This window comes from Acinetobacter calcoaceticus ANC 3811 (assembly GCF_000399665.1).
GTDB classification, from domain to species: domain Bacteria; phylum Pseudomonadota; class Gammaproteobacteria; order Pseudomonadales; family Moraxellaceae; genus Acinetobacter; species Acinetobacter calcoaceticus_B.
In genome coordinates this window covers 123,222-180,892 of record NZ_KB976985.1, presented here as the reverse complement: position 1 = coordinate 180,892, position 57,671 = coordinate 123,222, and the positions used below count along the sequence as shown (strand labels likewise).

Genomic DNA, 57,671 nt, shown 5'->3' with positions numbered 1-57,671 from the left:
AGAAGCACGAAGTGCATTTAGTAAATTATCTTTACCCGCACGAAGATATTCTGCATGACCTGTTTTTGCATGCGTTAACACCATATAAAAATCTGGATTTTTGGCAAAAAGGCTTTGCTGATCAAGAGGATGTTCTTTTTCACCAACTTCCCACATCCATTCTAAATCGAGTAAATCACCGCCTTTAAAGAAGCGTTTGTAATCGATAAATTCAGGACGAAGTGAGTGATCAATATAAAAGGTTAACGTACGACCTTGTTGACCAGCTAAGTAGTTGGCCACATTGGTCGAGCCAGACGATACGCCAACGTATAAATTGAAAGGATTGAACTGTTGTTGTAAAAACGCGTCAAGTACACCACTGGTAAAGGCACCACGCATGCCTCCACCCTCTACAACCAGTGCGTTGCGGGAAAAATCTGTCATGTGAAAAATATCTGATTACTGAGTTGATTGCTTATGTTCTTGCATATCCATTTCAGGCATGTCGTCACTATGTTGAGCGTGTTGCTCTGTAGAGTGTTCAGCTTTTTGCTGCATTTGCTCTTGTTGTGCTTTGCGCTGTGCACCTGGCATATAGTCAGGTTCATTACTCATCGCTAAATAGAAAAAGCCAAGGAAAATCGCACTTAAAACACCAACGATCAGAACAAATTTCCAGCCTAAAACTGCTGACTCGGAAGAATTTTTATCGGACATAAGGATTTCTCGAATGTGCTGTAGAAGCACAAAAATGAAGTCTATTTATAGCATATTTAGGCGTGAGGCTGAAATCTTAAAGGTCATAAAGAAAAACCCATATAAATAAAATATATTTATATGGGTAAGGTTTATGCAGTTTTTAAATATTCAATACGACTAAATTATTGAATATTTTGTTTCTGCTCAGCTTTGGTTTTTAGCAAAGTTGGAGGTGTAAAGCGTTCACCATATTTGGCAGCTAATTCTTCAGCTCGTTTTTGTGCTTTATCAGTGCCGTATTGATTTAGGAATTGAATTGCTCCACCCGTCCAAGGTGCATAACCAATCCCAAAAATAGAACCGACATTGGCATCAATCACAGACTCCAATACGCCTTCTTCATAACAACGTAAGGTATCTAAGGCTTGTACAAACAGAATGCGATCAATCATGTCTTGTTCAGAAATATCATGATCTTTTTCCCAGCGGTTCAAGCCTTCCCAAAGGTGCTTTTTGCCATTTTCTGGATATTCATAGAAACCTGCACCAGCCGCCTTACCTTTACGGTTTAACTCATGAATCATGGTGTGAACCACTTCATCTACAGAAGTTTTAGGTAAATCTTTTCCTTCAGCTTGCAGAGCTTTACGGGCCTCACTGGCAACATGTTCGGTTAAGGTTAAAGACACTTCATCTTGAATCGCAAGTGGCCCAACAGGCATGCCTGCTTTCAGTGCAGCCATTTCAATGCGCGCTGGGTGGACGCCTTCTGCAAGCAAGCGCATACCTTCTTGAATGAACGTACCAAACACACGACTCGTAAAGAAACCACGGCTATCATTAACAACAATCGGTGTTTTTCCAATTTGTTGTACAAAGTCATAAGCTTTGGCAAGTGTCTCTGCGGAGGTATTTTTACCTTTAATAATCTCAACCAACTGCATTTTGTCGACAGGGCTAAAGAAGTGCAGACCGATAAAAGCTTTATCATCCTTACTTGCTTGAGCTAAACCCGTAATTGGCAGGGTTGATGTATTTGATGCCATTACACCATTAGGCGCTAAATATTGTTCAGCTTCTTGAGTGACTTTAGCTTTGAGCTCTTGGTTTTCAAATACCGCTTCAATAATTAAGTCACAGCCTTGAAGATCTTGAACTGAAGCTGAAGCCGTAATTAGTGATAAAACCTGATCACGTTTTTCTGCGGTCATGCGGCCTTGTGAAACACGTTTATCAAGAAGCTTTTGTGAGTAAGCTTTGCCTTTCTCTGCATTTTCAACAGATACATCTTTAAGTACAACAGGAATGCCTTTAATTGCGGTTGAATAGGCAATACCAGCCCCCATCATGCCAGCACCCAACACACCAACTTTAGTCGCTTGCCATTTTGCAACGTCGGCAGGGCGGCTCGCACCAGACTTAATTGCATTTAGACCATGCCAGAAAGTGCCGATCATATTTTTAGAAATTTGGCCTGTTGTAAGCTGAGTAAAGTAGCGAGACTCGATACGCAGTGCAGTATCGACATCGACTTGAGCGCCTTCAACTGCGGCAGCCATAATCGCTTCAGGAGCAGGGTAGCAACCTTTGGTTTTGTCTCTTAACATAGCTGGTGCAATGGCAAGAATTTGTGCAACTGCTGGAGTTTTGGGATCACCGCCCGGGATTTTATAACCCTTCACATCAAAAGGCTGTTGAGATTTTGGATTAGCTTTGATCCAAGCAATTGCTTTATCTAAAAGCTCTTGTTCATTTTGGGCAGTATCGTGAATTAAACCTAAAGATTTTGCTTTATCAACACGGAACTGCTTGCCTTCCATTAGGAAAGGAAATGCATTTTGAAGCCCAAGTAGACGTACCATGCGTACAATACCGCCGCCGCCTGGTAGCAAACCTAAAGTGACTTCTGGTAGACCAAATTTGCTTTTTGGGTCATTAATCGCAATACGGTGATGGCAACTTAATGCGATTTCCCAACCACCCCCAAGCGCAGTGCCATTTAATGCTGCAACAACTGGAATTCCTAGTGTTTCAATTGTACGTAAATGACCTTTTAACTTTTCAACCATATTAAAAAAGTCAGTCGCATGTTCAGGCTGAACTTGAATCAGCTCATCTAGATCACCACCTGCAAAGAAAGTTTTTTTTGCTGAGCGGAAAATAACACCTGAAAGTTCTGTTTCTGCTTTAAGTTTTTGTGTTGCTTCATCGAGCGAGTCACGAAACTCGGCATTCATGGTGTTTGCAGATTGACCTGTTGAATCAAGCGTTAAAATGACAATATTGTCGGCATTTTTTTCGTATTGAATTGCACTCATCTTTTATATCCCTAATTTTTATACGCGTTCAATAATGGTGGCAATACCCATCCCACCACCAACACAGAGCGTCGCTAAACCGCGCTTTTTATCTTGTCGTTCAAGCTCATCAAGTAGTGTGCCTAAAATCATGGCACCTGTTGCTCCTAATGGATGGCCTAAAGCAATCGCACCACCATTTACGTTGACTTTTTCAGCAGGGACGTTGAGCTCGTTAATAAAACGCATTACAACAGCTGCAAAGGCTTCATTGACTTCAAATAGGTCAATATCATCAATCGTTAGGCCGGCTTTTTCTAAAGCTTTACGTGCAGCAGGAGCAGGGCCTGTTAGCATGATGGTTGGATCTGTGCCGACTAGTGCAGTCGCCAAAACTTTAGCGCGTGGTTTTAAATTTTGTTCTTTTACTGCTTTTTCAGAAGCCAATAAAACTACAGCTGCTCCATCGACAATGCCGGATGAGTTACCTGCGTGATGAACATGAATTATTTTTTGTGCTTCCGGATATTTTTGCAAAGCGATTGCATCAAAGCCCATTTGCCCCATCATTTCAAAACTTGGGTTGAGCTTTGTTAGACCTTCGAGTGTGGTGTTACCTTTGATAAACTCATCTTTATCTAAAATCACCACACCTACGTGATCTTTTACTGGCACAACTGAGTGATTGAAATAACCATTTGATTGAGCTGCTGCCGCTTTTTGTTGTGACTTCACAGCGAAATTATCAACATCTTCACGACTATAACCATCTAAGGTTGCAATGAGGTCGGCCCCAATACCTTGTGGAACAAAGGATGACTTAAGGTTTGTTTCAGGGTCTAACGCCCATGGTCCGCCATCGGACCCCATTGGAATGCGTGACATTGATTCAACGCCACCAGCAACCACTAAATCTTCCCAGCCTGAGCGGACTTTCATTGCTGCCATGTTGACTGCTTCTAAACCTGAAGCACAAAAGCGATTGATTTGAACCCCAGCAACATCATCATTCCAACCCGCTGCAATCGCTGCTGTTTTGGCAATATCACCGCCTTGATCACCAATAGGTGTTACACAGCCTAAAACAATGTCGTCCACTTTAGACGTATCGAGTTGATGGCGCTGCTGTAATTCATTTAATAAAGTGGTGAGTAAGGTAATTGGTTTTACTTCATAAAGAGAGCCGTCTTTTTTTCCTTTTCCGCGTGGTGTGCGAATGGCATCAATAATATAAGCCTCGCTCATAACAGTTCCTTTTTTATTGCTTAAAATTTATTTGTGTTTTGAGTGTACTGGTTTTAATAGCGAGTGCAATGACGATAAGCGCACCAGTCAGGTGATGATTTTTGCCAATAGAAATATAAAAAAGCCCAAGTTGAACTTGGGCTAAATGTGAAACTAAAGAGATTGAAGAATTAGTGGTAACCGTGTAACTGGCGATATAGGCCAGGGGTAACACCCGTCCACTTTTTAAATGCGCGGTGGAACGTACTGGTTTCACTAAATCCAACTTGTTGAGCAACGTCTTCAAGTGTTAATTCAGGGTTGAGTAACAAGTGAATTGCCGCATCTCGACGTAAGGCATCTTTTACGCCTTGATAGCTTTTACCTTCGGCAGCCAAGCGGCGACGTAAGGTTTGAGGAGATAAATACAACATTGATGCAACGTCATTAAGCGTTGGCATTTCTTCACCAATCTGGCTTTTGAGCACTTCACGAATACGAGAAGTTAGCGAGTTGGTATTTTTGAATTTTACTAAAAGCTGAGCAGGCGCTGCTTTTAAGAATTCTTCTAGCGTTTTTTCATCTTGACGGATTGGCAAATCAAGATAATCAGCCGCAAAAGTTATTTCAGTACGCGGTGCATCAAACTGCATGACTGGTGCAAAAAACAATGCATCATATTCATCTGCATGTGCAGGACGTGGGTAGCTAAAATGAACACGCTCTAATGGCAAACGGCGTTCAATTAACCATGATGCCAGACCGTGCCAGATCATTAGCATACTTTCGGTAATGAAATGATCTGGATCTAAAGTTTTTGGAATGAGCGGAACTAGACGTGCTTCATGCTTGTCACGTTCTAGGCTGACAGACCATTCATCGCCAAATAATTTGTAAAATTGAGATGACAGTTCAAGGGCTTGGCCCAATGTTTTTGCGTGAATAATCAACTGACACATAATGGCAAAAGTGCCCAGACGACGTGGTTGTACGTCAAATCCAACGTGTTCATCCTGTGTGACCATCCACAACATTTTTATAAAACGAGTGTATTGTTCTGGTGAGATTCGAGCTTTAGGTTGACGTAATAATTCCGCTTCAATGCCCACATGTGAAAGGAGCATTTCAACATCCATGCCAAGGCGCTTTACGCCTGTCAAAGCCGCATTGACGAAGTGGATGCTAATCGTATCGCGACTCATATTGAATCCTTCAGTCTCTTTGATGTTCACTTTAAATTGACCTAAATGACCGTCTAAAAAAATAAATTGGCTATTTACAACATAGTAAAAGCACTTTTTACATGTTAAATTGCCGAAATGATCAAGGTAAATGGCTGAACATGACATTGTTTTAGAATATTTGCTTAACTAATATAAAAGAAAATATGAATAATAGTGGTTAAAAAAACGATGACGACAGCATTAAATGGACTTAAAGTTCTCGATTTCTCGACACTCTTACCCGGACCTTTTGCCACAATGTACTTAGCTGATATGGGGGCAGAAGTCATCCATATCGAATCTCCATCGCGTCCAGATTTAATTCGGATCATGCCGCCCTATGCAAATGGGCAAGCAACCGCACATAGTTATCTAAACCGAAATAAGCAGTCGATTGTTCTCGATTTAAAAGATCCAGCGAGTATTGATCTCATTAAAGCCAAAATCTCTGAGTTTGATATTGTCATAGAGCAGTTTCGACCTGATGTCATGCGCCGTCTAGGATTAGACTACTCAACGCTTGCAGAAATTAACCCACGTTTAATTTACTGTTCAATTACAGGTTATGGGCAAACTGGAACCTATAAAGACCGAGCAGGGCATGACATTAACTATTTAGCCTTAGCTGGTATTGCTGGGTATAGCGGCCGACAAGACAGTGGCCCGCCACCGCTGGGTATTCAAGTTGCAGATATTGCAGGTGGTTCACTTCATGCAGTTATTGCTATTTTAGCGGCGGTGGTTGAACGCGGGCGTAGTGGGCTAGGGCAATATATTGATATTTCCATGACCGATTGTGTTGCTAGCTTAAATAGTATGGCTGCATCAGCCACACTTGCTGCACAGGTCGAGCAGGCCCCAGAACATGGCATGCTTAATGGTGGCATTTTCTATGATTACTATATGACCCAAGATGGTCGTTATCTTTCAATTGGTAGTCTTGAACCACAATTTATGTCAGGTTTATCAATCGCTCTTGATCTGCCTTTATTATTACAAAAAGGTGCTTCATTAGATGCCGAAGATCGACAAGAAGTTAAACAAGCCATTCAAGAAAAAATTAAAAGCAGAACATTTAAAGAGTGGCATGAAATATTTGCAAATCTTGATGTGTGTGTAGAACCAGTCTTAAGTCTCACTGAGTCATTAAACTCGCCCTTAGCACAACAACGTGGATGGATTGTGGATGTTCCTTTGCAGAATAATACAGCCGATACAGAACCACAGTTGGCTTGCCCAATTAAGTTTTCAAGATCAAAAATGAGATATTCCTTTATAGGTCAAAAACTTGGTGAAGGACAATGGTAAAGAGCTGAGGCCATTTCATAGACAATGTGTATTAAGATTATTATTAGATTAATCAATTGATTAACATTTTGAATAATTTCTTTACATAAAATTAGCGTACCCTTTATAAACAAAGACATAAAAGGTATGTAAACATGAAAACACATAAATCCTTGATGGCTTCCTGTTTATCCGTTTTATCAATTACTCTTTTCATACAGCACGCACAAGCTGCTGCTGCATTCGACCCAAATAGTCCATGGATGTTGGGTGATTGGAACGGTCAACGCACCGCGTTACAAGCACAAGGTTATGATTTTTCTTTTGGATATACCGGTGAATATGCCGGTATTTTAGATTCAAAAAATACATCTACGCATGGTAGTGCTTATACGGGGCAACTTGCTCTAGGAACTCATTTTGATTTAAACAAAATTTTAGGGTGGCAAGATACTGAAGCTCAAATCACATTAACTTATCGTGATGGGCAATCACTTTCTGAACATTCACCAGCTTTAGCGGGACATTTAAGTTCTGCACAAGAAGTGTGGGGGCGTGAGCAAACTTGGCGTTTAACCGATTTGTGGATCAAGAAAAAATTTCTTGACCAGAAGTTAGACGTGAAAGTCGGTCGTTTTGGTGAAGGTGAGGACTTTAATAGTTTTGACTGTGATTTCCAGAACTTGGCGCTTTGTGGTTCGCAAGTGGGTAACTGGGTTGGTGAACAGTGGTATAACTGGCCAGTCAGCCAATGGGCTATGCGTGTTAAATATAACTTGCAACCCGACTTATATACCCAAGTTGGTGTATATGAATATAACCCAGAAAATCTGGACCGAGGCAAAGGTTTTAACCTAAGCACTGATGGTTCACATGGGGCAATTATTCCTGCCGAAGTGGTTTGGTCACCTAAATTAGGCGCTCAAAGTATGGCTGGTGAATACCGTTTAGGGTATTACTACAGCACTGCTGATGCCGAAGAAATTACAAATAAGGCTCAAACATCTCATAAGCAAGGTGTATGGGTAACTGCAAAACAAAAATTATTCCAGCCTGCTGATCAAACAGACCGTGGTTTGACTGGATTTGTGAACCTGACGTTCCACGACTCTGATACCAACAAAATTGATAACATGCAAAATGTAGGCTTAGTCTATAAAGGTTTGCTCAATCAACGTCCTCAAGATGAGTTGGCATTAGGTGTTGCGCGTATCCATATCAACGATGATTGGAACGATGTCCAAAATAAAGAATACGACACTGAATACAATACCGAGCTTTACTACGGTATTCATGCGACAAACTGGCTGACTATCCGTCCAAATGTGCAATATGTTCGTCATGTTGGTGCATTAAAAAATGGTGATAACACTTGGGTAGGCGGTATTAAATTCTCAACTGCATTCTAAGCGTAATTACTCTGAAAACGGATTGTCGAGGGCCAAATCATTGATTGAATGATCCTGACCTTCCGTTTTTTCTTTATGCCTGAGTTTTGTTTTAGATGTATCGATAGGCCGATTTTTGATTCAAAGCTTGGCCTATCTTTCCGATAAAAATGATGATTGATAAGAGGTGGTTTATGACTCAACCTACTTCAAGATCAGGTTTAACGACTTTTACCGTAATTATTATTGGGTTATTAGCGTTATTCCTGTTAATTGGAGGTATTTGGCTCGCTACATTAGGCGGTTCAATTTACTATATTATTGCTGGTGTATTACTCCTGATTGTTGCATGGCAACTCTATAAGCGCGCATCTACAGCATTGTGGGCGTACGCTGCTTTAATGCTGGGTACCATTATTTGGGGTGTCTGGGAAGTTGGAACAGACTTCTGGGCGCTTGCACCTCGTTTAGATATTTTAGGTATTCTTGGTTTATGGTTATTGGTTCCAGCCGTAACTCGTGGAATCAGCAACCTTGGATCAAGTAAAGTTGCCTTATCTTCAACTCTAGCAATTGCAATCTTGTTGATGGTCTATTCGATTTTCAATGATCCGCAAGAAATTAATGGTGAGATCAAGACACCTCAACCAGAAACTGCTCAAGCAGTGCCTGGTGTAGCAGAGAGTGACTGGCCAGCTTATGGTCGTACTCAAGCTGGTGTACGTTATTCTCCGTTAAAACAGATTAATGATCAAAACGTAAAAGATTTGAAAGTTGCTTGGACTTTACGTACTGGCGATCTTAAAACGGGTAATGACTCTGGCGAAACGACCAATCAGGTTACACCGATTAAAATCGGTAATAACATGTTTATCTGTACAGCTCATCAACAATTAATTTCAATTGATCCGGCTACAGGTAAAGAAAAATGGCGTTTTGATCCGAAGCTTAAAACGGATAAATCGTTCCAGCATTTAACTTGTCGTGGTGTGATGTACTACGATGCAAACAACACAACTGAGTTTGCAACGAGTCTTCAAGGCAAGAAATCTGACTCTACACAATGTCCGCGTAAAGTCTTTGTTCCAGTGAATGATGGCCGTTTAGTTGCGGTGAATGCTGACACTGGTAAAGCATGTACTGACTTTGGTAAAAATGGTGAAGTGAACTTGCAAGAGTTTATGCCATATGCTTACCCAGGTGGTTACAACCCAACATCTCCTGGTATCGTGACTGGTTCAACTGTTGTTATTGCCGGTTCGGTAACAGATAACTACTCAAATAAAGAGCCATCAGGTGTAATTCGTGGCTACGACGTTAACACTGGTAAACTCCTTTGGGTATTTGATACTGGTGCAGCAGATCCAAACGCAATGCCGGGTGAAGGTACGAATTTCGTTCATAACTCACCAAATGCGTGGGCACCTTTAGCATACGATGCCAAACTTGATATCGTTTATGTTCCAACAGGTGTAGGTACTCCAGATATCTGGGGTGGCGACCGAACCGAGTTGAAAGAGCGTTATGCAAACTCAATGTTAGCGATTAATGCTTCAACTGGTAAATTAGTGTGGAACTTCCAGACAACCCACCATGACTTATGGGATATGGACGTACCATCACAACCATCTTTAGCTGATATCAAAAACAAAGCTGGCCAAACTGTTCCTGCAATCTATGTATTGACGAAAACAGGTAATGCCTTTGTTCTTGATCGTCGTAATGGTCAACCAATTGTTCCTGTAACTGAGAAACCAGTTCCACAAACAGTTAAACGTGGACCACAAACTAAAGGCGAGCATTATTCAAAAACTCAGCCATTCTCTGACTTGAACTTAGCTCCACAAGATAAATTGACTGATAAAGACATGTGGGGTGCCACTATGCTTGATCAGCTCATGTGTCGTGTATCTTTCAAACGTCTAAATTACGATGGTATTTATACTCCACCATCTGAAAACGGTACTTTAGTTTTCCCTGGTAACTTAGGTGTGTTTGAATGGGGCGGTATGTCAGTTAACCCTGACCGTCAGGTTGCTGTAATGAACCCGATTGGTTTGCCATTCGTCAGTCGTTTAATTCCTGCTGATCCAAACCGTGCACAAACTGCAAAAGGTGCGGGAACTGAGCAGGGTGTACAACCGATGTACGGCGTGCCTTATGGTGTTGAAATTAGCGCATTCTTATCTCCGCTTGGTTTACCTTGTAAACAACCAGCTTGGGGATATGTAGCTGGCGTAGATTTGAAAACCCATGAAGTAGTATGGAAAAAACGTATTGGTACAATTCGTGACAGCTTACCGAACTTGTTCCAGTTACCAGCTGTGAAAATTGGTGTGCCTGGTTTAGGTGGTTCAATTTCTACTGCCGGTAATGTCATGTTTGTTGGTGCAACTCAAGATAACTACTTACGTGCGTTTAACGTTACTAATGGTAAGAAACTTTGGGAAGCACGTTTACCAGCAGGTGGACAAGCAACACCAATGACTTATGAAATTAATGGTAAGCAATATGTTGTGATTATGGCCGGTGGTCATGGTTCATTTGGTACCAAAATGGGCGACTATTTAGTAGCCTATGCCTTACCAGATAACAAATAAAAAGCTTCTATAGAAAGGGCCTGGATTTATCCGGGCTTTTTTTATATCTATTTATATTAAAGCTTATCAATAAAACCGTTATTAAATATGCAAAAAAAGCATTTTATTGATGAATGAAAGCTCGCTATGCTATCTGCCTTAATAATGAATCTACTAGCCATACGCCATGTATTTATATACCGATTTCGACCAGCAGCTGGTTAATGAACGAGTTGCTCAGTTCCGTGATCAGACTGAACGCTATTTAGCTGGCAAACTTTCTGAAGATGAATATCGTCCGTTACGTTTGCAAAATGGTTTATATGTGCAACGCTATGCGCCTATGCTGCGTATTGCTGTGCCGTATGGCTTAATGAATTCTAAGCAATTACGTAAAGTTGCTGAAGTTTCAACTGCTTATGACCGTGGTTATGCACACGTATCTACACGTCAAAACATCCAGTTGAACTGGCCTGCACTTGAAGATGTACCAGATATTTTGGCTGAACTTGCAACTGTACAAATGCATGCCATTCAAACCAGTGGTAACTGTATTCGTAACACAACGACTGACCAATATGCAGGTGTGGTTGCTGGTGAAATTGCAGACCCACGTCCAACATGTGAATTGATTCGTCAGTGGAGTACATTCCACCCTGAATTTGCATTTTTACCACGTAAGTTCAAAATCGCCGTTTCTGCACTTGAAGAAAAAGACCGTGCGGCAACTGCATTTCACGATATTGGTGTTTATATTGTGCGTAATGAAGCGGGTGAAATCGGCTATAAAATTATGGCTGGTGGTGGTTTAGGCCGTACCCCAATCATTGGTAGCGTTATTCGCGAGTTTTTACCGCGTGAAGATTTAATTGCTTACTTAGAAGCTGTTTTACGTGTTTATAACTTGCATGGTCGTCGTGATAACAAATATAAAGCGCGTATCAAAATTCTAGTTAAAGCATTAACTCCTGAAGTATTTGCACAGAAAGTTGAAGCTGAATTTGAACATACACGTGAATCATTAAGAATTCAGCCAGAAATCTTGAAAAAACTGGATGAAGAGTTCATTCCATTTGACTATCAAGATTTGGCAGATGAAGACTTCACTGCTTTATTTGCTGAGCATCCAAAATTCAAGCAATGGTTCAATATCAACACACATGCGCATAAAGTGAAGGGCTATCGTATTGTTACGATTTCTCTAAAACGTGCAGGTATCGCACCGGGTGATATGACCACCGAAGAAATGAACTTTATTGCAGACCTTGCTGATAAATATACATTCGGTGAACTTCGTACGACTCACGAACAAAACATTGCTTTGGCAGATGTACCTCAAAAAGATTTGTTCGATGTATGGCAAGCGCTTGAACAGCAAAATATGGCACGTGCACATATTGGTTTTATTACCGATATTATTAGTTGTCCGGGCGGTGATTTCTGTTCACTTGCAAATGCGAAATCAATTCCAATTGCTGAAGCAATTACACGCCGTTTTGATGACTTAGACAAAGTTTATGATCTTGGTCATTTAGATCTAAATATTTCTGGTTGTATGAATGCTTGTGGTCACCACCACGTAGGTAACATCGGTATTTTAGGTGTAGATAAAAAAGGCGCTGAATTTTACCAAATTACATTAGGTGGTAATTCAGACCATGATGCATCAATCGGTGACATCTTAGGGCCATCATTTGCAGCAGATGTTGTGCCTGATGTAATTGAGGAAGTATTAAATACTTATCTTGATTTACGTACGGAAGGTGAGCGTTTTGTTGATACATATCGCCGCGTAGGAATTCAACCATTTAAGGAGCGTGCATATGCTTAATACAGCTCTACCTGTGCTTTATAAAGATGGCACGATTGCAGATAATACTTATCAAATCATTGCTGAAGATGGTGTAGTTCCTCAAGGTGACGTTGTGGTAACAACGGCTCAACTTGACCAATTAGCTAACGTTCAAGGCAAAAAAGCTTTGTATGTGACTGTGAATGATTCACCTGAAAATCATACTTTCCCATTAAATGAGCTTGATGCAATTTTCATTGAGTTTGCGGGTTTCGGTGATGGCCGAGGTTACTCATTTGCTGCACTATTACGCCGCCAAGGTTTCCAAGGTGAGTTACGTGCAGCAGGTGATGTGTTTAAGGATGTCTTGAACTACTTAAAGCGTTCTGGTTTTGATAGTTTTGTCGTGAAAGAAGGCAAAGACGTACAAGAAGCTGCGGCAGGTTTGCAAGACTTTACCAATCCGTATCAAGCTTCAACTGGTGTGCCAGAAGCAAGTTATCAAACAGGTGCTTAATAAATCCTGAAATAAAAAATCCCGCAATTTGCGGGATTTTTTTATATTGAAAATTATGTATCAAGTTGGCAGTTAACCATCCACTTTATACCAAATTGATCGGTAAACGCTCCGTATAATGCTCCCCAGAACGTTTTTTCTAGAGGCATTTCAATTTGACCGTTAACAGACAATGCATCAAAAAGTTGTTTAGCTTTTTCTTGCTCGTCCTTTTCAAGATTAATTGCGATGTAGTGATTATTGCCTTGGGTAAAAACACTGTTAGGCGCACAGAATTGATCATTTGTATCTGATGCCATAAGTACAGTGTATTCATTAATTGGCAGAGATACGTGAAGAACCAGATTTTTATTCGCTTCAGATAATGTCACACCTTCTGTAGGTGGCATATCACCATAGCGACTCAACATGGCAAACTCTCCGCCAAAAACTGATTTATAAAAATTAAAGGCTTGCTCTGCCTGACCTTGAAAGTTGAGATAGTGATTGAGTTGCATTGTTATTGTCCATTGTTGTTTTCGTTTAAAAGAATAAGTTAAAACTTAAAAGTGATTTTGTGGGTCATTTTTTGTAGTTTTTTCATAAAAAAAATCCCGCCGAAGTGGGATTTTAAAAATAATTAATTTTAATTAAATAAGTTCAATCGCAACGGCTGTTGCTTCACCACCGCCAATACAAAGCGCCGCAATACCTTTTTTGCCGCCAGTACGTTTTAGCGCATGAATCAGCGTAAGAATAATACGAGAACCTGTTGAACCTACTGGATGACCTAGTGCACAAGCACCGCCATTGATATTCACTTTTTCAGCATCAAGTTTGAAATCATCAATTGGGCACATGGTAACCATGGCAAAAGCTTCGTTAATTTCCCATAGGTCGACATCTTGAGCATTCCAACCTGCTTTTTTTAGAACTTTCTCTATGGCACCAACAGGGGCAATTGTAAATTCTGAAGGATGCTGAGAGTTTGAAGCTGTCGCAATAATTTTCGCAAGTGGCTGTAAACCACGTTGAGCTGCAACTTCACTTGAAGTTAATACTAATGCAGATGCACCATCTGAAATAGAGCTTGCGTTTGCTGCGGTAATTGTACCGTCTTTTGCAAAAGCTGGTTTAAGCGAAGGAATTTTGTCGATCTTTGCATTTAAGGGTTGTTCATCTTGATCAACAACAACATCACCTTTGCGACTAGGTACGGTAACCGAAACAATTTCATCTTTGAAATAACCTTCGGTAATTGCTGTTTGAGCCCGTTTCAAAGAGCGAATCGCAAAGTCATCCATTTGCTCGCGTGTATAGCCACGAGTATTTGCCATATCTTGGGCAAAAGAGCCCATTAAACGACCAGTTTCTGCGTCTTCAAGTCCATCAAGAAACATATGATCCTTAATTTCACCATGGCCCATACGGTAGCCAGCGCGTGCTTTTGGTAAAACATAAGGCGCGTTTGTCATAGACTCCATACCGCCAGCAACAACAATTTCTGCACTGCCTGCTTTAATCATATCGGTTGCTTGCATTACTGCTTTCATGCCAGAACCACAAAGCTTATTAATAGTTACAGCGCCTGTAGAGTCAGGTAAGCCTGCTTTACGCATTGCTTGACGAGCAGGACCCTGTTTTAAGCCAGCAGGAAGAACACAGCCCATAATGACTTCTTCGACATCAGTAGGTTGTAAACCTGCTCTTGCGATTGCTTCTTTAATGGTTACAGCACCTAATTCAGGCGCTGTAAGTCCTGATAATGCTCCTTGAAAACCACCCATAGCAGTACGAGCACCATTAATAATTACGATGTCAGTCATTGTTGTAATCTCCGGTTATTCTTAATCTCAAAATAAGAAATGTTTAAAACCTAGGCAGTATATTGCAAAAAACACAGAGAAATATCTTCTGCATTAGACTGTAGAGTTCTAACAATTTTTAAGGTCTTCTAAACGAATATGCCCCATTTTGCTGAGAACTAATTTAAAGTTTTTAAGCTGATCATAAGAACAATACGTAAAACTGCCATTAGACTCACGTGGCAATCCAGTGTCGCCCTGAAATACGATACTGTTTATTTTTTTACCGAATTTTTGAAATTTTAAAGAACCATAACGATGATTAAGCTCAAAATTGGTCAATATTTCCTCATCGCTTTCTCTTTGTAGATTATGATTTTTGTCTACAAAGCTTATAAGGCTTGTATCCCAATTACTATTACATAGCGTTAAATCAACACTTGGGCAAAGTACGACACTCTTATGTCGCAGAATTGCGTCGTATTTGGCTTTTTGTATATGAATTGTCAGTAGTCGAGGCGTGTTTTTTAATTCTAACGAAGCCATCAATTGATGATATAAAGGAACGGCTAGGGTGAACATAATCATAAGAATTGCGAGCGTTACAGTGAGTTCCATCAATGTGAAACCGAGAGATTTAAACATTAAAATTCCTTAATATATAAAGAAGTGTTTTGATTTTATGCGTTCTATCAATGATTTATATGGATTTTTATAATGAGGAAACACAAAATTAAATAAAGGTTATCAGGACGCTAGAATACTGGTAAAATCACCCTGAGCGAAACACAGAAGTTGTTCATATTTACTAGTTGAGTAAAAAATTACCGAATTACAACGGAAATTGTAAGTAATTTTGTCAATAATTTACTTGATTAAAATTATCAAGCACTTGGAAAGTCTATCAAGTGTTTGTATGATTCAAATGTGAATAGCTTAAAAATAATACTGGGGTGAAAATATCTCAGGGGCCAATAAATTTAGGCTGAGCTTGAACAACAATTGTTATCTCTGGAGGATATCCATGAAATTGAGTCGTATTGCACTTGCTATGCTTGTCGCTGCACCTTTAGCTGCTGCTAATGCTGGCGTAACTGTTACACCATTATTGCTTGGTTACACTTTCCAAGACACTCAACACAACAATGGCGGTAAAGATGGCGAGTTAACTAACGGACCTGAACTACAAGACGATTTATTCGTTGGTGCTGCTCTTGGTATTGAGTTAACGCCATGGTTAGGTTTCGAAGCTGAATATAACCAAGTTAAAGGTGATGTAAACGGCCTTGCAGCTGGCGCTGAATACAAACAAAAACAAATCAACGGTAACTTCTATGTTACTTCTGATTTAATCACTAAAAACTATGACAGCAAAATCAAGCCATACGTATTGTTAGGTGCTGGTCACTACAAATACGAGATTCCTGATCTTGCGTACCATAACGATGAAGAAGGTACTTTAGGTAATGCTGGTTTTGGTGCTTTCTGGCGCTTAAACGATGCTTTATCTCTTCGTACAGAAGCTCGTGGTACTTATAACTTTGACGAAAAATTCTGGAACTATACAGCTCTTGCTGGTTTAAACGTAGTTCTTGGTGGTCACTTGAAGCCTGCTGCTCCTGTAGTAGAAGTTGCTCCAGTTGAACCAACTCCAGTTGCTCCACAACCACAAGAGTTAACTGAAGACCTTAACATGGAACTTCGTGTGTTCTTTGATACTAACAAATCAAACATCAAAGACCAATACAAGCCAGAAATCGCTAAAGTTGCTGAGAAGTTAACTGAATACCCTAACGCTACTGCACGTATCGAAGGTCACACAGATAACACTGGTCCACGTAAGTTAAACGAACGTTTATCTTTAGCTCGTGCTAACTCTGTTAAATCAGCTCTTGTAAACGAATACAACGTTGATGCATCTCGTTTGTCTACTCAAGGTTTCGCTTGGGATCAACCGATTGCTGACAACAAAACTAAAGAAGGCCGTGCTATGAACCGTCGTGTATTCGCGACAATCACTGGTAGCCGTACTGTAGTTGTTCAACCTGGTCAAGAAGCGGCAGCTCCTGCAGCAGCTCAATAATTTGAGTTCTTGAACAGTAAAAAAGCGACTCGTTAGAGTCGCTTTTTTTATGGCGATTTTTAAAATATTTAATCATTTCTATGTCTCCTTAATAATAATTACTTTCGATCTTGGTCTAAATTATTTACCAATCACCTTTTCTCAATTGCTGTTTAGTATCTTGTCTATCTCTACGATGTTGCGCACGAGGCTTTTCTGTTTCATGCATCCCACCTTTGTGAAGTAAAGGGGAAAGAGCAACCTGATTACGGACTTTGATTTTTGACATTTCTTTAATTTTCATGTTTTAACCTTTAATACATAAAACTTGTTTAAGAGTGTGAACAACTTCAATGAGGTCAGCCTGATTTGCCATGACTTCATCAATATCTTTATAAGCACTTGGGATTTCATCGACAACACCACTGTCTTTACGACATTCAATACCTTGGGTTTGTTCAATAAGATCTTGTTGGTTAAAAAGAGTCTTTGCCTTGCTTCGACTCATCTTGCGACCGGCTCCATGAGAACAAGAACAAAATGACTCAGGATTTGCTTTACCTCTGACGATATAAGAGCGTGCTCCCATTGAACCAGGGATAATCCCTAATTCATCTAAGCCTGCTCGAATAGCACCTTTTCGGGTAATCAATAAATTTTCACCGAAATGTGTTTCACGGCTTACGTAATTATGATGACAATTAATAGCCTCTTTTGTCATTTGAAAAGAGGGAAGAATTGGACGAATCGCCTCTAAAATTAAACGCATCATTTCTTTGCGATTTTCAAAAGCATATTCCTGAGCCCACTCTACAGCTTCTACATAATCATCAAAACTTTTTGAGCCTTCGGCAAAATAACTTAAGTCTTTATCAGGTACATGACCAAAGCGATGCTGAGCTTCTTTTTTGGCTAACTCAATAAAATAAGTACCAATAACGTTACCCAGTCCTCTGCTACCTGAATGTAGCATTACCCATACATCTTGATTTTCATCAATACATAGTTCGATAAAGTGGTTGCCACCACCTAAAGTACCAAGTTGTTTTTGCCATGTGGCATCAAATTGTCGAAGCATTCGAACAAGGCCAGGATGCTTTTTGATAATGGGCTCTAAGCGTTTTTCAAGTGGAATAATGCTAGAAGCTTTTGCTTTAACTTGTTTATGCAAAGCAAATCCGACTGGTACTTTACGTTCGATTGCATCGCGTAAACGACTTAAGTTATCAGGCAATTGTGAAGCTTTTAGACTTAAGCGAATTGCATTCATTCCACAACCAATATCTACACCGACTGCAGCAGGAATAATGGCATGTTTAGTGGGAATCACACTGCCTACGGTAGCGCCTTTTCCCACATGAACATCTGGCATTACTGCAATATGTGAATAGATAAATTGCAGTTGCGCCATTTTTTTGAGTTGTTCGATACTTTCACTATCAATATCTTGAGTGAAAATTTTAACGGGAACACCGTAAAGTGCTTCCTCGTTTAATATTTTTTGTATGCCCATAATTTTTCTCTTATTTTTGTCCGAGCAGGCATAAAAAAACCTAGCGAATGCTAGGTTTTAAATTTGAGCATTCGGACAAGTGAAGTGAATTTGTACACTTGTCCGTGAGCTGACATCGTGCCAAATTATTTAATCTGTTTTACCTTGTAGTGTTGGCATGATGTCCTCCTTATTTAAAAGCGCCGTTGAAAATCTGAACGGCATTTTACGCCTTTTAAATCAAAGATCAAGTTTTTGATCTTTGATTTATTTGAATTACCAATTTTTAGTCTTGCTCTGGCTTCACATTCATTTGGTCGTAAGGGATCAGTTTAGTTTTATATTTCCACTTGTAGCCTAACCAAATAATTAAGAACAATGGCAAACTAATATAGGTTGAAAGTAGGCCTAACCAGTCAATTTTTCCACCTAAAATGGCTTGATAGTTTTGTCCCAAAATAATGATTGAGCAGAGGATAAATGCAAACCAAGGAGCAAATGGGAAAAATTTGGCACGGTAATCTAAATCTTCTAATTTATATCCTTGAGCAATATAACCTTTACGGAAACGATAGTGCGAAATCGCAATTCCTAACCAAACAATAAAACCGCACATACCTGACATATTAAGTAGCCAGTTAAATACTTGTTTTTCACCAATAAAAGTTGTTAAGAAACAAAAAGCAGCGATAAAGGTTGTGGCATATAATGCATTCATTGGAACGCCACGACTATCAAGCTTTCCAAACCACTTTGGCGCACGGTCTTCCTGAGCCATTTTAAATAACATACGAGTTGAAGAGTACATGCCAGAGTTACCTGCTGACAAAATAGCAGTCAGAATCACAGCATTCATTAAGCCAGCAGCGAAAGCAAAGCCAACTCTTTCATAGAGTAATGTGAACGGTGAAAGTGCAATATTTTCAGTGGTAGCCGCTTGTAGTAAATTTGGGTCATCATAGGCAATCAGAGTACCGATAATGAAAATACATAAGATATAAAATAATAAGATTCGCCAGAAAATCTGTTTGATTGCAAGTGGAATCGTTTTCTTTGGATCTTTAGATTCACCAGCAGCAACCCCAACCATTTCTGTCCCTTGGAAAGAGAATCCAGCAATCATTGCTACACCGATCATGGCTTGTAAACCACCCACAAAAGGTGCATCTTTATAAGTCCAGTTTCCAAAAGCTGCGACACCTGGAGTTAGCATAATCTTGATGATCATGGCTAAGCCAATAATAATAAAGGCAATGATGGCGATCACTTTTACCATTGAGAACCAGAATTCGCTTTCGCCGAATCCTTTTACTGTCATGGCATTGATTGCAAAAATTACGACAAGGAACAGAGCACTCCAGTAGAACCCGGGAATATCAGGGAACCAGAACTTCATAATAAACTGAACTGCAACAAGTTCGAAGGCAACCGTAATTGCCCAGTTATACCAATAGTTCCAGCCTAAAGCGAAGCCAAAGCCTTCTTCGACATAACGACTGCCATATGTAAAAAAAGCCCCAGAAGTCGGATTGTGGGTTGCAAGCTCACCTAAACTGGTCATTAAGAAGTAAATCATAATGCCAATGAGAGAGTAGGCGAGTAGTGCTCCACCTGGGCCAGCATTTGCAATGGTTGAGCCAGAAGCAAGGAAGAGGCCTGTACCAATGGAACCACCAATGGCGATCATATTCAGATGACGAGCCCCAAGCTTACGCTGGAGTTTTTCAGGAGCATGTGTTTCGCTCATGGAGATTCCTTACATAGTTTGTTATGCACAGGCATATAACACCTTAAAGCCTTGAAGATCAGTTTTAATCTGGCACTGACCAAAGTGCTTCTCAATTAAGATCGGATAGTTTAAAAAACGGTTTGCTACAATCCATAGCTCGCCTGATGCCTTTAAATGTTTTTTAGCGTTCTGGCAGAGCCCTTCACTTGCATCATAGTCGGTATGAATACCTTGATGAAAAGGGGGATTACTGACAATGGCATCGAGTTCTGTTGGAGCGTCTGCAATACCTATGACAGGTTGCAATCTCAACTGGTCTGAACTTATTCCATTTCGACTAAAAGTCATTTCCGTTGACCGTAAAGCGAAAGCATCAATATCTAGGGCATGAATAATATTACTTGAATTTATTTTTGCCAAATAGCAACTGATAATTCCAGCACCACACCCGAAGTCGGCAATTCTACCTGATTTCACCTGATTAAGATAAGGGAGTAAAACAGCAGTTCCGATATCGAGATGATTTTGGCTAAAAACACCGGGTAGGGCACAAATCGTAAGCTCTTGTTCATTAACTTGAACGGTATAAGTTTTAAGCCATTTTTCTAGAGGTTTAATTTGTTCTGTTTTCTCAATCTTTAAGTGCCATAACTGACAGTGGCGCGCACTATCAAGTTTTAGTACTTTGCCGAAGCTTTGTAATTGTTTAGCGGCTCTTTCAACACCACCCTTTTTTTCACCGACTAAAAAAACAGATTGATTCGTTTTAAGATGACTCATCACTACATGCAATATGTAATTTAAGAGCTCTTTAGATTTTGGAACAAAAATGATTGCTTGGTCGAATTCTTGTGATGGAAACTCAACTGAAAAGTGCGCTTTTGTTCCACTATTGATAAAACCCTGATAGTCAGCATGGTTCCATGTCCAGACTGACGCATCAGTCCCAGCGGGTAATTGACTAACTAAGGCATCATTCGGTGCATTAATTAACAAGATTCTACCTTTCAAATAGTCTTGCTGTCTTAATACCACTTCACTTCTAGGATCCATGTACATCTCTCATGAAGAAGAATGCCCAGTGGGAGCTGGGCAGTAATCAAAATTAAAAGTTAGTTATTTATGCGTTTCAGGAAGCACAACATTTAAAATTAATGCTGCAATACCGCCTGTTGCCACGCCAGAGCTAAAAATGTTTTTAAATAATTCTGGAAGGTGCTCTAAAATTTGAGGAACTTGAGCAACACCTAAACCTAATGCAAGTGAGATGGCAATAATTAATAATGCTCGGCGGTCAAGGTGAACTGAAGAAAGAATGTTAATGCCTGATGCAGCTACTGCGCCGAACATGACCATAACAGCGCCACCTAATACGGCTTGAGGAACTGCTTGTATAACACCAGCTACTGCAGGGAATAGACCTAATAAAATAAGTAATCCAGCAATCCAGATGCCTACATAGCGGCTAGCAACCCCAGTGAGTTGAATTACACCATTGTTTTGAGCGAAAACAGAACTAGGGAAAGTGTTAAAAAGACCAGCTAGCAAAGAGTTAGCACCATTCACTAATACACCACCTTTAATGCGTTTCATCCATTCAGGACCATTAACAGGTTGGTTGGAAAGTTTACTGGTTGCTGTCACATCACCAATTGCTTCTAAAGAAGTCACCAAATAAATGAATGCCATTGGGATGAATAATCCCCAAGAGAAACTCAAACCAAAGTGCATTGGTGTTGGAATTTGTACGAGTGGCGCGTCTTTAATACCAGAGAAATCTAGATGACCCATAAATCCAGCAAGAATGTAACCACTCACTAAGGCGATTAAAATAGCTGAGCTTTTAATCCAAACCACTCGAATACGATTGAGCACAATAATAATAGCAAGTACCGTACATGACATAATAAGGTTGTCTGCACTTGCAAAAGTATGATCTTGCATGGCTTGATAGCCACCACCCATACTAATCAAGCCTTCTTTAATAAGCGTTAAGCCAATTAATAGAACAACAATACCTGTCACCAAAGGAGTAATGAGTCTTTTCACCCATGGAAGAATTTGCGAAACACCCATTTCAATGAAGGAGCCGGCAATGACTACACCAAATATTGCAGCCATAACTTGGTTTACAGGTGTTCCTGCGGCAACCATTGCACTACCAATACCAATAATTGGGCCAATAAAGTTAAAGCTTGTGCCTTGAACAATAAGAAGACCTGCACCAAACGGACCAACTTTTTTACATTGTAGAAATGTAGCAATACCCGAAATCACCAAAGACATCGATAAAATCATGTTAGTTTCGGTGCGTGAAACGCCTAAAGCTAAGCAAATTAAAAGGCCAGGTGTAACAATTGGTACAATAATCGCAAGCAAATGCTGGAAAGCTGCTAAAAAAGCGATCAAAGGTTTTGGTCGATCATTTAAACCATAAACAAGGTCTAAATGGTCCTGAGAGTGTTGATTGGACATGGATGTAGGTCCGCCGCAATTTTGCAAATTGGCGCTATTCTAATCGAGATAACTATCTTTACAAAACGAAATACAGGCTATTAGAAATTTTTTTGTCAATGTCAATAAACTGTCACTACTCAAGAGTAGTGTTTTTCTGTATAATTTGCCCTCAAACTTTAGGCGTATCGAATTTACATGTCAGATATTAAAACACTCCGTAACATTGCCATCATTGCGCACGTCGATCATGGTAAAACGACTTTAGTCGACAAACTTTTACAACAATCAGGTGCATTAGGTGATCGCGCGGGTGAAATCGAGCGTGTGATGGATTCAGGTGCAATTGAAAGTGAACGTGGTATTACCATTCTTGCAAAAAACACTGCAATTAAATGGACTGATGCGCGTACAAATACAGAATACCGCATTAACATCGTGGACACCCCAGGACATGCTGACTTCGGTGGTGAAGTTGAACGTGTAATGTCGATGGTTGACTGCGTACTTCTTCTTGTCGATTCTCAAGAAGGTCCAATGCCACAAACTCGTTTTGTGACATCGAAAGCCTTTGCGAGCGGTTTGAAGCCAATCGTGATTATCAACAAAGTAGATAAGCCAAGTGCGCGTCCTGATTGGGTAATTGACCAAGTATTTGATTTGTTTGATAACTTAGGTGGTACTGACGAACAGTTAGACTTCCCAGTTGTTTATGCTTCAGGTCTTCGTGGTGTTGCTGGTCCTTCTCCAGAAGAACTTGCTGACGACATGACTCCATTGTTCCAAACAATTGTAGATATCGTTGAACCACCAGCAGTTGATGTTGATGGTCCATTCCAAATGCAAATCTCTTCACTTGACTATAACAGCTTCGTAGGTGTTATCGGTGTTGGTCGTATTCAGCGTGGTTCAGTTAAATTAAACACACCTGTAACTGTTATCGACAAAGAAGGTAAAACACGTAACGGTCGTATCTTAAAAATCATGGGTTACCATGGTCTAGATCGCGTTGACGTTGAAGAGGCAAATGCTGGTGATATCGTTTGTGTAACAGGTATCGATGCACTTCATATTTCTGACACGATTTGTGATCCGAAAAATGTTGAAGCTTTACCACCGTTATCTGTAGATGAACCTACTGTTACGATGACTTTCCAAGTAAACAACTCACCGTTTGCGGGTAAAGAAGGTAAATTTGTTACTTCACGTAATATCCGTGAACGTCTTGATCGTGAATTGATTCACAACGTAGCATTACGTGTTGAAGATACTGACAGTCCAGACCGTTTCAAAGTGTCTGGTCGTGGTGAACTTCACCTTTCAGTTCTTATTGAAAACATGCGTCGTGAAGGCTTCGAAATGGGCGTATCACGTCCACAAGTAATTTTGAAAGAAGTTGACGGCGAAAAGCAAGAACCATACGAAAACGTAACATTTGACGTTGAAGAACAGCACCAAGGTTCGGTAATGGAACAAATGGGTTACCGTAAAGGTGAAATGACCAATATGGAAGTTGACGGTAAAGGCCGTATCCGTATTGAAGCAACTGTTCCTTCACGTGGCTTAATTGGTTTCCGTTCTGAATTCTTGACCATGACTTCTGGTACAGGGATCATGACATCAAGCTTCTCGCATTACGGTCCAATGAAACAAGGTACTGTTGCGAAACGTCAAAACGGTGTGTTGATTTCTATGGTTCAAGGCGTTTGTTTGGGCTATGCATTATTCACATTGCAAGACCGTGGTCGTCTATTCGCTAAACCTCAGTTAGAAGTTTACGAAGGTATGATCATTGGTATTAACTCTCGTTCAGATGATATGGTTGTTAACCCAACTAAAGCGAAACAGTTAACTAACGTTCGTGCATCTGGTACTGATGAAGCATTAACTTTAACACCTGCAGTGGAATACACGCTTGAACAAGCGCTTGAATTCATTGAGGATGATGAGTTAGTTGAAGTAACACCAAAATCAATCCGTATCCGTAAGCGTTACTTGACTGAAAACGAACGTAAACGTAACCGTGATAAATAATTTTTCTTAAATGAAAAAGAAAAAACCGCTAAATTAATTTAGCGGTTTTTTTAATCGTTCTATTTAAAATTAAACTAAGCTTAAAATCATATTTTTCTTATCAGAGAATATGTTGTTAAAGTGTGAGATAGTTTTCTTTTTTTTGATAAAAATATTAAATTATCAATATCATGGCGATTACTATCTAAATCGATAAGATGCCAATGAAAAAGAAAAATATGACGTGTTTCGACCCCCGACATCTGGAGATGTTTAGATGAGTATTATTCAAGAATTTAAAGAATTTGCCATTAAAGGCAATATGATGGATTTAGCCATTGGTGTGATTATTGGTGGTGCTTTTGGCAAAATCGTAGACTCTTTGGTAAAAGATATTATCATGCCAATTATCAGTGTGATTACTGGTGGTGGTGTTGATTTTTCGCAGAAATTCATTGTTCTAGGATCAAATCCTGCCAACCTGCAATCTTTAGATGCTTTGCAAAAAGCAGGTATCAATGTTTTAACTTATGGTAATTTCCTCACCATTTTAATTAACTTCCTGATTTTGGCTTGGGTCGTTTTCTTAATGGTGAAATTATTAAATAGACTTCGCCGTGATAAGAATGAGCCAGAAGCTCCAGCTGCAACTCCTGAAGATATTCAGTTATTGCGTGAAATTCGTGATGAGTTGAAAAAGCAAGCTTAACAATATTCTGATGTAATAAAAAACGGTACTCTAGGTGCCGTTTTTTATGACTAAGTATTTTTATGTTGGGCTAAAGATATTGATAAAATTGGAAAGCTATCGGTAAGCTTAGCTACGTATATTGTAAAAGGGGTATAAATAAATGAATCAGCTTTTTGTATATGGAACTTTATGCCCAAATAAAGCAAATGCTCATATTTTAGAGCAGATTGGCGGTCAATGGACAAAAGCCAGTGTGCGAGGCATGATTCACATTTTAGATTGGGGACCAGACAAAGGCCTAAAAGCGCTAGAGCTAGATTTGCAAGCAAACTGGGTAGAGGGTTATCTGTTTAGTACAGAAAAGCTTGCTGAAAACTGGCAGATGCTTGATGATTTTGAAGGTTTTCAATACCAGCGTGTCATCGCAGATGTGAAGCTTGAGTCAGGAGAAATGATTAAGGCTTGGACATATCAACTGAATGTGCAGGCTCAAGCTTCTGAAAACCATCATTAAAATAATGGAATCAACGTAAACTGCCCATTCTGAATTTAACTTCTAAAAGATGATAACCAAACTGGCTTTTAATTGGACCTTGTAATACACGTTCAGCAGCGGTAAATACCACTTTATCGATGACGGGAACCAGTTGCCCTTTTTTGACTTCGCCTAGTTCTCCACCGCGTTTTGCTGAATTACAAGTTGAATATTGCTTGGCAATTTTGGCAAAGTCAGCGCCATTTTGTAGCTTCTTTTTTAACTGTTCTGCCAAGTCTTTTTCTTTGACCAGAATATGTCGAACGATAGCTGTTTGCATTGTAACTTCCTCTGAAAACTAGAGCTTATTGGGCTTTTTGAGGGGTTGGCATTCTGGGCAAAATACACTAGCACGTTGACCAAGTTTTAAATTTTCTAAAGGGGTTTCACAGTTAACGCACATTTCTCCAGCACGACCATAAGCGAGAAGTGTTTGCTGAAAATAACCATTTTCTCCCATGGCATTGCTGTAGTCTCGTAAAGTCGAGCCACCTAAATCAATTGCCGATTTTAAAATTCGTTTAATCTCGATAACCAGTTTCTCGATCTGCTGAAGACTTAAGTCTCCAGCTGGCTGAGCAGGATGAACTCCGACATTAAACAAACTTTCAGTTGCATAGATATTGCCAACACCCACCACAACATGATTATCCATAATTGCAATTTTTGTGCCGACTGATTTATTTTTAAGTTTTGAAGCTAAATATTCTGCATTAAAGTCGGTACTTAAAGGCTCAGGCCCTAAAGTATCAATTAACTTCCCTTGTGTTTCAGAATTTAACCAGAGAATGCAGCCAAAGCGACGAGGGTCATGATAGCGTAACTCATGTTCTTCAAAGCGAATGATGAAGTGGTCATGTTTTCTCAGCTCATCATGTGGTTGACACAAGCGGAAGCTTCCTGACATTCCTAAATGCCAGAGCATTTGATCTTGTTCAAACTCTGCCAAGATATATTTAGAACGACGGTTTAGCCCAATCAGACGTTGCCCAACAAGTTTTTGAACATCATCGGGTATTGCCCAGCGTAAGCTTGGGTTACGTACTTCAACACTTAGAACTTTTTGATTCAATAGAGGAAATAAACTGGTTTTGGTTGTTTCGACTTCGGGTAACTCAGGCATCGCCAACTCGCAGAATTAACAGATATACTGGATTAATCAAGTATAACGTGTGGTATGTAATATTTCAGAGATTACTATGTCAGATATTTTACCATTAAGCTGGTTTCAACGTGAAACCTCAGAAGTGGCTTATGATTTAATTGGATGTGTGTTGTGTAAGCGACAACCTGATGGGCAGGTCATTCGGTGTACGATTACCGAAACTGAAGCTTATTTGGGTGTTCGGGATAAAGCTTGCCATAGCTACAATGATAAACGTACTGCTCGAACAGATGTAATGTATGGCACTGGAGGCACGATTTACGTCTATTTAATTTATGGCATGTATGAAATGCTCAATCTGATTACTCAGACAGAAGGCATTCCTGAAGGAGTAATGATTCGATCTGCATTTTTAAGTGGTGCTTCAACCAAAAAAGAATATAAGCTTTTAGCTGGACCCGGCAAATTAACACGCTATTTGGGTATTGATCGGACTTTAAAAGGTCAAACCTTAGGTGGAAAATCTGGGCTATGGATTGAAGCGGCTTCAACACAGCCGGAAGTAGTCATGACGCCACGTATTGGAATTGAGTATGCCGAAGAAGCAAAAGATTGGCCTGAACGATATTGCTGGAAAGATCATCCATCTTTGAGCCGATAATTCTAATCTGGAAATCAATTTTTAAATATCGATGAAGAGTGTTCCAGATTTACAACAATGCAGATCGAATTCAATATCCAGACAAGACACAGCTTTTTGTTATCATAACTACAATATAAATAAAGGAAATAAGCATGTCCTTATTACGCTTAGACCGACTTCACTACTGTATTTTGATGAGTATGGGCTGCATTTCTAGCCCATTTGTTTGGGCAGATGACTCAGCTCAAGATATTACGGTATTGCCAACTTTACATGTTGAAGCAACTCGTACCGATACAACTTATTTGCAAACACCAGCTTCTGTTTTTCGAATAGATGCACCTCAAGTTGATACTTCTTCACAAGTAAATTTAACCGAGGTTGTGAAGGGGATACCGAGCTTACAGATTCGTAATCGTGAAAATTATGCTCAAGATTTACAGCTTTCCATGCGTGGTTTTGGTGCACGTTCTACTTTTGGTGTTCGAGGCATTCGTCTATATGTAGATGGTATTCCTGCAACAATGCCAGATGGGCAAGGTCAAACATCTAATATCGATTTAAGTAGTCTGGACCATGTTGAAGTTCTAACTGGACCTTTTTCATCGCTATATGGAAACTCATCTGGCGGTACAATTTTAACTTCTACTAAAGAAGGTCAAGGGAAAGACTCAATCGAGCTGAGCTATTCGGGAGGCAGCCACGATAAAAGCCGAGCGGGAATCGTGCTACAAGGTGGGGCAAAAGGTGCAAATGAACCAAGTTATGTTATTAGTTCATCATACTTCGATACTGATGGTTACCGAGAGCATAGCGGTGCAGAAAAAGTATTAAATAATGCAAAGCTTAGTTGGAATCTTGATGATGGTAGCAAAATCAACTGGATAACCAACTATGTAAAAATTCATGCAGACGACCCGCAGGGTTTAACGCATGACCAGTGGAATGCTAATCCAAAGCAACAAGTTCCATTTTTAAAGCAATTTAATGTCCGTAAAGATATTGAACAAACTCAAACGGGTGTGACTTGGTCTAAACCGATTAATGACCAAAATGAACTCTATGCCATGGCATATTTAGGTAATCGCCAAGTCACTCAATATCAATCTATACCTAAATCAACACAAGATGCCAGCCTCAATCATGCGGGTGGTGTGATTGATTTTGAGCGTAATTATTATGGTGCTGATTTCCGTTGGACAGGTAAAGAATTACTTCCAAATACCACTCTAAGTGTTGGTGTTGCACTTGATGCAATGGATGAAGATCGTAAAGGTTTTGAAAACTTTAATTTAGTAAACGGACAGCCTTCTTATGGCGTCAAAGGTAATTTGCGTCGTGATGAAGACAATACCTTGTGGAATATCGACCCATATTTACAAGCGTCATGGCAGTTCTTACCAACGTGGCGTTTAGATACGGGTGTACGCTATAGCAATGTCCATTACAAATCTAAAGATAACTATTTAAGTAATGGCGACGATAGTGGTAAGACTGATTATAGTAAAGTTTTGCCTTCTGCTGCTTTAAGCTGGCAAATTTTACCTGAACTGATGGCCTATGTGAGTTATGCCAAAGGTTTTGAAACGCCAACTTTTACTGAAATGGCGTATCGTCCAGACGGAGAAAGTGGTTTTAATTTTGATTTAACCGCATCCACAAGCGATACCTATGAAACAGGCTTAAAATCACAAAACCAATTAGGTGATTTTGCTTTGGCAGTTTTTCAAACTAAAACCAAAGATGACATCGTTTCTGCTGGTAACTCAAATGGTCGATCAACGTTCCGTAATGCAGATAAAACCTTACGTGAAGGCGTGGAGTTTGCATGGAATAAAAAGTTGTGGCGAGATTTAACTGCGACTGCTAGTTATACATATTTAGATGCAACTTTTGATGCTGATATTCCAGCTTTGGGAAGTATTGCTCAAATTCCATCGGGGAATGCCATTCCAGGAATTGCTAAAAACCAAGCTTATGTCTCTTTGGCTTGGCAGCCATCGCATGGTCTATATGGCGGGGTAGATGTACAGTATATGGATAAAGTATACGTGAATGATACCAACAGTGACGCAGCGCCAAGCTACAGTGTAACCTCAGCTAATGTGGGTTATGCATGGGTAATGGGCGACTGGAAAGTGAATAGCTTTGCCCGTGTTGATAACCTATTTGATAAGAACTATGCAGGTTCAGTGATCGTAAATGATGGTAATGGACGCTACTTTGAACCAGCGGATGGACGTAACTGGAGTGCAGGTTTACGTGTAATTAAGCAATTCTAGGAATTAAAAATGGCAAAATTATTTGAAACGGTTAACTTTGGTTCACTACAACTGGTCAATAGAATTGTAATTGCTCCGATGTGCCAATATTCGGCAACAGATGATGGTGAAATTACCTATTGGCATGAACAGCAATGGGCAAACTATGCATTGTCTGGTGCAGGACTTTGTATTGTAGAAGCAACTGCTGTACAAGCTGAGGGGCGTATTAGTTATGCTGACCTTGGACTATGGAATGATCAGCAACGTGACCAAATCAAAGCGTTGTTAGCTAAGGTTCACACACTTTCACCGATGCCATTTGGAATTCAGTTAGCACATGCAGGACGTAAAGCGTCTACTGAAAAGCCGTGGTTAGGCAAAGGTCAAATTGCAAAAGATCAGCCACATGGATGGCAAACGGTTGCACCAAGTGAAAGTACTTTTTCTGTTCATGATGCAGCGCCACATGCTTTGACCATTGCTGAGATTAAACAAGTTCAACAAGACTTTGCAGCGGCTGCAAAACGTGCTGTAGAAGCTGGGTTTGAGTTGATTGAAGTTCATGCTGCACATGGTTACCTACTACATCAATTCTTATCACCAATTGCCAATCAGCGTACTGATGAATATGGTGGTTCTTTAGAAAACCGTATGCGTATGACCCTTGAGGTTCTTCAGGCAATTAAACTCGTTGTTCCTGAAGGTTATCCAGTTGGCGTTAGACTCTCTGCGACCGATTGGTTGGAGAGTATCGAGCATTGGGATGTTGAATCTACAGTGGGTTTATCAAAAGCTTTAGAGCAGTTGGGCGCAGCCTATGTGCATGTGTCTAGTGGTGGCTTACACGAGCATCAATCTATTACGATTGGAGCAGGTTACCAAGTTCCATTTGCTGAACAAGTCAAAAAGCATGTGTCCATTCCAGTCATTGCTGTAGGGTTAATTACTGAGCCAGAACACGCCGAACAAATTTTGGAAAACCAGCAAGCTGATGCTATTGGTCTTGCTCGTGCAATGTTATATGACCCAAGATGGCCTTGGCATGCAGCCGCGGCTTTAGGTGCAGACGTTAAAATTGCGCCTCAGTATTTACGTTGCCAACCTCATGGATTAAAGCAGCTTTTTAACTCGTTTTAATTGTATTGGGCAAAGTCATCTTTGCCCATTTTTCTTTCGCTAAGTGAGGAAGGTCAGTGGTTTTTCAGGTTATTTTACCTATCTTGATATTGCTATTGATGGGCTATGTTTGTGTCCTCATCAAATTGGTAACGCCTGAACAGATCAGGGCTCTTAGCGCATTCGTAATTAAAATTTCTTTACCAGCTTTTCTAATCCATTCATTGGCAAATAAAAACTTACAAGACATTTGGCACCCCGCTTATTTTCTTGCTTATGGTGGTGGGTCCTTAATTTTATTTTTCTTGGCTTTTATTCTTTATCGAAAATATTTTAAAAATAGTTTAACTCATAGCGCCGTGATTTCGATGGGCGCATCTATGTCCAATACTGGATTTATGGGAACAGCTATTTTAACCATGTTGATAGGTAATCACGCTGCGATTTATATTTCTTTAACACTCATCATTGAAAATTTATTGATTGTGGCGCTGATGCTCATTCTGGCCGAAGCTGGGTTACATCAACAGCAGAAACTATTACCGCTTTTAAAACAGACTTTTTTAAACTTACTCAAGAATCCTGTCATTATCGCGATTTTGGTTGGAATGGGATGCATTCTTTTCGATGTTAATCTTCCTACGACTCTTGATCAGTCTCTAGAGTTACTTGGACGTACAGCTTCGCCCTTGGCTTTGTTTGCAATTGGCGGGAGTTTAGTGGGTATCAGAATCACAACAGTAAATACAGAAAGTATTTTGTTGGCGATATTTAAAGTTATCCTCATGCCATCTGTTATTTTTTCTCTCTTTTTAATAACTCCAGATGTAAGTCGTGAGATGCTTTACGCAGGAACATTAATTGCTGCTTTACCAATGCCGATTGCTTTCGGAATTTTTGGACAGGCTTATTGTTTAAATGAAAAAGCATTAACGCCGCTTATGATTAGTACAGTTGTTGGTTTTATTGGCGTTAGCGGGCTGATTGCTTTGTGGTGGTAAAAGAAAAGCCCCTTACGGGGCTTTTCATTGACTATTTCTTTGGTGCTGGCTGTGCGGGAGCATTTGCAGCCTGTTTACTTTTTTCTGCAATAATCTTATCAACCGAGGCTAAAGACTCTTTAGCGTTAGGAACATTTTGATTGGCAAGTTCAGTAAAGATCTTTTTGGCCTCAGGTAAATTTTGCGGAATAATATTGCCATTCGCCATCATGGTCGCTAAAGCCATAGACGCAGGAGCGTAACCTTTTTGTGCGATTGACTGTAGGGCTTCGATGCCTTGGCGTTTCATTAACGGATTTTTATTTTCTACACCTTGGCTAATATCATAAAGTGCTTTCACCTGAGTAGCAGGATAGTTACCCTTCCTAATTAAAGGCGCTAACTTTTGAAGGGCGATTTGATGTGACTGCGGTTTTTTCTGAGCGAATAAAATCGTCGCAATTTTCACAGTTGCATCGTCAGAACCTTGAGCCGATGCTTTTTGAATATATTGACTGAATTTGTTGCTGTCTTTGGCAACACCTAATTCACCAGTCTCATAAATTTGTGCAAGCGTGTAACTCGCTTGGGCATAACCCTTATTTGAAGCATCTTCATAATATTTGAGCGCTTTAGAAGAGTCTTTTGCCGTACCTTGGCCCATTTGGGTCATATAACCTAAGTTATAGATCGCTTGAGCATTGCCTGTTTGGGCTAAGCGCTGCATTTCCTGAAAGGCAGCAGGGTAATTTTTTGCTGCATAAAGTTGTTCGGCTTGTTTAAACGCATCTGTTTTAGTAGCAGCTGAGGTGTTATCTGCTGCAAAAATTGATGCACTTGAAAGGGTGATTAGGCTTGCGATTAGTAATTTCTTCATTTCTTTTTAACCTTTTACTTCGTAGCTACATCATTCCGTTGATGCATTAAAATAGTTTCAATTTCTCATCATAAATATTGATAGCTGAAAGTAAACAGCCGATTTGTATATAAAGCGCTGCACTTTGGGCAAATTGTGGAGAAAAAACACCCACTCACATTCATAAAACGGAGTGGGTAATATTATTATTTTGCTGACTGAAGTAATGCTTCAATTTGTTTGGCATCACTTGGTACGCCAGAAATTCTTTGACCATCTTGTAAGAACAGAGTCGGTGTTCCATCAATATTTAATTTATTACCTAAGGCGATGTTTTTCTGTATTGGAGTCGAACAATTTTTGCTGGTCGTAGGTAATTTACGATTAAGCATATAGTTTGTCCAAGATTCTGCCGGATTTTTTGAGCACCAGATTTGATTAGATACTTTTTCGGCGTTTGGATGCAAACTGGTCAGCGGGTAAAGGAAAACATATACCGTTACGTTATCAACACCAACCATATTTTGTTCTAGGTGTTGGCAATATGGGCAATCAGGATCAGTAAAGATGTAGATCGTACGTTCGCCTTTTCCTTTTACGTACTTAATTGCTTGATTGAGCGGTAAGCTTTTAACATCAATTTTACCTAATTCGGCAATACGTTCTTCAGTCATATTTTTTTGTTGTTTGATGTCGACTAAGTTACCAACAAAAAAGTATTTCGCATCTTGGTTGGTATAGACAATACGACCACTTGTATACACTTCATAAATGCCTTGAACTGGCGACTGATAAACACCTTTTACAGGCAAATCTGGATAATTCGTCTTAAGATTTTGTTCAAGTGCTTTAACGTCAGCATGAGCAGAACCGAAAATAGCCAAACTCAACATGAGTGTAGCAAGTTTAGTTTTCATCTTTTTTCTCTTTAATTTCAACAGGGTTAATGATGGCATATAAAACTTAAAAATTTGATGTTCTAATCTAATGAAATCATTAGTGTTTTGTATCTATAAAAAAGCCCACTAACTTAGAAGTGGGCAGTTCGAGCTAATAAAATTATTATTGTGGTCTTGCAACATCGCCACTTAAGGCTTCAGGTAACTCAAGAACTTGAAGACCCAACTCTGGTAGAGCAGCAGGTTTTGCAACAACTAAAGCAAGATAACCTTCATTATTTGCAATACTATTAACAACTTCAACATCGTTATTTAATTGAGTTGCTGAAGCTGGTGCCTCGCCTGTACCTTGAACCAGATGTAACCAGTGTTTTGGTTTTGCTTTAAACCAAAGACGCGCCACAATTTCCTGACCTAGATAACAACCTTTATCGTAATTTACGCCTTCACGTTGATGTAAACGTAATTCTTGTGGTTGGAACACATGTTCAGTTGCCTGAGTAATCCACGCTTGACCAGTCATAATGGCTTGTTTTTGCCATTCAGAAATATCAGTTTCTTGTGCAGAAAATTCAGTCTGATGACCAGTGATCTTTGGGAAAGCAGGGCCTTGTTCACTCAAGGTCATTTTTGAAAAAGCACCAAATTTTTTAACATGTTTGGCAAATTCTTCTGCTTGATCTTGAGTAACTACAATTTCAAAACTTTCAGGATTAATCTTCTTTAGCCACAAGCCAAAGTGAATACGACCTTTAAGATCACAAATGGCTGTATAGCGAGTTTCATTTTCAGCTAAACGTTCAGTATCTACAGTAACTTGGCCTTGTAAAAATTTTTGTGCATCTACACCGTTTAAAGCATATGAGGAGAAAGCGAGCAGACTCATGATTAATCTCAAATTCAATATGTTTCTTTATGATTGCTGACTATTTTGCTCCATTTTTACTAAAAAATCAGCCATAGTTTTCGTAATTTGATCCCGTCCGAACAAAGAGGTTTGTTTGAAAAAACACCAAAAATATACGTTCGTATAAATCTGAAGGTTTAAGCTAATAAACATAATTTCGATAATTTAAAAGAAATTAAAATAAGGAGAATATGATGGCAACAGGAACAGTGAAATTTCATCGCGTATTTAAGGCTCCAGTCGAGCGAGTTTATCGTGCATTTTTAGATCCAGACGCTTTAGTAAAGTGGTTGCCGCCACATGGCTTTACTGCCAAGGTTCATAGTTTTGATGCAAATGTTGGTGGCTCATATAAAATGAGTTTTACCAATTTTTCGACAGGTTCAACACACGCTTTTGGTGGAACATATGTTGAATTAATTCCAAATGAGTTAATTCGCTATAACGATCAATTTGATGATCCAAATTTACCGGGCACGATGCAAGTCACCATTACATTGAAAACGGTAATGGTGGGTACGGAAGTACATATTACGCAAGAAGGCATACCTGAAGTTATTCCCGAGGAGGCGTGCTATTTGGGATGGCAAGAATCTTTATCTTTACTGACTTTGTTAATCGAAGCGGATATCCCTGACCAATAAGCTTTCTAAAATTTTAATGAACTATTTAAAAAGTGAGTGGAGCTAAATCTACTCACTTTTCTTTTATAAGATCTATCTAAAATGTAAACCTTACTCAGAGAAAGATTATGGATATACACATTAAAAGAATTTATGAAAATGCAGACCCTAGTGATGGAAAACGTATTTTAGTTGATCGCCTATGGAGCAGGGGAATAAGTAAGGAAAATGCTCATTTGGATTTGTGGCTAAAAGAAGTGGCGCCTTCAACTGAACTGCGCAAGTGGTTCCACGCTGCAACGCCAGATCATTGGGAAGAATTTAAGCAGCGTTATTTAAAAGAGCTTGAAACCAACTCCGCAGTTGAAGAGCTGCAACACATTGCAGCAGAGCATACGGTTACGCTTTTATATTCAGCAAAAGATGTTGAGAATAACCATGCAATTATTTTGAAAGAATATTTATTAAGTAAAAACTCAAAATGAATGTATAAATTTTTTTTTGGTAAAAGTCTTTTATTTAAAACTTTAAAAAATGAGTCATATCTCGCATAATATACTTTTTGAGATTTTTTTCATGTCTTTGCCAAATTGCCCAAAATGCCAATCAGAATATACTTACCAAGATGGCGACTTATTGATTTGTCCTGAATGCTCAAATGAGTGGAAAGAAGGGGATGCATCGCTTACTGAAGAACAAGAAATTATTAAAGATGCTAACGGAAATGTTTTAGCCGATGGCGACAGCGTAACTGTCATTAAAGACTTAAAAATTAAAGGTTCATCTTCAGTCGTAAAAGTAGGCACTAAAGTAAAAACGATTCGCTTAGTTCCAGATGCAAGTGATGGTCACAATATCGATTGCAAAATTGATGGTATTGGTCAGATGAAGTTAAAATCTGAATTTGTAAAAAAAGCTTAAATTGTTAATTTTCATTACATTTCAGTAGAGATATGCACTTATATCTCTACTTTTTAAATTTCTAACATCATTATAATTTTATTACGAAAAAGTATAAAAAATGGGCTATTCAAAGAGTGATAGCCCATTTATATTGTCATAAATAACAAATAACTTTCGTCCAGAATAATAACGAAAGTCATACCCACACCAACAAAAAAATGAGGTTTTTATGGCAGGATGGTACGAAATTTCACTAGCGAGTGATGGACAATACCGCTTTATTTTAAAGGCAGGAAATGGTGAACCTATTCTAAATAGTGAGCTATATAAGGCAAAAGCCTCTGCTGTAAATGGTATTGAATCAATTCAAAAAAATAGTGGTGATGACGCACGATATGAGCGTTTAACTGCAAAGAATGGGAAACCTTATTTCAATTTAAAAGCTGCAAATCATCAGATTATTGGCACGAGTCAGTTCTATGCGAGCGAAGCTTCACGAGATAAAGGAATTGAGTCTGTTAAAACCAATGGTTCCTCAACGAACATCAAGGACTTAACAGTTCAGGCATAAAAATTGAGTTAAAAAAAGCAGCTTCTTAAAGCTGCTTTTTTATTTGTCTATTTATTAACGCGCTAACTTAGCTAAAAGCTCTTCTTTCGTTAAGTTGCTCGCTTCAGCATCGCGACGGCCTTTATATTCAAAAGTACCAGCATCAAGACCTTTTTCACCAATCACAATACGGTGTGGAATACCCATTAACTCAAGGTCAGAGAACTTAACGCCTGGACGTTCGTTACGATCATCAAGCAACACGTCAAAACCTTGAGCTTGAAGTTCTGCATAAAGTGCTTCTGCTGCTTCAAGAGTACGTGGTGATTTGTGCGCATTCATTGGAACAATTGCAATTTCAAAAGGTGCAATGGCTTGTGGCCACATAATGCCTTTGTCATCGTAGTTTTGTTCAATTGCAGCTGCAACAACGCGTGTTACACCAATACCGTAGCATCCCATGGTTACTGTAAATGGTTTGCCATCTTCACCTAGAACTTTACAGCCTAAAGCTTCAGAGTATTTAGTACCAAGCTGGAAAATATGACCTACTTCAATACCGCGTTTAATTTGTAGTGTGCCTTTACCATCTGGAGATGGGTCACCTTCAACGACATTACGCAAATCAAAAACTTCGGTAATTTGTGCATCACGTTCCCAGTTTACGCCTACTGCATGTTTATCAGCTTCATTTGCACCAGCAACGAAGTCTGAAAGCATAGATGCGGCACGGTCAACAATTACAGTTAAGCCTTTTTCGACTAAACCTTGTGGACCTGTAAAGCCAGCAGTTAAACCAAATGCTTGAAGTTGTTCTTCAGTTGCAAAAGTAAGAGGGGCAGCCACTAAAGGATGCTTCTCAGCTTTAATCTCATTCAGTTCGTGGTCGCCACGTACAAATAGAGCAACAACAGGAACATTACCTTTTTCGTCAGCAACACCTTGAACCAATAATGCTTTCACAGATTGCTTAGGATCGACATTTAAGAACTGACATACATCATCAATTGTTTTTTGGTTTGGTGTTTCAACCAATTTAAGTTCTTGTGTCGGTGCCGCACGTTCACCAACTAAAACAGCCTCAGCCATTTCAACGTTCGCTGCATAATCAGATTTAGTTGAAAATGCGATGTCATCTTCACCACTAGCAGCCAATACGTGGAATTCGTGTGAAGCTGAACCACCAATAGAACCTGTGTCGGCTTGTACTGGACGGAAATCTAAACCTAAACGAGTGAAAATACGACTATATGTGTCGTACATTACGTCATAAGTTTCTTGTAATGACTCTTGAGTTGCATGGAAAGAATAAGCATCTTTCATGATGAACTCACGTGAACGCATTACACCAAAACGTGGACGAATTTCATCACGGAATTTGGTTTGAATTTGATAGAAATTTACAGGAAGCTGCTTATAACTTTTGAGTTCGTTACGCGCCATGTCTGTAATAACTTCTTCATGCGTTGGCCCAAGTACGAATGGGTTCATATGACGATCTTTAAAGCGTAATAATTCAGGACCATATTGTTCATATCGACCAGATTCTTCCCAAAGACTTGCAGGTTGAGTCACGGGCATGAATACTTCCATCGCACCTGAGCGGTTCATTTCTTCACGAACAATCGCATCTACTTTTTTAAGCACACGTGTTCCCATCGGCAGCCATGTATATAAACCAGATGCCAATTTACGAATCATCCCCGCACGTAACATGAGCTGGTGTGAAATCACTTCAGCATCATTTGGGGTTTCTCTCAACGTTGCAAATAAAAAGCGGCTTGCGCGCATGGAAAAAGTCCTAAAAGTTAAGCGTTATAAAAACGCAGATTATACGATAATCGCTGCATTATGACATGAATCGTCGAGTTTGACGCAGCATAAAGTTTTTCAAGTCATCTAGATAAGTGAAAATGACGGGTACAACCACAAGAGTCAACAGGGTAGAGGTAATTACTCCCCCAATCACAGCGTGAGCCATTGGTGCGCTTTGCTCACCACCTTCGCCAAGCCCTAAAGCTAGAGGAACCATCCCCATCACCATGGCACTTGTCGTCATTAAAATTGGACGTAAACGAGTTTTGCCTGCTTGTAAAATAGCATCGTAACGGCTTGTCCCCTGATCCATTGCTTTCTTAATAAAGTCGATAAGCAAAATCGCATTTTTAGTGACGAGCCCCATCAACATGATAATGCCAATAATTGAAAATAGGTTTAGGGTACTTTTGAACAAGAATAGGGCAAGAAAAACACCAATGAGGGACAATGGTAAAGAGGTCATAATTGCAGCTGGATGAATAAAGCTATTAAACTGAGAACCTAAAACAATATAGATAAATACAATTGAGAGGGTAATGGCTGTTAATGCATATCCAGCAGATTCAGCCATGTCAGCATTTGCCCCTTGAGTATCAAATGTATAGCCAGCAGGTAGTTTAAATGCCTTTTGCATTTTATCGATGTCTTGACCAATGTCGCCACTAGGTCGTCCTGAGGTATTTGCCTCAATCAGTACTTCACGCTCAAGATCACGTCGATTAATTTGTGAAGCCCCGAGTTTTTCTTCGGTTGTTGCAACTGCGCTAAGTGGAACTAATATATTTTGCCCAGTCGCATTGGTCTTACTTGAATTGAGATATAGGTTTTGCACATCTTGTGGAAGCATACGTTTATTTTCATTTAAACGTACATTCACGTCATAATTTTCACCATCACGATCTTCCCAAGTTGTGACATTATCACCCGCAATTAATGGGCGAATCGCATTGGCAATCTGAGAAACGGATAAACCTAAGTCACTTGCCAGCACACGATTAATATGGACACCCAGAGTCGGTTTAGGTTCTTTCAATGAGCTTTCTAAATCTACGACACCTTTAATTTTTTCCATTTCAGCAATAAAACGATCTGAAATTTTCTGTAGTTCATTTAGGTCAGATCCTTTAATAGAGATCATGATTGGCTTTTGTCCGCCAGAAACAGAATCTTGTGCTGCGGCAACAGAAGTCACTCGAATACCCGCTACACTTTGCAAACGATCCCGAAACTCATTGTTGAGTGTATTCAGATCTGAGCTACGTTCTTGTTTTGGCTTTAAGGTCACGCCTAAACCTGCACGGTTTTTACCAGAGTCAACCCCACTGTTGACCACCCCATAAGTAGAAACCACGTCGGGAAATTGTCTAATAATTTGATCGACTTGATGGAGTTTTGCTTGGGTATATTCCAAAGATGCATCTACAGGAGTTTCGAACTGAATACGAACTTCGCCTTTATCTGGGGTAGGTACAAATTCAGTTCCAATCAGTTTAGACAGTCCTAATGCAGCAAATAGTGAAGCAATTGCAATAATGACTGTGATGAAACGGAAACGTAAAGCTAGCTTTAAGAGCTTTTCATAAACATGAGTCAGTCGATCTAACAAATTAGAAATATGGTTAAAAAAGCGTTGCAGCCAATTATCTTTTTTCTTAACCGGATCTTTCCAGTGAGCAGAAAGCATTGGGTCGAGCGTAAAACTAATAAACATTGAAATTAAAACGGCAGTACTGACTGTTACGCCAAACTGATAAAAGAAACGTCCAATCAACCCTCCCATAAAGGCAACAGGTAAAAATACGGCTACAATGGTGAGCGTAGTTGCGAGTACAGCTAAACCAATTTCTTTTGTGCCTTCTAGGGCAGCAGTCACATGATCTTTGCCAAGTTCAGTATGTCTTACAATATTTTCCCGAACCACAATCGCATCATCAATTAAGAGACCAATACTGAGTGATAGGGCTAATAACGTCATCATATTAATGCTAAAACCAAAAGCCCAAATGAAAGTTAAGGTTCCTAGCAAAGTAATCGGTAAGGTCAGACCTGTAATGACGGTAGAGCGGAAAGAGCCTAAAAATAATAGAACAATTAAAACTGCTAAGACAGCACCTTCAATAATGGTACGGGTCACGTCTTTAATTGAAGCGCGAATTCCTTTCGAGCTGTCGGCCACAACTTTGTAGTTTAGTCCCGCAGGCATTTGTGTTTTTAATTTCTCTAACGTTTGGTAGGTTTTATCGACCACCTGAATTACATTGGCATCGGAACTCTTTAAAATATCGATAGAGACTGCGGTTCTTCCATTATAAAATGCGCTTGATTGTAGTTCGGCTTGTGTATCTTCAATCGTTGCAACTTGCTTCAGAAAAATTGGTGAACCATTTTTATTGGCAATTACCAAATCACCAAAAGCAAGTGGATGAATGACCTTTGATTGAATTTGTACAACCAGTTCAGAATTCTTTTGCTGTAAAGTTCCTGCGGGAACTTCTATATTTTCATTTTTTAGCGTATTGATGACCTGATCAATGCCAATGCCGTAACTTTGCAATTGCTCAGGAAGAATTTTTATTCGTATTTGCCGTTTGGCATCCCCCAATAAATTCACATTACCGACACCAGACACGGTTTTAAGCTGTGGCACGATACGCTTATCTACATATGAACTTAGTTGAGCCAAACTCATGCTATTTGATTCAAATACAACTGACATGATCGGGCTAGAAGAAGGGTCGTAGCGTTGTACAATCGGGGTATCAATTTCATCACGGAATTGAGCTGAGACAGGTGCAATTTTGTCACGAACATCTTGTGCTGCAAGGGCCGATGAAGTATCGAGATTAAACTCAGCTACAATCATCGAAAAGCCTTCACTTGAGCGTGAAGTGATTTGTTTAATCCCTGAAATTGTATTGATCTGATCTTCGAGTTTTTTTGTAATATCTGATTCGACAGCTTCAGGTGAAGCACCAGCATATTGCGTAGTCACTACGACGAATGGGAAATCGACGTTTGGAAACTCTTCGACCGTCATACGTTTCCAAGAAGCTAACCCGAGTACCATTAAGCTGATCATCATCATAATAGTAAAAACGGGATATTTCACACTGATTCGAGTAAACCACATACGCTATTTGCTACCTTATTTATTTTTTTCGGTTGTAACCGTCACTTTTTTATTAATGTCGGAGTCTTCAAATTGAATACGGCTCACTAGATCTGTACGTTGTAGACCATCAACTAAAGCAATATTGTCGTTATAGCGCTGTTCAATTACTCGAATTTTAACTTTTTGAATGGTGTGATTACGTACCACCCATACAAAAGGATCATGTTGCATATTTTGAATGCTATCTAAAGGAATCGTTTGGCCTTGCTGAGTATCATTACGGAGAATATTTCCATTAATGAAAGCTCCTATGCTTAACGAATCAATTTTTTCTTTAGGAACAGCAAAAAATTCGATTTGTCGGCTGTCTTGATCTGCGACAGGGGAAATACGTGTAAGCGTCGCATTTAACTGTTTAGAGTTTCCCTGAATCTGATATTGAATGCTACTACCCACTTTAAGAGCAGACTGCTGCTCAATTGGTAACTTGGCTTGTATTTCAAGTTGGTCTGGATTTACGATTTCAAATAATGTTTGACCAACTGATACAGTTTGACCAGGTTCGACTTGTCGTTTAGTAATGACGCCTGAAATTGGACTGGTAATAATACCGTCTTGATCAGCCTTACGAGCAATATCAACATTCGCTTGTTGGGCCTTTACACTTTCAAGTTGTCCTTTATAGTCAACCTGACTCTGTTCAAACTCGACACGAGCAATAAAGCCTTGATTAAAAAGTCGTTGCTTTCGGTTCATTAAATTGCGTGCAAGTTCAGCTTGTGACTGAGCCGAAGCAAGGTTGGCGCGTGCTTGTGCTAATCGTGCAACATTGTCCTGATTATTCAATCTCACTAAAACTTGGCCTTTTTGTACCTGCTGGCCAACATTTGTAGTTACAGTAGTCGCCGTGGCGCTCACTTGAGCCTGAATAGAACTTTGCTGAACAGCACGAATGGTTCCCGTAAATGCAGTTTGAGAGTCAAGCGCTCCTTCTTTAACTGCAATCAAGTCTTGAGGAATAAGTTCAATTTTCGCTGGAGCTGATGCCGTTGTTTTATTCGTTTCTTGCTGATTACATGCAGCTAAAATCAAACATAAACTAATAATACTCAGTTTAAAAATAGTGGAAGGGGTGAGATGCATCTTGTGCATACAGCATCATCCTATAATTCAAATTTTATTTTGCCCCTATTCTTGATAAACCTTTACAGTTATTCAAGCTTTTTTAAACGTTCGATAATATTTTCATACTCGCTATTGGTACGTTTGTAGGTCTTGGAAAGTGTTTCAATTGTTTGTTTGACCCTGTAAATATTATTTAGATTGTTTTCAATCAAAGCCTTATGTCGCTCAGGAATGACTTCTCTCTTTCTGAAATATTCCATTTCTTGACGCTTAAATAAAATTTTGTCTTGTTGTAACTGGTCGAGTTGTTCCTCTTGATAGTTAATTTGCTTCTTTATAGCAAGTAATGTTTGATCTCTTTTAAGCATGGCTGTCTTACTATTGCTATAGGCATTTTTTAATTTGATATCGAGTTCTCTATGCCGTGCCGACTGTGCTCGTTGACTTGATTGATTTAAATCAGCCTGAGCATTATAAGAGTGATTTCTTTTGATCACTTGCATATTTTGATCTAGAACTTCATAACCGTAACGAATGTGAGCAGGGGTGACTGATGTACTAATGTTAGCCGTGCCCTGTTGATCATAATAACGATACCAGACCACTTTAGGAGTGTCGGCTAGAGCAAGGGGCGTTGAGAAACAGAGCGAACCGAAGGAAATAATGCCTACAGATACAGACAAGCAGTTCCTATAAAAGGCATATTTCATCCGATTATTCATTAAAATCCCCAAAAAACAAAAAGCTAAATCGCTTATTTTTAAATAATTAATCTTTATTATATTAGTTATTATTTAGCTGAATAAAAATATAGTCATTATAAAAAAAATGATAATTTTAATTAAAGTGTGATGAGGTTAAAAGTTATTGTTTATAAATGAGAAAGTAGACAGAAATGCCTCATTGAAAATAGACCATGAGATATGTTAAAAATGCTTATAAATGTGTAAAAACAAATTTAAGTTAAATTGCATTTATATTTTATATTTATGGGGATGGAAGATTAAATGGAAGATGCATTCCAAAATCTGAAAGTAATGGTAATTGATGACTCAAAAACCATTCGCCGTACAGCAGAAACTTTATTACAGCGAGAAGGCTGTGAAGTGATTACTGCGGTAGATGGATTTGAAGCTTTGTCCAAAATTGCTGAGGCAAATCCAGATATTGTTTTTGTCGATATCATGATGCCTCGCTTAGATGGTTATCAAACTTGCGCTTTGATTAAAAACTCTCAAAATTATCAGAACATTCCCGTTATCATGCTCTCTAGTAAAGATGGTTTATTTGATCAGGCAAAAGGGCGTGTGGTAGGTTCAGATGAGTATTTGACGAAACCTTTTAGCAAAGATGAATTGTTAAACGCGATTCGTAATCATGTAAGTTCATAATTAAGTAATTTAAGGGCAAAGAAATGGCACGTATTCTTATTGTTGATGACTCACCAACAGAAACTTATCGTTTTAGAGAAATTCTAACCAAGCATGGCTATGATGTACTTGAAGCATCTAATGGTGCAGATGGTGTAACTTTGGCAAAAGCGGAACAGCCTGACTTAGTGTTAATGGATGTTGTAATGCCAGGTGTTAATGGCTTTCAGGCAACACGCCAGATTACCCGTGATGAAGAAACTAAACATATTCCTGTGGTCATTGTGAGTACTAAAGATCAGGCAACTGACCGAGTATGGGGCAAGCGTCAAGGTGCAATCGACTATCTGATTAAACCTATCGAAGAAAAGCAATTGATTGATGTAATTAAACAATTTCTAAATTAACTCATCCATCCATAAAAACATAAATAACGGGGTTATGTGCCCGTTTTATAGGATCGAGTATGGCAGCGAATGGATTTATCGAGTTACTTCGTTTGTCTAAACGGGGTAATAAGAATTACGCTTCAGTTCAAAATGAAGCACAGCGATGGTCAGGGATTGCTTTTGAAATGAGAGGGCAATACTTCGTCGCACCACTTGGGGAAGTGTCAGAAGTTATCTATCCGCCGAAATATACGCCAGTTCCAAATGCTCAAAGTTGGGTAAAGGGTTTGGCTAACATTCGGGGAAGGTTGCTTTCGGTTTCTGATTTGGCTCATTTTATTTCAGGGCAACGAAGTACATTTTCGTCTGCCCAAAAAGTGTTATGTATTAGCCATCACGACCAGTATGTGGGGTTGGTTGTGGATCAGGTCTTGGGGATTCAGCACTTTAATAAAAAAAGTTTTTTTTCTCAAAGCTTCGACTTAGAGGAAAACCTAAAAGATTATTGCCAAGGTTATTTTCACCAACATAACCAGCATTGGCATGTCTTTTTATTTAGTCGTTTATTGCAAAACCCACATTACATGAATGCATCGACAAAATTTATAAACTAATTTTTACGCTGTGAAAAACAGAGTATTTTCTGGGGAGAAGCTATGGGCTTTAAGCTTAAAAAGAAAGGCGGCAATCGTGTTGCGTCCGAAAAATCGGGTCTCAATTTTATTGCAAAAATCCAATCGGGAATTGAGCAATACGCCAGTTTATTTGGGGAAAGTGAAAAGTCCAAGCCTATCCTTTATGTAGCGTTGTTATGTTTGGTATTTGCTTTAACTTCGCTCGTTTATTTATTTTATAGCGTACCTCGACATAACGAATTAACACGTAGTTTGGGTGAGTTACGTTTATTATCACAAACGATTTCTAGACAGGCTGCAGAAGCAACGGCTTCTGGTTCACCTAAAGCTATGAAAGACTTAGCTGAATCAAATAAACTTTTTGCAGAAAATATCAAAGATGTTGAAAATATTCATGGTACATCTTCAAAAGAATACAAAAAGGTTGCGGTTCTGTGGAAAGCCTTGTCGTATGACATTAACTTGATCTCGTCACATCAGGACGTAATTAATCAGTTATATAACATGAACATCTCGATTAGTGATTCTATTCCTGAGATTCAAGCTGAATATAACTTGATGGTAGATAAGATGGTTCGCGAAAAAGCACCAAGTAGTCAGGTGATTATTGCTAAGAACCAAGTATTTATTGCAGAACGTATTTTACGTTCTATTAACACCGTTTTGGTTGGTACAGAAAACTCTCAGACCTCAGCACATGACTTTAGTGTCGATATTGAGACGTTTGGTGTGTATTTAAATGCACAGCTAAACGGGAATGCTGAATTGGGTGTTGCTAGAGTTGAGTCTCCAGAAGTACGTGAATCTTTGGAAGGTATTAAATCTGAATATGATAAAGTTTTAAAATCTGCAGCGGCATCAGTTCTTCAACATACAGATCAGATTGTAAACGTACGTCAGTCATCAGGTGAGATTCTCTCGGAATCTGATGACATGTTATCTGTATTGGGTGATCTTTCTGAGCAAACACAATATGGTTGGAAAGCCTTTGCTTTAGTTGCACTTCTTACATTATCACTTATTGGTTTAATTAGTTCAGTCTTAAAGCTTTTATCACTTCGTAGTAAAGCTGATAAACAACGTGTAGCTACCTTGCAAGAAGAGTATGACCGTAACCAAAACGCGATTTTACGTTTACTAGATGAAATTGCCGACTTGGCAGATGGTGACTTGCGTTCATATGCAACGGTATCTGAGGACTTCACAGGAGCGATTGCTGACTCGATTAACTTTGCGATTGACCAATTACGTGATCTTGTATCCCGAATTCATGAGACGTCTCAGGAAGTTGCCCGCTATACGCAGGATACACAAAATATTACTAACCAGTTGGCAGAAGCATCTGAGCATCAGGCACAAGAAATTGCCGGCGCATCAACCGCAATGAATGAAATGGCGCAATCAATTGACCAAGTATCTTCAAATGCATCGGAATCAACCGAAGTAGCAGAACGTTCGGTAGAAATTGCTTCTAATGGCGCTCAAGTGGTAAACCGTTCAATTGAAGGTATGGACACGATTCGTGAACAGATCCAGGAAACTTCTAAACGTATTAAACGTTTGGGTGAGTCTTCACAAGAAATTGGTAACATCGTATCGTTAATTAATGACATTGCGGACCAAACAAACATTCTTGCATTAAATGCAGCAATTCAAGCATCTATGGCAGGTGAAGCAGGACGTGGTTTTGCCGTGGTTGCAGATGAAGTACAGCGTCTTGCGGAACGTTCAGCATCGGCAACTAAACAGATCGAAACTCTGGTTAAAACAATTCAGACCGATACTAACGAAGCTGTTATTTCAATGGAACAAACAACAACTGAGGTTGTGCGCGGAGCGAACTTGGCAAAAGATGCGGGTATTGCCTTGGACGAGATTCAAAAAGTATCTGGTGACTTGGCAAACTTAATGGCCAGTATTTCTGATGCAGCAAAACTTCAGTCGGCATCTGCGAGTCACATTGCGACAACCATGACCGTCGTACAAGAAATTACTTCGCAAACGACAACTGCAACATTCGATACAGCGCGTTCTGTTTCTGAATTAGCAAATATGGCAGAGTCATTACGTGAATCGGTAACGGACTTTAAATTACCTGATTAAATTGGGGACGAGGATAGCTATTTTTATACTAGCTATTCTTCTAAAAAGTATTAACAACACCAGATAAATATTGGGGACACAGTTATTTATCTGGTGTTGACTCTGTCGTTTTTCTCCACTTAGGGGACAAGCAAAAGAAGCCTTTGCTATGAAAGAAATATTAAAAACTTTAACTGAAGCAATGATGCTACCGGAAGATAGCTACTCTCAACAAGATGACGAATTTCTTGATATTTTTGTTGAAGAAATTGAAGAAATTTTTGTTGAATTGCAATCTTTGATTCATGAATGGATGCAATCTAAAAATGTTGCTACGCTGACAGACATCCGTCGCCATTTTCATACCTTGAAAGGTTCCGGGCGAATGATTGCAGCGAAATCCTCTGCTGAGCTTGCTTGGACTGTAGAAGATACGCTTAATCGGGTAATCAATGAGAGTCTCACATTAACTCCTAACATCCAACAATATGTTCAGTTGGTATTTAAGTTCTATTTCTTTAAATTAGTAGGTGACTTTAAATCTAAAAAGGAACATGCACTAGATTTTAGACCTCTTATTTTATTGGGACAACAATTACAACAACAGCAAAGTTTAGAGCCTGCTTTAGAAGAACTTTTATTATTGTCGGATACTCTCACTGCGGAAACTAAGACTGGTTTAGAGGTAGATAGTTTAGAACAGGAATCAGATAATTTAACTCTAGAAACAACTTTAGAAAGTGAACATAACCTTGCTGAAACCTTAGTTTTATTTATGGAAGAAGCGGAAGAGCACTTAGCGACTATCGATCAGTTCTTAGAACAAGAAATACATCAGCATGAGAGTTACAATGCGCTCATCCGTGCATTACATACGTTGCGCGGCAGCTCGGCAATGGCTCAGGTAGAAGCAATTTTTGATGCTAGTACCAAGGTTGAGCATTTATTCAAAATCTTATTGCAAGAAGAGCTTTCTTCTCATTCAGAAGAAATTTTGCTACTTCGTGATTACCGTCAGTTTATTCGAAATAGCTTAGATCTATTAGCTGCACATTGCTCTAATGAACAATTAGATTCTAACCTGAAACAATTCAATCAGGTTTGGGATGCTTATATGGAGCAGCATGGTGAGCATTCAAGTCCGCTCACGGCTCCACATGGTCTAGTCTCTCAGCTGTTACAGCTCGATGTTTCAGAATTACTTGATGCAGAGTTAGATTTTGAGAAGGGAATTCGTTCTGAGTTTCCTCACTATCTTGAACGTTTAAGTGGACAAGCTGATGTGCTATTGCAACATACTCAGTCTCAGGCCATGGTTGGTTTATATGAATATACGAACCAGCTGAAAGATAGCTATGACGTATTGCTCGATCGCCCTGATTTATTACAATCAGATTATGTTTTTGAAATTTATCAAAAAGCACATCAACAATTAATTCAGTTATTTGATGCATTAGCTGCGGGTCAAAGAGTTAGCATTATTGAGCAACACCAAAATGTGTTGGAAGAGCTAAAACTATATACCCAACATATTCCAAGCCTTAATTCTGAATCATTAGATATTGACCAGGACGTTGTTGAGTCGTTATTTAGTGCAGATGTAGAACAAACATCACATGAATCTTCGGCATCAGTCGAAAGTGCATTAACTGATCATGTAGCAATGAGTCAAAGTGTGCATTTAGATCGCCAGTTCATGTCTACTGAGCACGTAAACCGTTATTTCGATCCAGAGCTGTTAGATATTTTTCTTGAAGAAGCCGATGAGTTGCTTGAAGGAATGGATACAGATCTTAATATTTGGATTAATGATCAAGAGAACTTCGCTGCGCTTAATAATCTGATGCGTTATTTGCATACCTTAAAAGGTGGGGCAAATATGATTCAGGCAAATTATATTGGTTTAATCGCACATGAATTAGAAAGTATTTATGAGCGCCTAATTCAAAGACAGTTAATTACTTCATCTGCTCTCATTGATTTTATCCGTTTGGTTCAAGATGACTTGGCTGATCGTCTACAAATAGTACGTGAACAGCATCTGGATTATGCTGCTTCTCATACTATTCAAGCGCTTAAGAGTGCAGCTAAGGTATATAACTCACTTGGATCTGCTGTTAAAGAGACGCAAGCTGAGTCTGAAACAGATGTTATAGCGGAATTAACTTTTGAAGTATTACAACAAGAAGCTATAGACAATACTGCGTTAAATCTCGATGAGTTAACTTCTAATTTTGAGCAGATTGTTGAGTCTAATAATAGGCTTGTTGAACACACAGAATTACAAGTTTTTGATACAGAAGGCTATACAGATAGTATCCAAGATCAGGATATTAATTCTGTTGTCGAACAGGCATTTATGGAGGAAGCGGCTGAGCTGTTAGAGATGGCCGATCATCTATTAAAGCAATGGTTTGAGCAGCGTACTAATCGTAGTATCTTGCTTCAGCTACAAAGAGCAGTGCACAGCTTGAAAGGTGGTTCCCGTATGCTGGGACTAGAAACCGTACAAGCGATTGCTTATCAACTTGAAAATGCTTTTGAAAAATTTGCGCTTTATCATTTTAGCTCAAATATTTATGACAACTTGCTAGAAAGTGCGATTGTTTGGTTAAAAGAGGCAATTTTCAAGCAAAACTATCAACATTTCGATGGTTTACAACAAAGTTTAGAAAATATTCAGTTTATTGAAACTGCAATACAAATTCCAAGTAAATTGACTAGAACTGATCTATTTAGTTCGGAACCTGTCATGAGCTTCGTGCAAGGTGATGGTGCAGAACCACCGCCAATGTTGGGAGCATGGGAACAGACACAGCATCTTGAACAAAATAATGAGATGATTCGTGTTTCAGCAGATTTAATCGAGAAAATGATTGATTTGTCTGGTGAAAATTCGATTAACCGTTCACGAATTGAAATGGATCTCAGTCAATTTGGCCATACGCTAGTGGAAATGGAATTAGCCATTCAACGACTTGCAGACCAGTTACGTCGAATGGAAGGCGAATTAGAAAGCCAGATTATTGCAAAACACGGTATTGAGCATTCTCGTTATACAGAATTTGATCCTCTAGAGATGGACCAATATTCTTCATTGAATCAATTATCGAAATCACTTGCTGAATCTGCATCGGATTTAGTGGATTTCAAAAACACATTATCCGAAAAAATCAGAGACACCGAAAGTTTGCTGGTACAACAATCACGTATTCAGGCCGAAATTCAAGAAGGTCTAATGCGAACGCGATTAGTACCATTCTCTCGATTGCTACCTCGTTTACAACGAATTGTGAGACAGACCTCTACGGCATTGGATCGACCAGCAGAGCTTTTTGTTAATAATACCGAAGGTGAGCTAGATCGGACAATGCTAGAGCGTTTGGTTACGCCACTTGAGCACATGCTTCGAAATGCAATTGACCATGGTTTAGAAGATCGTGCACAACGTGAACAAGCGCAAAAACCAGAAACTGGACGCATTGAACTGAATATTAATCGTCAAGGTACGGATGTTGTTGTTACATTTAAGGATGATGGTCGAGGTATTGATATCGAGAAAGTTCGTCAAAAGGCCCTCTTATCGGGTTTGATTAATCCTGAACAAGTATTAGAACATCAAGATATTTTACAGCTGATTTTCCATCCAGGGTTAAGTACAGCCGATCAAGTCACTCAGATTTCAGGTCGTGGTGTCGGGCTAGATGTCGTACAAAGTGATATTAAAGCTTTGGGCGGACATGTGAGTGTCGATTCTGTTTATGGGCAAGGAACAATCTTTACAATACGTGTTCCAACGACAGTAGCTGTTAGTGATGCCTTAATGGTTAAAGTTGCTGATCAACAATTTGCAATTCCATTGGCTCAAATTGATCGAATTGTTCGAGTTTCACCAACATCATTAGAACAGTATTTTGGAAGCGCACAAGAATTCTTTGAATTTGAAAATAAACGTTATCCATTACGCTATTTATCTGAGTTTGTTGGTAATCAACCGATTCCACGTTTAAGTGGGATGATGTATTCGCTACCAGTATTAATGATTAAGACAAATAATGGACAAACCATTGCATTATTGGTTGATCAGCTTATTGGTTCACGAGCGCAGATTGTAGTTAAGCCAATCGGGCAGCAGTTCTCTAGTATTGGTGCGATTGCAGGCGCAACTATTTTAGGTGATGGTCAAGTTTGTCTAATTCTAGATGGGCAAAATATTGCTCGCCAAATTCAGTCTACCCGCCGACATAAGCCACTTAATGAGGCTATCTATAGACAACGCGAGTCTGACGAACGCCGTCTCATTATGATTGTAGATGACTCTGTTACAGTGCGTAAGGTAACGACTCGTTTACTTGAACGTCAAGGCTATGACGTAGTCACTGCTAAAGATGGTATTGATGCAATTGAGCAGCTGGAAAATATTAAGCCAGATCTAATGCTGCTTGATATTGAAATGCCGCGAATGGATGGCTTTGAGGTACTTAATCTTGTTCGACATCATGACCTACATCAAGATATGCCAGTCATTATGATTACATCAAGAACTGGTGAAAAACATCGTGAACGAGCATTTGCTTTAGGGGTTAACCAATACATGGGTAAACCTTTCCAAGAAGAAGATTTACTTCACAATATTGAAGCTTTTTTCACGACACGTGAAGAGGAACTTGCCTAATGAAGAGTCAGATAAGTACATCATTAATTAGTGAAATGGATCAGCAAGAACTTCAACATTTAATTACTGTTTCAACTGGTTTTATTGATGCATATATTATTGAATGTGATCAGCAAGTTCCGATGCTATTGCCACAAAACATCGTGTTATCAGCGATGGATGTTAAAAATGGTATTAAGCATATTGAATGGCATGACGTAAAGCTTCCGGTCTATTCTGTGCATAATGAAATTGATTCACGAGCGGTGGCATTAGTTATTGAAAGTGAAGATATCAGCCAACGTTTTGCACTCATCTGCAAATCTATGCCAGCTTCAGTTCGTTTACGTATTTCTGAAGTCGTAGATGAAAGTGAAGATACACAAGATGCTTTGCAGCACCCAACTGTATTTAAATATGTGCGAATGGAGGATCAACGCTACCACGTTCCTAATTTGCAATATATCCAAAACTCGCTTCATCTATAAAAAAAAGGAACTCATTTGAGTTCCTTTTTTTAGGTGGAGATGAAATTATTTGATAAGAGATAACGTAGTTCATAGTTATACAACATGAATTAAGAAGTAATTGCTTTATTTACATTGTGAATTTATATTTTGTGTGGGTGTTTTTGATATTGAATATCAATAATGGAATTTAAATAATCTAATAATAGTATTGAATTTTAATGGCTGCTAATTCTAAATGTATTTAAATTGAATATTTAAAAGGACATAGATTTAAATTATATTTAAAAAATGAGCTTCGTATTTTCCAGAATCAAACATAGAAATTTAATCCAAAACAAAATCTTTGCAACAGTAGAAAATAAATGTCAATTCATAAAGAGCTGTATATTTTAGAAACAGATGACCATGGTGAATTTGCTTTATGGAAGATTGCTAGAAGTGAGGACATTCTGATAAAAAAAGAAGCAATTTTCTTATCTCATGGTGCATTTTCAGACAAGACTGTTTGTATGGGTATTGCAGACTATTTGGCAAATCACGGGTATATCTGTTTTATTTTAGAATGGCGAGGGCATGGCACAAGCCCAAAAACAAATATTCCATTCAATTTTGAAACCATTGCACTATATGAATATAAAGCTGCCTTTAACTATATTTATAATCATTTAAATATTTCGTCTTTACACTGTGTAACCCATAGTGGAGGAGGGCTATGCTTAACAATGTTCTTGATTAATCATTCTGAATATTTAAATCTTATTCAAAGTATTACTTTTGTTGCTTGCCAAGCATATGGAGCAGTAGGCCACCGATTTGACTTTCTTAAGTTACTTTCTGCAAAACTGGTTGTTAAAAGTCTAGGACAGGTTCCTGCTAGTACATTCAAGTTAGGAAGAGTCAATGAAACCTATTACACAATGAAACCATGGTTTAACTGGAATTTAAAACAAAACTTTATAAGTGAATTTAAAGATATTGATTATAGAAAATTTATGAGTTCTATTAAGGTTCCAATATATTCCATTTGTGGGTCTGGTGATAAATTTATTGCACCAGTTAAAGGATGTTATAAATATTTAGAAGCCTTTGAAAATAAAAATAACATATTTCGTGAGTTTGGCCTTTCTAATAATAATCTAGAAGATTATTCTCATAGTAGAATCGCACTTAGTCAAAATGCCGCTAAGGAAGTCTGGCCTACTATATTACAATGGATAGATAACCATTCAAAAGAAGTGCTTTAAGTATTGTGTATGGCCAGCTATCTAAAATCGAGAATGTGAGTCACATTTTAAAATTTTCAAAGAATGTACTCACAATTTAAGACAATAAAAAGCACCCTAAAAAGGATGCTTTTTATTCATTGAGCGTTAATATTTTAAGCTAATAAATTTTCTAAAATTTGTTCATAAATATCAGTGAGTGGATCAAGATCATGCACGTCAACATGTTCATTAATTTGATGAATTGTTGCGTTAAGAACTCCTAACTCCAATACCTGTGCGCCTGTTGGAGCAATAAAACGTCCGTCAGAAGTACCACCACTGGTTGAAAGCTCGGTTTCAGTGCTAGTTACATTTAAAATAGCAGTTTGAGCGGCGTTAACGAGTTCACCCACTGGAGTTAGGAAAGGTAAACCAGACAAATTCCAAACGATTTCATATTGTAAACCGTGTTTATCTAAAACCTCATGAACACGTTGTTTAAGCTGTTCAGCCGTCACTTCTGTTGAATAACGGAAGTTAAAAGTAACTTCTAAAGTACCTGGAATGACATTGGTTGCACCAGTTCCAGAATGAATATTTGAAATCTGAAATGATGTTGCTGGGAAATATTCATTTCCATTATCCCAAACGCTTTGGCATAGCTCTGTTAAAGCAGGTGATGCTTCATGAATGGGGTTAAGTGCTAAATGTGGATAAGCCACATGGCCTTGTTTACCTTGGACCTTTAATACCGCATTAAGCGAACCACGACGCCCATTTTTAACAATATCACCTAATTTATGAGTACTTGAAGGTTCACCCACCAAACACCATTTAATTTTTTCGTTACGTTCTTCAAGAGTCTCAATAACCTTGACCGTACCGTTAACAGCAGGGCCTTCTTCATCGGAAGTAATCAGAAATGCAATAGATCCTTTATGGTCTGGATGTTTTGCTACAAAACGCTCAGATGCGACAACCATAGCAGCCAAAGCTGTTTTCATATCTGCCGAACCGCGACCATATAATTTCCCATCGCGAATTTCTGGTGCAAAAGGGTCTGAATTCCAAGATTCTAACTTACCTGTCGGGACAACATCAGTATGACCTGCAAAACAAAATACAGGCTCTTCAGTTCCGCGACGTGCCCAGAGATTATCTACATCACCAAAACGCATTGGTTCAATATGAAAACCAACTTGGCTTAAACGGTCTGCCATGATGGTCTGACAAGTATGATCGATTGGAGTAACAGAAGGTTGTTGTAAAAGTTCTAGGCTAAGCGAGAGAGTATCTGAATGGTTCATACCGGAAATTGCGTGCTGATCAGGTGAAATATAGTTCGATATAATAGGCGAATCTCTACGTGATGGGTATGTAAAAATAAAAAAACCTTATCGGAACGATAAGGTTTTTTAGTGATAACTCTAACTTACATTTTATCTTGTGTTTTTTCAGCAGTATTCGTTACAGCATCACCTGCTTTAGAAACATCTTTCCCAAAACCCTTAAACGTATTACAGCCTGTTAAAACAACAGCAATCATGACAGAAGCAGCTAAAACTTTTTTCATCATTTTCTCCGTTTAAATTTAATAATGAAGTAAATTTAGATTAAAAAACAAACGTAAAAAGAAACATGACTGTTTAATAGTAAAAACGTTATAAAATGTTTCTGGAAGCTTAAATTTCTTGTTAATTATTTAAATTTCTGCAAGTTGGACTTAAATTTTAAGTGTGAAGGATGTCTAAACATATAAAACAGAATTTCCTGACTATTTTTACAATATAAACCGTCTGTCCACCATTGTGCTGGAGCTGAACTAGGTTGGTTATTTGGACAAAGCCATTCGTGTCTTTCTAATCGATAAAAAGAAGAATGAGGAATTGTGGTACCCCAATATCCCAAACGACGCTTTAAATTTACCCAATCAGGTAGCGATTGCTGCAAATTTAAATCCAGAGGAAGATAAAGTTGTCCCTTTAAAACTGCAAAGCGTTGTTGAATTTCGAAGTTTAAGGCTTCAAGAAACTGAAATTGTTTGTCCGTAAAATGATAAAGCTTTTTACTTAAAGTATCCTGACGGTTTAGACCAATCCATTGCTCTAAATGTAAATCTGCCTCACCGAGATAATATTTTAAGGCTACCTCCCAATGTTCAATTTCTTGAGTTCCTTTATTTAAAATTAAAAAATCTAGTTCACCTAATGTTTTTGGCCCCTCAATTTTTTGAATACTATGTCCCAATAATTGATAGGAGTGATACTGATCCTCTTGTAACCAAAACCAGAGTAGATGTTCAAAGCGTAGACCTAGACGTGTACTTTTAAGCTGAGATAAAAACTCAATTAAAGGTTCTGGAGTTTGATCGAGCTCTTTTAAACGTGGTAAATAATTTTGAAAATGAACTTCCCAAAACTCGGTTGTATGTAGCTTAAAGTGATGGTGTATATCTAAGCTTTTTGGCGGTTGGCAAAGTAAATTTGGACTAGCAATACAAAAGGCGAGCTGTCGAACTATAGGATGTTGAAATTGAAGCCATGGCTCGAAATAGGAAGTTTTAACTGAGGCAATATTCATACATTTAATACTCGAAGTAATTCATCCTAATTTCATAGCGGATCAACAAAAAATATTAGAAAAACACTTTATACTAACGCTAACAGCAGGTTAAGGTTTCTATATGCGAACATTGTTCTGGCGCACTTTAGTGGTGATTTTTATCACGCTAGGCATTATTGGAGCAATTTTACCAGGTATGCCAACAACAGTGTTTTTGATTCTGGCTGCTTGGGCTGCGTCAAAAGGCTGGCCACAAATGGATAATTGGTTGTTAAATCATCCTAAATATGGTCCAACGCTACGTGATTGGCGAGCCAATGGCACGGTGCCTCGTAAAGCGAAGTGGATTGCAAGCATAATGATGGCGATTAGCGGAGTTATCATGCTATTTACTTCAGCGCCACTTTTAGTCAAGGCTTTTACTGATATTACTATGTTCTTGGTTGCAGTTTGGTTATGGCTACGCCCTGAGCCAAAATAAAAGATTGATAATCTTTTGTTTTGGCGTAAGACAAGCAGTGAAACTGTGCGTAGATAAAAGAAGATTAATAATCTTTTATTTCCAGTGCAAGACAAGCCCTTACAACAATTTTTTAATTAAACTCAATGTATTTGAGTTGATATAAGAGAATAAGTTCAATGTCTCAATTTAAGCTCGAAGATGCTGATGTTCTTATCGATTTAGCGAACCAAACATTAACGTTACCTAAATATAATAAGTTTTATGTCATTTCTACGGGAAAGAATGGAATTGGTGAGCAGGACAATACCGGCAGAACTCCACGCGGATGGCATAGAGTGGCAAAGAAAATTGGTGCCGAGTCTCCACAAAATGCAGTTTTTATTGCACGTAAGCCAACAGGGGAGGTTTATAGCACTGAGTTAGCTGCTCAATATCCTGAGAGAGACTGGATCCTTTCTCGTATTCTTTGGTTAGATGGCTTAGAAGAAGGCTTTAATAAAGGCGAAGGCCACGACACCATGCAACGTTATATCTACATTCATGGGACTCCAGACACGCAACCAATGGGGGTGCCAATGTCACATGGATGCGTTCGAATGCGTAATGAAGAAATCATTGAGCTATTTGATTTAGTGGCTGAAGATGCATTAGTTTATTTATCTGAACAATCTTTGACCTGAGTGCGAGTTTTATCTCTTATTGATTAGCTGTGTAAATGTAGAAAATATTGAAATAAGTGTTTAAATAAAATACAAAAAATTGTTTTTTTACTTAATAATGACTTATTTTTAATCATTCATTCGCATTTTTTTAAAAAGAAGTCGAAAAGCGTTTGACACCTGTTAAAGATTCTCTATAATGCACCTCACAAACGATGAAGACGTTAAAGGGCGCTTAGCTCAGTTGGTAGAGCGTCTGCCTTACAAGCAGAATGTCGGCGGTTCGATCCCGTCAGCGCCCACCAAGCCTTTACGTTAAGCTCTCAAGTGCAGCGGTAGTTCAGTTGGTTAGAATACCGGCCTGTCACGCCGGGGGTCGCGGGTTCGAGCCCCGTCCGCTGCGCCACTTAAGACTTAACATCGTTTACCCCACAATTTCGATATTGTGAAAGTGCAGCGGTAGTTCAGTTGGTTAGAATACCGGCCTGTCACGCCGGGGGTCGCGGGTTCGAGCCCCGTCCGCTGCGCCACTT

Annotated in this window: 51 protein-coding genes, 3 tRNA genes and 1 pseudogene (1 of these 55 only partly in view); 29 read left to right on the top strand and 26 right to left on the bottom strand. The window is 39.0% G+C overall.

From position 1 onward, the window contains the following. The 5 genes from F935_RS00855 to F935_RS00835 all read right to left on the bottom strand — a co-directional run. Positions 1–426 carry the 5' end (the start) of a patatin-like phospholipase family protein gene (locus F935_RS00855; protein ID WP_035365929.1) on the bottom strand. Its footprint begins 435 nt before the window's first position, so 426 of the gene's 861 nt are visible here — the first part of the coding sequence; the start codon lies at positions 424–426; the stop codon falls past the left edge of the window. Between the two features lie 15 nt (positions 427–441). Then, positions 442–699, bottom strand: a complete 258-nt coding sequence (locus F935_RS00850) for a hypothetical protein (protein ID WP_016137173.1) — start codon at positions 697–699, stop codon at positions 442–444. A 164-nt stretch (positions 700–863) separates the two neighbouring features. Further along, on the bottom strand, positions 864–2,999 hold the full coding sequence (locus F935_RS00845; RefSeq protein ID WP_016137172.1) for a 3-hydroxyacyl-CoA dehydrogenase NAD-binding domain-containing protein: 2,136 nt from the start codon (positions 2,997–2,999) through the stop codon (positions 864–866). Positions 3,000–3,017: 18 nt separating this feature from the next. Further along, a complete protein-coding gene (locus F935_RS00840) occupies positions 3,018–4,223 on the bottom strand; it encodes an acetyl-CoA C-acetyltransferase (protein ID WP_016137171.1) in 1,206 nt (401 codons plus the stop codon). Positions 4,224–4,393: 170 nt separating this feature from the next. Continuing rightward, positions 4,394–5,404 carry an AraC family transcriptional regulator gene (locus F935_RS00835; protein ID WP_004789200.1) on the bottom strand — a complete coding sequence of 337 codons (1,011 nt, stop codon included), beginning with the start codon at positions 5,402–5,404 and terminating at the stop codon, positions 4,394–4,396. A gap of 210 nt (positions 5,405–5,614) precedes the next feature. Here F935_RS00835 and F935_RS00830 point away from each other — a divergent pair, with 210 nt between their 5' ends. The 5 genes from F935_RS00830 to F935_RS00810 all read left to right on the top strand — a co-directional run bounded on the left by F935_RS00830 (position 5,615) and on the right by F935_RS00810 (position 12,988). Next, positions 5,615–6,733: a CaiB/BaiF CoA transferase family protein gene (locus tag F935_RS00830; RefSeq protein ID WP_016137170.1), complete on the top strand. Its 1,119-nt coding sequence runs from the start codon at positions 5,615–5,617 to the stop codon at positions 6,731–6,733. Positions 6,734–6,888: 155 nt separating this feature from the next. Next, positions 6,889–8,121: a carbohydrate porin gene (locus tag F935_RS00825; protein ID WP_080645501.1), complete on the top strand. Its 1,233-nt coding sequence runs from the start codon at positions 6,889–6,891 to the stop codon at positions 8,119–8,121. A 173-nt stretch (positions 8,122–8,294) separates the two neighbouring features. After that, a complete protein-coding gene (locus F935_RS00820) occupies positions 8,295–10,700 on the top strand; it encodes a glucose/quinate/shikimate family membrane-bound PQQ-dependent dehydrogenase (RefSeq protein ID WP_016137168.1) in 2,406 nt (801 codons plus the stop codon). A gap of 166 nt (positions 10,701–10,866) precedes the next feature. Beyond that, on the top strand, positions 10,867–12,510 hold the full coding sequence (locus F935_RS00815) for a nitrite/sulfite reductase (protein WP_016137167.1): 1,644 nt from the start codon (positions 10,867–10,869) through the stop codon (positions 12,508–12,510). Next, a complete protein-coding gene (locus F935_RS00810; protein ID WP_016137166.1) occupies positions 12,503–12,988 on the top strand; it encodes a DUF934 domain-containing protein in 486 nt (161 codons plus the stop codon). Before F935_RS00815 ends, F935_RS00810 begins: the two co-directional genes overlap by 8 nt. A 53-nt stretch (positions 12,989–13,041) precedes the next feature. Here F935_RS00810 and F935_RS00805 read toward each other — a convergent pair whose 3' ends face one another. The 3 genes from F935_RS00805 to F935_RS00795 form a co-directional block, all read right to left on the bottom strand. Beyond that, positions 13,042–13,485: a VOC family protein gene (locus tag F935_RS00805; RefSeq protein ID WP_016137165.1), complete on the bottom strand. Its 444-nt coding sequence runs from the start codon at positions 13,483–13,485 to the stop codon at positions 13,042–13,044. A gap of 132 nt (positions 13,486–13,617) precedes the next feature. Beyond that, on the bottom strand, positions 13,618–14,793 hold the full coding sequence (locus F935_RS00800) for a thiolase family protein (protein ID WP_016137164.1): 1,176 nt from the start codon (positions 14,791–14,793) through the stop codon (positions 13,618–13,620). A 108-nt stretch (positions 14,794–14,901) separates the two neighbouring features. Then, positions 14,902–15,417, bottom strand: coding sequence for a GspH/FimT family pseudopilin (locus tag F935_RS00795; RefSeq protein WP_016137163.1), 516 nt, complete (start codon positions 15,415–15,417; stop codon positions 14,902–14,904). 379 nt (positions 15,418–15,796) lie between these two features. Between F935_RS00795 and omp38 the strand changes: the two genes are divergently transcribed. After that, positions 15,797–16,855, top strand: coding sequence for an outer membrane protein Omp38 (omp38, locus tag F935_RS00790; RefSeq protein ID WP_016137162.1), 1,059 nt, complete (start codon positions 15,797–15,799; stop codon positions 16,853–16,855). 124 nt (positions 16,856–16,979) lie between these two features. Here omp38 and F935_RS18785 read toward each other — a convergent pair whose 3' ends face one another. The 5 genes from F935_RS18785 to F935_RS00770 form a co-directional block, all read right to left on the bottom strand. Continuing rightward, entirely contained in the window at positions 16,980–17,138 is a 159-nt protein-coding gene (locus F935_RS18785; RefSeq protein WP_005036254.1) for a hypothetical protein, read from the bottom strand. 3 nt (positions 17,139–17,141) lie between these two features. After that, positions 17,142–18,347 (bottom strand): RtcB family protein, encoded by a 1,206-nt coding sequence (locus tag F935_RS00785; protein WP_016137161.1) that lies wholly within the window; start codon positions 18,345–18,347, stop codon positions 17,142–17,144. Positions 18,348–18,612: 265 nt separating this feature from the next. After that, on the bottom strand, positions 18,613–20,073 hold the full coding sequence (locus tag F935_RS00780; RefSeq protein WP_016137160.1) for an amino acid permease: 1,461 nt from the start codon (positions 20,071–20,073) through the stop codon (positions 18,613–18,615). A gap of 21 nt (positions 20,074–20,094) precedes the next feature. After that, positions 20,095–21,108, bottom strand: a complete 1,014-nt coding sequence (locus F935_RS00775; RefSeq protein WP_016137159.1) for a class I SAM-dependent methyltransferase — start codon at positions 21,106–21,108, stop codon at positions 20,095–20,097. Between the two features lie 63 nt (positions 21,109–21,171). Further along, positions 21,172–22,530 (bottom strand): uracil-xanthine permease family protein, encoded by a 1,359-nt coding sequence (locus F935_RS00770; RefSeq protein WP_016137158.1) that lies wholly within the window; start codon positions 22,528–22,530, stop codon positions 21,172–21,174. A 177-nt stretch (positions 22,531–22,707) separates the two neighbouring features. On the opposite strand from F935_RS00770, the gene typA reads away from it, so the two are divergent. The 3 genes from typA (at position 22,708) to F935_RS00755 (ending at position 25,727) form a co-directional block, all read left to right on the top strand. After that, positions 22,708–24,543: a translational GTPase TypA gene (gene typA, locus F935_RS00765; protein ID WP_003655262.1), complete on the top strand. Its 1,836-nt coding sequence runs from the start codon at positions 22,708–22,710 to the stop codon at positions 24,541–24,543. 256 nt (positions 24,544–24,799) lie between these two features. Then, the gene (gene mscL / locus F935_RS00760; protein ID WP_016137157.1) at positions 24,800–25,231 is read left to right on the top strand and encodes a large conductance mechanosensitive channel protein MscL; all 432 of its coding nucleotides are present in this window, start codon (positions 24,800–24,802) and stop codon (positions 25,229–25,231) included. 142 nt (positions 25,232–25,373) lie between these two features. After that, positions 25,374–25,727, top strand: a complete 354-nt coding sequence (locus F935_RS00755) for a gamma-glutamylcyclotransferase family protein (protein WP_016137156.1) — start codon at positions 25,374–25,376, stop codon at positions 25,725–25,727. A 10-nt stretch (positions 25,728–25,737) separates the two neighbouring features. Here F935_RS00755 and F935_RS00750 read toward each other — a convergent pair whose 3' ends face one another. Both F935_RS00750 and mutM read right to left on the bottom strand, forming a co-directional pair. Next, positions 25,738–26,028, bottom strand: coding sequence for a peptidylprolyl isomerase (locus tag F935_RS00750; RefSeq protein ID WP_016137155.1), 291 nt, complete (start codon positions 26,026–26,028; stop codon positions 25,738–25,740). Between the two features lie 18 nt (positions 26,029–26,046). After that, the gene (gene mutM, locus F935_RS00745; protein ID WP_016137154.1) at positions 26,047–26,871 is read right to left on the bottom strand and encodes a bifunctional DNA-formamidopyrimidine glycosylase/DNA-(apurinic or apyrimidinic site) lyase; all 825 of its coding nucleotides are present in this window, start codon (positions 26,869–26,871) and stop codon (positions 26,047–26,049) included. A 76-nt stretch (positions 26,872–26,947) separates the two neighbouring features. On the opposite strand from mutM, the gene F935_RS00740 reads away from it, so the two are divergent. The 4 genes from F935_RS00740 to F935_RS00725 all read left to right on the top strand — a co-directional run bounded on the left by F935_RS00740 (position 26,948) and on the right by F935_RS00725 (position 31,877). Next, positions 26,948–27,514, top strand: a complete 567-nt coding sequence (locus F935_RS00740; RefSeq protein WP_016137153.1) for a DNA-3-methyladenine glycosylase — start codon at positions 26,948–26,950, stop codon at positions 27,512–27,514. Between the two features lie 134 nt (positions 27,515–27,648). After that, positions 27,649–29,778: a TonB-dependent receptor family protein gene (locus F935_RS00735; RefSeq protein ID WP_016137152.1), complete on the top strand. Its 2,130-nt coding sequence runs from the start codon at positions 27,649–27,651 to the stop codon at positions 29,776–29,778. A gap of 9 nt (positions 29,779–29,787) precedes the next feature. Beyond that, positions 29,788–30,897, top strand: a complete 1,110-nt coding sequence (locus F935_RS00730) for an NADH:flavin oxidoreductase/NADH oxidase (RefSeq protein ID WP_016137151.1) — start codon at positions 29,788–29,790, stop codon at positions 30,895–30,897. A gap of 56 nt (positions 30,898–30,953) precedes the next feature. After that, the gene (locus F935_RS00725) at positions 30,954–31,877 is read left to right on the top strand and encodes an AEC family transporter (protein WP_016137150.1); all 924 of its coding nucleotides are present in this window, start codon (positions 30,954–30,956) and stop codon (positions 31,875–31,877) included. Between the two features lie 31 nt (positions 31,878–31,908). On the opposite strand, the gene F935_RS00720 is transcribed toward F935_RS00725, so the two are convergent. The 4 genes and pseudogenes from F935_RS00720 to F935_RS18105 form a co-directional block, all read right to left on the bottom strand. Further along, a complete protein-coding gene (locus F935_RS00720; RefSeq protein WP_016137149.1) occupies positions 31,909–32,733 on the bottom strand; it encodes a tetratricopeptide repeat protein in 825 nt (274 codons plus the stop codon). A gap of 185 nt (positions 32,734–32,918) precedes the next feature. Beyond that, positions 32,919–33,629 (bottom strand): DsbC family protein, encoded by a 711-nt coding sequence (locus F935_RS00715; RefSeq protein ID WP_016137148.1) that lies wholly within the window; start codon positions 33,627–33,629, stop codon positions 32,919–32,921. A 145-nt stretch (positions 33,630–33,774) separates the two neighbouring features. Further along, positions 33,775–34,497, bottom strand: coding sequence for a CAF17-like 4Fe-4S cluster assembly/insertion protein YgfZ (locus F935_RS00710; protein WP_016137147.1), 723 nt, complete (start codon positions 34,495–34,497; stop codon positions 33,775–33,777). 59 nt (positions 34,498–34,556) lie between these two features. Then, positions 34,557–34,671 (bottom strand): annotated as a pseudogene (locus F935_RS18105) (hypothetical protein). A 38-nt stretch (positions 34,672–34,709) separates the two neighbouring features. On the opposite strand from F935_RS18105, the gene F935_RS00705 reads away from it, so the two are divergent. The 4 genes from F935_RS00705 to F935_RS00690 all read left to right on the top strand — a co-directional run bounded on the left by F935_RS00705 (position 34,710) and on the right by F935_RS00690 (position 36,615). Then, positions 34,710–35,162 carry an SRPBCC family protein gene (locus tag F935_RS00705; protein WP_080645487.1) on the top strand — a complete coding sequence of 151 codons (453 nt, stop codon included), beginning with the start codon at positions 34,710–34,712 and terminating at the stop codon, positions 35,160–35,162. A gap of 107 nt (positions 35,163–35,269) precedes the next feature. Then, a complete protein-coding gene (locus F935_RS00700) occupies positions 35,270–35,626 on the top strand; it encodes a DUF488 domain-containing protein (RefSeq protein WP_016137145.1) in 357 nt (118 codons plus the stop codon). 91 nt (positions 35,627–35,717) lie between these two features. After that, positions 35,718–36,062, top strand: coding sequence for a zinc ribbon domain-containing protein YjdM (locus tag F935_RS00695; RefSeq protein WP_016137144.1), 345 nt, complete (start codon positions 35,718–35,720; stop codon positions 36,060–36,062). Positions 36,063–36,273: 211 nt separating this feature from the next. Further along, positions 36,274–36,615, top strand: a complete 342-nt coding sequence (locus tag F935_RS00690) for a YegP family protein (protein ID WP_009389333.1) — start codon at positions 36,274–36,276, stop codon at positions 36,613–36,615. Positions 36,616–36,669: 54 nt separating this feature from the next. Here the strand turns inward: F935_RS00690 and F935_RS00685 are convergent, their stop codons facing one another. From F935_RS00685 to F935_RS00670, 4 genes are all read right to left on the bottom strand, one after another. After that, on the bottom strand, positions 36,670–38,385 hold the full coding sequence (locus F935_RS00685; RefSeq protein ID WP_016137143.1) for a proline--tRNA ligase: 1,716 nt from the start codon (positions 38,383–38,385) through the stop codon (positions 36,670–36,672). 58 nt (positions 38,386–38,443) lie between these two features. Then, a complete protein-coding gene (locus tag F935_RS00680; RefSeq protein WP_016137142.1) occupies positions 38,444–41,542 on the bottom strand; it encodes an efflux RND transporter permease subunit in 3,099 nt (1,032 codons plus the stop codon). Between the two features lie 15 nt (positions 41,543–41,557). Further along, positions 41,558–42,667: an efflux RND transporter periplasmic adaptor subunit gene (locus F935_RS00675; protein WP_080645498.1), complete on the bottom strand. Its 1,110-nt coding sequence runs from the start codon at positions 42,665–42,667 to the stop codon at positions 41,558–41,560. Between the two features lie 68 nt (positions 42,668–42,735). Beyond that, positions 42,736–43,371 carry a hypothetical protein gene (locus F935_RS00670; protein ID WP_016137140.1) on the bottom strand — a complete coding sequence of 212 codons (636 nt, stop codon included), beginning with the start codon at positions 43,369–43,371 and terminating at the stop codon, positions 42,736–42,738. A gap of 285 nt (positions 43,372–43,656) precedes the next feature. Here F935_RS00670 and pilG point away from each other — a divergent pair, with 285 nt between their 5' ends. From pilG to F935_RS00635, 7 genes are all read left to right on the top strand, one after another. Further along, the gene (gene pilG / locus F935_RS00665) at positions 43,657–44,040 is read left to right on the top strand and encodes a twitching motility response regulator PilG (protein ID WP_000389061.1); all 384 of its coding nucleotides are present in this window, start codon (positions 43,657–43,659) and stop codon (positions 44,038–44,040) included. 23 nt (positions 44,041–44,063) lie between these two features. Then, entirely contained in the window at positions 44,064–44,426 is a 363-nt protein-coding gene (locus tag F935_RS00660; protein ID WP_016137139.1) for a response regulator, read from the top strand. A 59-nt stretch (positions 44,427–44,485) separates the two neighbouring features. Beyond that, complete coding sequence (locus tag F935_RS00655) at positions 44,486–45,022, top strand: chemotaxis protein CheW (protein ID WP_016137138.1); 537 nt, start codon at positions 44,486–44,488, stop codon at positions 45,020–45,022. A 42-nt stretch (positions 45,023–45,064) separates the two neighbouring features. Continuing rightward, entirely contained in the window at positions 45,065–47,146 is a 2,082-nt protein-coding gene (locus F935_RS00650) for a methyl-accepting chemotaxis protein (RefSeq protein ID WP_016137137.1), read from the top strand. Between the two features lie 148 nt (positions 47,147–47,294). Then, entirely contained in the window at positions 47,295–51,800 is a 4,506-nt protein-coding gene (locus tag F935_RS00645) for a hybrid sensor histidine kinase/response regulator (RefSeq protein WP_016137136.1), read from the top strand. Beyond that, complete coding sequence (locus F935_RS00640; RefSeq protein ID WP_016137135.1) at positions 51,800–52,267, top strand: hypothetical protein; 468 nt, start codon at positions 51,800–51,802, stop codon at positions 52,265–52,267. The genes F935_RS00645 and F935_RS00640 overlap by 1 nt, the downstream gene beginning before the upstream one ends. 344 nt (positions 52,268–52,611) lie before the next feature. Continuing rightward, positions 52,612–53,493, top strand: a complete 882-nt coding sequence (locus F935_RS00635) for an alpha/beta fold hydrolase (RefSeq protein WP_016137134.1) — start codon at positions 52,612–52,614, stop codon at positions 53,491–53,493. A gap of 134 nt (positions 53,494–53,627) precedes the next feature. Here the strand turns inward: F935_RS00635 and dapE are convergent, their stop codons facing one another. The 3 genes from dapE to F935_RS00620 form a co-directional block, all read right to left on the bottom strand. Beyond that, complete coding sequence (gene dapE, locus F935_RS00630) at positions 53,628–54,761, bottom strand: succinyl-diaminopimelate desuccinylase (protein ID WP_016137133.1); 1,134 nt, start codon at positions 54,759–54,761, stop codon at positions 53,628–53,630. 125 nt (positions 54,762–54,886) lie between these two features. Then, entirely contained in the window at positions 54,887–55,030 is a 144-nt protein-coding gene (locus F935_RS00625) for an entericidin A/B family lipoprotein (protein WP_003655297.1), read from the bottom strand. A 122-nt stretch (positions 55,031–55,152) separates the two neighbouring features. After that, entirely contained in the window at positions 55,153–56,034 is an 882-nt protein-coding gene (locus tag F935_RS00620; protein WP_016137132.1) for a DUF1853 family protein, read from the bottom strand. A gap of 103 nt (positions 56,035–56,137) precedes the next feature. On the opposite strand from F935_RS00620, the gene F935_RS00615 reads away from it, so the two are divergent. The 5 genes from F935_RS00615 (at position 56,138) to F935_RS00595 (ending at position 57,668) form a co-directional block, all read left to right on the top strand. Further along, on the top strand, positions 56,138–56,497 hold the full coding sequence (locus F935_RS00615) for a YbaN family protein (protein WP_016137131.1): 360 nt from the start codon (positions 56,138–56,140) through the stop codon (positions 56,495–56,497). Between the two features lie 158 nt (positions 56,498–56,655). Next, positions 56,656–57,159, top strand: a complete 504-nt coding sequence (gene elsL, locus F935_RS00610; protein ID WP_016137130.1) for a cell wall-recycling L,D-carboxypeptidase ElsL — start codon at positions 56,656–56,658, stop codon at positions 57,157–57,159. Between the two features lie 208 nt (positions 57,160–57,367). Continuing rightward, positions 57,368–57,443: transfer RNA gene (locus tag F935_RS00605), tRNA-Val, on the top strand. A 24-nt stretch (positions 57,444–57,467) separates the two neighbouring features. Then, positions 57,468–57,544 (top strand) — tRNA-Asp (locus tag F935_RS00600). Between the two features lie 47 nt (positions 57,545–57,591). After that, positions 57,592–57,668: transfer RNA gene (locus F935_RS00595), tRNA-Asp, on the top strand. The last annotated feature ends 3 nt before the right edge of the window (positions 57,669–57,671 follow it).

What these genes read in the sequence shown, in the direction of transcription:
- F935_RS00680 (WP_016137142.1), bottom strand. Translation starts at nt 41,542, where the DNA reads ATGTGGTTTACTCGAATCAGTGTGAAATATCCCGTTTTTACTATTATG.
- elsL (WP_016137130.1), top strand. Translation starts at nt 56,656, where the DNA reads ATGTCTCAATTTAAGCTCGAAGATGCTGATGTTCTTATCGATTTAGCG.
- F935_RS00710 (WP_016137147.1), bottom strand. Translation starts at nt 34,497, where the DNA reads ATGAGTCTGCTCGCTTTCTCCTCATATGCTTTAAACGGTGTAGATGCA.
- mscL (WP_016137157.1), top strand. Translation starts at nt 24,800, where the DNA reads ATGAGTATTATTCAAGAATTTAAAGAATTTGCCATTAAAGGCAATATG.
- F935_RS00850 (WP_016137173.1), bottom strand. Translation starts at nt 699, where the DNA reads ATGTCCGATAAAAATTCTTCCGAGTCAGCAGTTTTAGGCTGGAAATTT.
- F935_RS00660 (WP_016137139.1), top strand. Translation starts at nt 44,064, where the DNA reads ATGGCACGTATTCTTATTGTTGATGACTCACCAACAGAAACTTATCGT.
- typA (WP_003655262.1), top strand. Translation starts at nt 22,708, where the DNA reads ATGTCAGATATTAAAACACTCCGTAACATTGCCATCATTGCGCACGTC.
- F935_RS00640 (WP_016137135.1), top strand. Translation starts at nt 51,800, where the DNA reads ATGAAGAGTCAGATAAGTACATCATTAATTAGTGAAATGGATCAGCAA.
- F935_RS00625 (WP_003655297.1), bottom strand. Translation starts at nt 55,030, where the DNA reads ATGATGAAAAAAGTTTTAGCTGCTTCTGTCATGATTGCTGTTGTTTTA.
- F935_RS00775 (WP_016137159.1), bottom strand. Translation starts at nt 21,108, where the DNA reads ATGGATCCTAGAAGTGAAGTGGTATTAAGACAGCAAGACTATTTGAAA.
- F935_RS00835 (WP_004789200.1), bottom strand. Translation starts at nt 5,404, where the DNA reads ATGAGTCGCGATACGATTAGCATCCACTTCGTCAATGCGGCTTTGACA.
- F935_RS00795 (WP_016137163.1), bottom strand. Translation starts at nt 15,417, where the DNA reads ATGTTTAAATCTCTCGGTTTCACATTGATGGAACTCACTGTAACGCTC.
- omp38 (WP_016137162.1), top strand. Translation starts at nt 15,797, where the DNA reads ATGAAATTGAGTCGTATTGCACTTGCTATGCTTGTCGCTGCACCTTTA.
- dapE (WP_016137133.1), bottom strand. Translation starts at nt 54,761, where the DNA reads ATGAACCATTCAGATACTCTCTCGCTTAGCCTAGAACTTTTACAACAA.
- F935_RS00685 (WP_016137143.1), bottom strand. Translation starts at nt 38,385, where the DNA reads ATGCGCGCAAGCCGCTTTTTATTTGCAACGTTGAGAGAAACCCCAAAT.
- F935_RS00740 (WP_016137153.1), top strand. Translation starts at nt 26,948, where the DNA reads ATGTCAGATATTTTACCATTAAGCTGGTTTCAACGTGAAACCTCAGAA.
- F935_RS00820 (WP_016137168.1), top strand. Translation starts at nt 8,295, where the DNA reads ATGACTCAACCTACTTCAAGATCAGGTTTAACGACTTTTACCGTAATT.
- F935_RS00735 (WP_016137152.1), top strand. Translation starts at nt 27,649, where the DNA reads ATGTCCTTATTACGCTTAGACCGACTTCACTACTGTATTTTGATGAGT.
- F935_RS00670 (WP_016137140.1), bottom strand. Translation starts at nt 43,371, where the DNA reads ATGAATAATCGGATGAAATATGCCTTTTATAGGAACTGCTTGTCTGTA.
- F935_RS00730 (WP_016137151.1), top strand. Translation starts at nt 29,788, where the DNA reads ATGGCAAAATTATTTGAAACGGTTAACTTTGGTTCACTACAACTGGTC.
- F935_RS00615 (WP_016137131.1), top strand. Translation starts at nt 56,138, where the DNA reads ATGCGAACATTGTTCTGGCGCACTTTAGTGGTGATTTTTATCACGCTA.
- F935_RS00815 (WP_016137167.1), top strand. Translation starts at nt 10,867, where the DNA reads ATGTATTTATATACCGATTTCGACCAGCAGCTGGTTAATGAACGAGTT.
- F935_RS00755 (WP_016137156.1), top strand. Translation starts at nt 25,374, where the DNA reads ATGAATCAGCTTTTTGTATATGGAACTTTATGCCCAAATAAAGCAAAT.
- F935_RS00650 (WP_016137137.1), top strand. Translation starts at nt 45,065, where the DNA reads ATGGGCTTTAAGCTTAAAAAGAAAGGCGGCAATCGTGTTGCGTCCGAA.
- F935_RS00800 (WP_016137164.1), bottom strand. Translation starts at nt 14,793, where the DNA reads ATGACTGACATCGTAATTATTAATGGTGCTCGTACTGCTATGGGTGGT.
- F935_RS00840 (WP_016137171.1), bottom strand. Translation starts at nt 4,223, where the DNA reads ATGAGCGAGGCTTATATTATTGATGCCATTCGCACACCACGCGGAAAA.
- F935_RS00785 (WP_016137161.1), bottom strand. Translation starts at nt 18,347, where the DNA reads ATGGGCATACAAAAAATATTAAACGAGGAAGCACTTTACGGTGTTCCC.
- F935_RS00690 (WP_009389333.1), top strand. Translation starts at nt 36,274, where the DNA reads ATGGCAGGATGGTACGAAATTTCACTAGCGAGTGATGGACAATACCGC.
- mutM (WP_016137154.1), bottom strand. Translation starts at nt 26,871, where the DNA reads ATGCCTGAGTTACCCGAAGTCGAAACAACCAAAACCAGTTTATTTCCT.
- F935_RS00770 (WP_016137158.1), bottom strand. Translation starts at nt 22,530, where the DNA reads ATGTCCAATCAACACTCTCAGGACCATTTAGACCTTGTTTATGGTTTA.
- F935_RS00645 (WP_016137136.1), top strand. Translation starts at nt 47,295, where the DNA reads ATGAAAGAAATATTAAAAACTTTAACTGAAGCAATGATGCTACCGGAA.
- F935_RS00830 (WP_016137170.1), top strand. Translation starts at nt 5,615, where the DNA reads ATGACGACAGCATTAAATGGACTTAAAGTTCTCGATTTCTCGACACTC.
- F935_RS00635 (WP_016137134.1), top strand. Translation starts at nt 52,612, where the DNA reads ATGTCAATTCATAAAGAGCTGTATATTTTAGAAACAGATGACCATGGT.
- F935_RS00720 (WP_016137149.1), bottom strand. Translation starts at nt 32,733, where the DNA reads ATGAAGAAATTACTAATCGCAAGCCTAATCACCCTTTCAAGTGCATCA.
- F935_RS00810 (WP_016137166.1), top strand. Translation starts at nt 12,503, where the DNA reads ATGCTTAATACAGCTCTACCTGTGCTTTATAAAGATGGCACGATTGCA.
- F935_RS00655 (WP_016137138.1), top strand. Translation starts at nt 44,486, where the DNA reads ATGGCAGCGAATGGATTTATCGAGTTACTTCGTTTGTCTAAACGGGGT.
- F935_RS00705 (WP_080645487.1), top strand. Translation starts at nt 34,710, where the DNA reads ATGATGGCAACAGGAACAGTGAAATTTCATCGCGTATTTAAGGCTCCA.
- F935_RS00695 (WP_016137144.1), top strand. Translation starts at nt 35,718, where the DNA reads ATGTCTTTGCCAAATTGCCCAAAATGCCAATCAGAATATACTTACCAA.
- F935_RS00620 (WP_016137132.1), bottom strand. Translation starts at nt 56,034, where the DNA reads ATGAATATTGCCTCAGTTAAAACTTCCTATTTCGAGCCATGGCTTCAA.
- F935_RS00780 (WP_016137160.1), bottom strand. Translation starts at nt 20,073, where the DNA reads ATGAGCGAAACACATGCTCCTGAAAAACTCCAGCGTAAGCTTGGGGCT.
- F935_RS18785 (WP_005036254.1), bottom strand. Translation starts at nt 17,138, where the DNA reads ATGAAAATTAAAGAAATGTCAAAAATCAAAGTCCGTAATCAGGTTGCT.
- F935_RS00750 (WP_016137155.1), bottom strand. Translation starts at nt 26,028, where the DNA reads ATGCAAACAGCTATCGTTCGACATATTCTGGTCAAAGAAAAAGACTTG.
- F935_RS00700 (WP_016137145.1), top strand. Translation starts at nt 35,270, where the DNA reads ATGGATATACACATTAAAAGAATTTATGAAAATGCAGACCCTAGTGAT.
- F935_RS00845 (WP_016137172.1), bottom strand. Translation starts at nt 2,999, where the DNA reads ATGAGTGCAATTCAATACGAAAAAAATGCCGACAATATTGTCATTTTA.
- pilG (WP_000389061.1), top strand. Translation starts at nt 43,657, where the DNA reads ATGGAAGATGCATTCCAAAATCTGAAAGTAATGGTAATTGATGACTCA.
- F935_RS00715 (WP_016137148.1), bottom strand. Translation starts at nt 33,629, where the DNA reads ATGAAAACTAAACTTGCTACACTCATGTTGAGTTTGGCTATTTTCGGT.
- F935_RS00805 (WP_016137165.1), bottom strand. Translation starts at nt 13,485, where the DNA reads ATGCAACTCAATCACTATCTCAACTTTCAAGGTCAGGCAGAGCAAGCC.
- F935_RS00825 (WP_080645501.1), top strand. Translation starts at nt 6,889, where the DNA reads ATGGCTTCCTGTTTATCCGTTTTATCAATTACTCTTTTCATACAGCAC.
- F935_RS00675 (WP_080645498.1), bottom strand. Translation starts at nt 42,667, where the DNA reads ATGCATCTCACCCCTTCCACTATTTTTAAACTGAGTATTATTAGTTTA.